Source organism: Mycobacterium sp. E1386 (assembly GCF_001672745.1).
Lineage (GTDB): Bacteria > Actinomycetota > Actinomycetes > Mycobacteriales > Mycobacteriaceae > Mycobacterium.
This window is the reverse complement of sequence record NZ_LZKH01000017.1, coordinates 1-57,671: the sequence shown is the minus strand read 5'-3', so window position 1 is coordinate 57,671 and position 57,671 is coordinate 1. Positions and strand designations below refer to the sequence as shown.

The following is a 57,671-nucleotide window of genomic DNA, read 5'->3' as shown; positions in this document are numbered from 1 at the left end:
GCTGGTGGACCTTTTCAACAACTTCAGCGAAAACACCATCGGCTACCAGATCCTCTCCGAGGGTCTGAACTTCGACGCTTCCGGAGCCCTGTTGACGCTCGCGCCGCCGGTGGCCGCGGCCTGGAATCCGTTGGTGAACTCGCTCTCCGCGCCGGCGAGTGCCGCGTCTCAGGTCTCCGGTTCCGGTTCTGCCCTAGTGAATTCGCCCGGCTCGGGCGCTTCGGCCGGGGTGTCGGCGGGCCTGGGTGAGTCGGCGTCGGTCGGCAAGCTGTCGGTCCCGCAGTCGTGGGGCACATCGCCCGCGATCCGGCTCGCCGCGGCCGCCTTGCCCAGCGCCGGGCTGGACGGTCTGCCGCAGGCCGGCACCGTCGCACCGGGTTTCTACGGTGGGATGCCCCCGATGGGACCGGTGGCCAGCGTCGTCAACGCGCCGCGCGGCGAGCAGGGCCGTCTCCGAGCGGGCGCGCGGCACAAGGTGATTCCCGCGCTGGCCGGCGAGACCGGAATGCACCACGACCCCGCGGGCCGCTGGGTCGCGTCGAACGCAGCCGCCGAGGACGACGGCGCCGCCGGCGAACGCGAAGAGCTCATCGCGCTGCGGAAGGCGATGGCCGACGTAACCCGGCAACGCGACGTCCTCAAGCGCACGGCCGCGACATTGATCAAGGAGGCAACGCAAAAGTAGCCAACCCCGTGACTCGGTGCGGGACTTCACACGCACACCTCTTTCTCGACGACGATTGGAATCAGTGCAGATGTTCTTCACAAAGCCAGCCAAACGGTCCCCGGTGGGTTGGGAAGGCGATTTGGCCGTCGACTCGAAACCGATTGCGGCCCAAGACGATTTAGAAACGCCCACATCGGCAGGGATAACGCCCGACGACGAGGACCAGGCCCAGCTCAAGGCTTTGGGCTTCCAGTCGGACTTCAAGCGGGACATGAGCCCATGGGCGAACTTCTCGCTGGGGTTCACCTACCTGTCACCGGTGGTCGGCATCTACACGGTGTTCGCATTCGCGCTGTCCACCGCCGGCCCACCGATGATCTGGAGCCTGCTGATCGCCGGCGTCGGACAGATGTTGGTGGCGTTGGTCTTCAGCGAAGTGGTGGCCCAGTTCCCGGTGGCCGGCGGCGTCTATCCCTGGGCGCGCCGGCTGTGGGGACGCAAATGGGCATGGATGACCGGATGGGTCTACATGTTCACACTGTTGGCGCTCCTGGCGGACGCCGCCTACGGCGCGGGCCCGTACGTCGCAGACGTCTTCGGCTTCAAGCCTTCTCCGCACGCCACGGTCCTGTGCGCGCTCGTCATGCTGGCCCTGGCCACCGTCATCAACCTCACCGGCACCAAGATTCTGGGCTACTTCGCCATCTTCGGCTTCAGCGCCGAGTTGATCGGCGCCATCGTGGTCGGCGTCTGGCTGCTGTGCACCCAGCGCCATCACAATCTCGGCGTGCTGTTCCACGGCTTCGGCGCGCAAGGCCACCACAGCTACACCTACGCCTTCCTGGCCGCCAGCCTGATCGCGCTCTACCAGTTCTTCGGTTTCGAGGCCTGCGGCGACGTCGCCGAGGAGGTCCGCAACCCCGGCATACAAATTCCAAAGGCCATGCGCCGCACCATCTACGTCGGCGGCTCGGCGGCCACCTTCGTGTGCCTGAGCCTGATCCTGTCGGTCACCGACTTCGGCGCGGTGATCAGCGGCAAGGACCCCGATCCGATCGACACGATCCTGAAAACCGCGTTCGGCGGCATCGGGGCGAAGATCGTCCTCTGCATCGTGCTGATCTCGTTCGTGTCGTGCGCGCTGAGCCTGCAGGCCGCCGCCAGCCGGCTCATCTACTCCTACGGCCGCGACGACATGATCGTCGGCTCAAAGCTGCTGGCGCGGTTCGATCACAAGCGACACGTGCCGCCCTATTCCTTGCTCATCGCGGTCATCATCCCGGCGGTGCTGATCGTCGGGTCGCTGATCTCCCGCGACGCGCTCACCAAGCTGGTCAGCTTCGGTTCGGTGGGCGTCTACATCGCCTTCCAGATGGTGGTGCTGGCCGCCCTGCGCGCGAGGGCCAAAGGTTGGGCGCCCAACGGCAAGTACCGGCTGGGCCGGTGGGGAGTGCCCGTCAACATCGGCGCGCTGACCTACGGCGTCGCGGCAATCGTGAACCTTTCCTGGCCGCGGGACTCGCACCAGCCGTGGTACGACGACTACATCATCTTGCTGATGTCGGTGGCCATCGTCGGTCTGGGAATCCTGTACCTCGTGTTCACGCGGGCGCACGCCAAGAGCGACGCGCCGTACGCCGACGCGATTCCGGCGCGGAAGTAGTTGCGCCGCAGCACAATCAGGAGACGAAGAGCGGGCGTGCCCGCTCGGCATGGCGCTGCGCGAGCGTGTCGAGCAACGGGTCGGACAGATCGGCCAGCCCGATGGCCGCCTCGGCGGCGGTGCGCTCGCACAGGTCCGCCAGCCGAAACGTGCACGCCGCCACGTCGGCCGGGTCCAAAGCGAGAAGCCGCTGGGCGGCGGTCGCGGAGCCGGTCATGGTGGTGTAGACGATCGTCAAGGCGGTGTGCTCGGGGTTCAGTCCACTGATGGCGCCGACCCGGCCCGCCGTGACTGCGAGGTGCGGCCGTGCGCCGATTTCCGCCCAGTCGGCGTCCGGCCAGACCCGTCGCGCCAGCCGCGCCAGCCCGCGCCCCTGGCTGCGCGACGCCTCGCGGGCGGCCGGGGCGGGCGTGCGGGCATCGGTCTCACGATCGGCCGCGTCGGGGGTGAGGTCGCCGCGCTGGACCGCCGCCGCGATCGACGCGCTGACCAAGCCGGAGCTGCGAATCCGGCGGCACAGGAAGGCTTCCAGCGAGTCCAGGCCGGTCACCAGGCCGCTGGTGACCGCCTCCTCCACACCACCGGAATGCACGTGGCCCCCGGCCGGCAGTCGGGAATCGGCCAGGGCGAGCAGCGTTGCCAGTGCGGACATGTGCCTCAGAACAGGAAATAGCGTTGCGCCATGGGCAATTCCGCCGCCGGGTCCTCCTGCCAGACCTCGCCGTCGATCCGCACGGTGAACGTGTCCGGGTCCACTTCGATGTCGGGCAGCGCGTCGTTGAGCGGCAGGGCCGCCTTGCCGAGCCCGGTGGTATTGCGCACGGGGACAAGGCGCCGATTGACCGCGATCCGCTCGGTGAGGCCGGCGTCGATTGCCTGCGGCGCAACGAAATGCACCGAGGTGGCGGCCGCCGCGACCGGCGCGGCCCCGAACATCGGACGGGGCAGCACCGGTTGCGGCGTCGGGATCGACGCGTTGGCGTCCCCCATCGCCGCCCACGCGATCATGCCGCCCTTGAGCACCGCGTGCGGGCGGACGCCGAAGAACGCGGGCTCCCACAACACCAGGTCCGCCAGCTTGCCCACTTCCACGGATCCGACCTCGTGGTCGAGCCCGTGTGCGACGGCGGGGCAGATGGTGTATTTCGCGACGTAGCGCCGCGCCCGCATGTTGTCGGCGGCACCGTCGCCGGGCAGCGCGCCCCGTCGCCGTTTCATCACGTGCGCGGTCTGCCAGGTGCGCAGCACCACTTCCCCGATCCTGCCCATCGCCTGCGAGTCGCTGCCGATCATCGAGATCGCGCCGATGTCATGCAGCAGGTCTTCCGCCGCCATGGTCGACGGCCTGATCCGGCTCTCGGCGAAGGCCAAGTCTTCCGGCACTTGGGGATTGAGGTGGTGGCAGACCATCAACATGTCCAAATGCTCGTCGAGGGTGTTGCGCGTGTGGGGGCGAGTCGGGTTGGTGGAGCTGGGCAGAACGTTGGGTTTGCCTGCGACGGTGATGATGTCGGGAGCATGGCCGCCCCCGGCGCCCTCGGTGTGATACGTGTGGATCGACCGCCCGGCGATCGCGGCCAGGGTGTCTTCGACGAATCCCATCTCATTGAGGGTGTCGGTGTGCAGCGCCACCTGGACGCCGGCGGCATCGGCGACGGTGAGGCAGGCGTCGATGGCTGCCGGGGTCGACCCCCAGTCCTCGTGCAGCTTGAAACCCGAAGCCCCGCCGTGCAATTGCTCCCACAATCCCTCGGCGCTGACGGTGTTTCCCTTACCCAGCAGCGCGAAGTTCACCGGCCAGCCGTCGAGCGCCTCGAGCATCCTCTCCAGGTGCCATGCGCCCGGGGTCACGGTGGTGGCTTTGGTGCCCTCGGCCGGCCCGGTGCCGCCGCCGATGATCGTCGTGATCCCGGAGCCGAGCGCCTCTGCCATGAGCTGGGGGCAAATCAGGTGGACGTGGCAGTCGACGGCGCCCGCGGTGACGATCCGGCCGTTGCCGGCGATGACTTCGGTGGACGGCCCGACCACCAGGTCCGGGTGCACGCCCGTCATGGTGTCGGGGTTACCCGCCTTACCGATCGCGGAGATACGGCCGTCGCGAATGCCGATGTCGGCCTTGACGATTCCCCAGTGGTCGATGATGACCGCCCCGGTGATCACGGTGTCGGGCGCGCCCTCGGCGCGCGTCGCGCGTCCCTGGCCCATCGACTCGCGCAGCACCTTGCCGCCGCCGAACACTGCCTCGTCACCGGCCAGTCCCGGTCCCCCGCTGCGGTCTTCGGTGATCTCCACGAAGAGATCGGTGTCCGCCAGCCGGATCCGGTCGCCCGTGGTGGGGCCGAAAAGCTGGGCGTAGCTCTCCCTCGACAGGCCCGCCATCAGTCGTCGAGCCGTCCGGGCGGCGTCAGGGTCAGGCCATGCACCTCACGGCTTCCGCGCAGCGGCACCAGTCGGACCCGTTGCGGCACACCGGGTTCGAAGCGGACTGCGGTGGCGGCCGGGATGTCCAACCGGCAGCCGTGGGCGGCGGCGCGGTCGAACGACAGCGCCGAGTTGGCCTGGGGCAGGTGGACGTGGCTGCCGACCTGTACCGGACGGTCCCCGGTGTTGATGATCTGCATCTCGATCCGCTCCGCGTCCGCGTTTATCTCGATATCGCCGCTGCCGAAAAGGATTTCGCCGGGAATCATGCGATCGGGTGGTGGACGGTGACAAGTTTGGTGCCGTCCGGGAACGTCGCCTCCACCTGTACGTCGGCCAGCATTTCCGGCACCCCCTCCATCACATCGTCGCGGCTGAGCACGTCGCAGCCGCTGGCCATCAGGTCGGCGACGGTGCGGCCGTCGCGCGCGCCCTCCAGAATGTGGTCGGTGATGATGGCAACCGCCTCCGGGTGGTTCAGCCGCAAGCCCCGGGCACGGCGGCGGCGTGCCAGTTCGGCGGCGTAGGACAACAGCAATCGCTCTTGTTCGTGCGGCGTAAGGAGCACGTTCTCCGATCCTGCCACGGCGCCCGAGGCGGGACGCGCCCGGCCACGCTTGGCGGCGGGCGGGCTAGGCCTCCAGGTTCTGCAGCCGAACCTGGCCGCGGGCGACCACCCGGTCGTCGGCGTCGGTGATGGTGACCAGCCACAACTGCTGGCGCCGGCCGCGGTGGATCGGTTCCGCGGCGCCGTACACCATGCCCGAGCCGATGGAGCGCAGAAAGTCGGTGTTGTTGTTGACGCCTACGACGTTCCCGCCGCCGCGGGTGGCGAGCCAGGTGTAGGCGGCCACGCTGGCCATGCTTTCGATGATCGAGCAGTACACGCCGCCGTGCACCAGGCCCATCGGCTGCAGCAGTTTGGGGGTGACCTCGAGCTGGGCCCGGGCGCCGTCGGGGCTGAGTTCGGTGAATTGCAGCCCGATCTCCTGATCGAAAGGCGCGGTGAAATCCGGCGGCAGGGTCGCTTCCCGAGGGTCAGGCACGTTCTGTGTTTACACCATGACCACCCGAGAACGGCTGAGCCCCGTGCCACTGGGGCACGGGGCTCGCCGATCGAGTCGACCCGGGGTCACTGCAGCCCTCAGGACTCGCCGCGGTCGTCGTTCGCTCGACGGGGTTAGCATAGGCAAGGCTGCCCTAATTTCGCAAGCATCAATTCCGGGGCGCCCCCGGAAGCTTCGGTACGACCGTCGGTAGTAATCCGGAGTAAGATGTGCCTCGACGCTCAGGAGAGAACGCACTATGGCGAAACTGACCCGGCTCGGAGATCTGGAACGCGCGGTGATGGACCACTTGTGGTCCACGCCGGAACCGCAAACGGTCCGCCAGGTCCACGATGCGTTGTCCGCGCGACGCGATCTTGCCTACACGACGATCATGACCGTGCTGCAACGGCTGGCGAAGAAGAACCTGGTTTCCCAGATCCGCGACGACCGCGCGCACCGATACGCACCCGTGCACGGCCGCGACGAGCTCGTCGCGGGGCTCATGGTCGACGCGCTGGCCCAGGCCGAGGATTCCGGAGGTCGGCAGGCCGCTCTGGTGCACTTCGTCGAGCGGGTGGGCGCCGACGAGGCGGACGCGCTGCGGCGAGCGCTCGCCGAGCTGGAAGCCAATCAACGCAATGACGCGTCATCCGCTGGCGCGTTGACGGAGGACTGAGGGAGACTGACAGCGTGTCCGCGCTGGCCTTCACCATCCTCGCGGTGCTGCTGGTCGGTCCGGTACCGGCCTTGCTGGCACGCGCGAGCTGGCCGCTGCGCGCTCCCCGGGCGGCAATGGTGTTGTGGCAGGCCATCGCGCTGGCAGCGGTCCTCTCCGCGTTCAGCGCCGGGATCGCGATCGCCACTCGGCTGCTCATGCCAGGTCCCGACGGCCGGCCCACCGCCAGCATCGTCGGCGACGCCGGCCGGCTCGGCTGGCCGCTGTGGGCGGCATACATCGGCGTTTTCGCGCTGACGGTGCTGGTCGGCGCGCGACTGATGGTCGCCGTGATCCGGGTGGCCATCGCCAACCGGCGACGGCGGGCCCATCACCGCATGGTGGTCGATCTGGTCGGAGTCGGCCACGACGCCGCGCTTCCCCAGCCCTGTGCGCACACGCGCGACCTTCGCGTCTTGGATGTTGCGCAGCCGCTTGCCTATTGCTTGCCCGGCGTGCGCAGTCGGGTAGTGGTCAGCGAGGGGGCGCTGAGCACGCTCGCCGATGCGGAAGTCGCGGCGATCCTCACCCACGAGCGGGCCCACCTGCGAGCCCGGCACGACCTGGTTCTCGAGGCCTTCACCGCGGTGCACGCCGCGTTCCCGCGGCTGGTGCGCAGCGCGAACGCTCTCGGCGCGGTTCAACTGCTCGTCGAGCTGCTCGCCGACGACGCCGCCGTGCGCGCGGCCGGCCGCGCTCCCCTGGCGCGCGCCCTGGTTGCCTGCGCGTCCGGGCGGGCGCCGTCGGGCGCATTGGCCGCGGGCGGCACCAGCACGGTGGTCCGCGTGCGCCGGCTGTGCGGGGACGGCAACAGCCTGGCGCTGTCGGCGGCCGCCTACCTCGCGGCGGTGGCCGTGTTCGTGGTGCCCACCGTCGCGTTGGCGGTCCCGTGGCTCACGGAATTGCGGCGCCTGTTCAACCTCTGAGGCGACGCGGGAGCCATCACCCCGGGCGGGCGCATGTCCGCTGTGCCACAGTGTGACGGAAAGCTTTTGGGCAAGGTTCTCCGACTCGAGAGGCGAAGACATGGGTTCGTCGGATACCCCGACCGGTTCCAAGACCGCGACCGCGCAAATCGGCGTTACCGGCCTGGCGGTGATGGGTTCGAACATCGCTCGCAATTTCGCCCGGCACGGCTACACCGTGGCGCTGCACAACCGGTCGGTCGCCAAGACCGACGCGCTGCTCAAAGAGCACGGTGACGAGGGCAAGTTCGTGCGGTCGGAGACCATCGCGGAGTTTCTGGACGCCCTGGAGAAGCCGCGGCGGGTGCTAATCATGGTCAAGGCCGGTGACCCAACCGACGCCGTCATCAACGAGCTCGCCGACGCCATGGAAGAGGGCGACATCATCATCGACGGCGGCAACGCCCTCTACACCGACACCATTCGCCGCGAGAAGGCGATGCGCGACCGGGGCCTGCACTTCGTCGGCGCCGGCATCTCCGGCGGAGAGGAGGGCGCGCTCAACGGCCCGTCGATCATGCCCGGTGGCCCCGCCGAGTCGTACAAGTCGCTCGGTCCGCTGCTCGAGGAGATCTCCGCGCACGTCGACGGCGTCCCGTGCTGCACCCACATCGGCCCGGACGGCGCCGGGCACTTCGTCAAGATGGTGCACAACGGCATCGAGTACTCCGACATGCAGCTGATCGGCGAGGCCTACCAGTTGCTGCGCGACGGCCTGGGCAAGACCGCGCCCGAGATCGCGGACGTGTTCGCCGAATGGAACAAGGGCGACCTGGACAGCTTCCTCATCGAGATCACCGCGGAGGTGTTGCGGCAGAAGGACGCCAAGACGGGCAAGCCGCTCGTCGACGTCATCCTGGACGAGGCCGAGCAGAAGGGCACCGGCCGCTGGACGGTGAAGTCGGCTCTGGATCTCGGCGTGCCGGTGACCGGCATCGCCGAGGCGGTGTTCGCCCGCGCGCTGTCGGGTTCGGTGACGCAACGCAAGGCCACCACCGGGCTGGCCTCGGGCGAGCTGGGAGCCGAGCCGGGAGATGCGCAGCAATTCGTCGAGGATGTCCGTCAGGCCCTGTACGCGTCGAAGATCATCGCTTATGCGCAGGGCTTCAACCAAATTCAGGCCGGCAGCGCCGAATATGACTGGGACATCACGCCGGGCGACCTGGCCACCATCTGGCGCGGCGGCTGCATCATCCGGGCGAAGTTCCTCAACCGCATCAAAGACGCGTTCGACGAAGATCCCGACCTGCCGACGCTGATCGTCGCGCCCTACTTCCGCAGCGCGATCGAGGCCGCGATCGACGGCTGGCGTCGCGTCGTGGTGACCGCCACGCAGCTGGGCATCCCGATCCCCGGTTTCTCCTCCGCGCTGTCCTACTACGACGCCCTGCGCACCGAGCGGCTGCCCGCGGCGCTGACCCAGGGCTTGCGGGACTTCTTCGGCGCCCACACCTACGGCCGGATCGACGACGACCCGGACAAGCGGTTCCACACGCTCTGGAGCGGCGACCGCAGCGAAGTGCCCGCCTAGGCGGGGTACTACTGGAGGACACGAGGGGGCACGGCGACGACGATGAGATTCCTGGACGGGCATGGGCCCGGCTACGACCTGACCTACAACGACGTCTTCGTCATGCCGGGCCGGTCGGAGGTCGAGTCCCGCTTCGACGTCGACCTGTCCACCAACGACGGCTCGGGCACCACGATCCCCGTCGTGGTGGCCAACATGACCGCGGTGGCCGGGCGCAGGATGGCCGAGACGGTCGCGCGCCGTGGCGGCCTGGTCATCCTGCCGCAGGATCTCCCGATCACCGCCGTCCAACAGACGCTGGATTTCGTCAAGAGCCGTGACCTCGTGCTCGACACCCCCGTGGTCCTGGCACCCGACGATTCGGTGTCGGATGCGACCGCGCTGATCCACAAGCGTGCGCACGGGGTCGCCGTCGTCGTCTTCGAGGGCCGCCCGATGGGCCTGGTCAGCGAATCGTGCTGCCTCGGCGTCGACCGGTTCACCAGGGTGCGTGACGTCGCGATCACCGACTTCGTCACCGCCCCGGTCGGCACCGAGCCGCGCAAGATCTTCGACCTGCTCGAGCACGCCCCGATCGGGGTCGCGGTGGTGACGAACGCGGACGGCACGCTGGCCGGCGTGCTGACGCGCACCGGCGCCATCCGGACCGGCCTGTACGCCCCGGCGGTCGACGCGCGCGGGCGGCTGCGCGTCGGCGCGGCCGTCGGCATCAACGGCGATGTGGGGGCCAGGGCGCGCTCTCTGGCCGAGGCGGGCGTCGATGTGCTCGTCATCGATACCGCACACGGGCATCAGGTAAAGACGCTCGACGCGATCCGCACGGTGTCCTCGCTCGAACTGGGCGTCCCGCTGGTGGCGGGCAACGTCGTCTCCGCCGAAGGCACCCGCGACCTGCTCGGCGCCGGGGCGGACATCGTCAAGGTCGGCGTCGGGCCGGGGGCGATGTGCACCACTCGGATGATGACCGCCGTGGGTCGCCCGCAATTCTCGGCCGTGGTCGAATGTGCTTCGGCGGCAAGGCAATTGGGCGGGCACGTCTGGGCCGACGGCGGCGTCCGGCATCCGCGGGACGTGGCGCTGGCGCTGGTGGCCGGGGCGTCCAACGTGATGATCGGATCGTGGTTCGCCGGCACCTATGAATCGCCCGGGGACCTGATGCGCGACCGTGAGGACCAGCCCTACAAGGAGAGCTACGGCATGGCGTCCAAGCGGGCGGTGGTCGCCCGCAGCGCGGCCGACACCGCGTTCGAGCGCGCGCGCAAAGCGCTTTTCGAGGAAGGCATTTCGACGTCGCGGATGGGGCTTGACCCCGACCGCGGCGGCGTCGAGGACTTGCTCGACCACATCACGTCGGGCGTGCGCAGCACGTGCACGTACGTCGGCGCCGCCAACCTGACGGAGCTGCACGAGCGCGCCGTCGTCGGGGTGCAGTCGACCGCGGGCTTCGCCGAAGGCCATCCGCTGCCGTTGGGCTGGTGACCCGTTCCGCCCGGAATGGCGAGGCTATGCGTCGGTGGCCGGGCGTTGCAGCGCGTAAAGCGACATCCGCCGGTTTCTGGCGTCGTGCTCCCCGAGGAACGTGCAGCCGGCGTTCTCGCACAGCCGGCGCGCCGCGGTGTTGCGGTGATCGGGGTCGAACATGATGCGCCGGCAACGGGGCTCCATGGCGAAGGCGCTGGCCACGATGCGCGGCAACAGCATCGGGCCCAGCCCCCGGTTCACCAGTGCCGGGTCGGCGATGGCCGCGTGCAGCCCCAGGTCATGAGGCTCGGCCTCGTAGTAATACGAGATCAAATCCTTTGCGCTCCAATATAATTCGAGGTAGGCGCAATCATTTCCCCGGATACTTCCGAGTAGCGGCAGCGAATACGTTCCGTCGAGCTGTGCGCCCAGATGCCGCTCCCACCGCGGCGTCGGCCAGTCGTATTCCCAGGCCGCCGCCAGGTGCGGGCGGTTCATCCACTCCGACACCATGCCCGCGTCCCCGCGTCGAGCGACCCGCAGCGCGAACGGCGGTTCCAGGGCCGGGAGCGGCGGCGGGCCGATCCGCGCGAGCTCGTCGGCGATGTCGAAGCGCTCGCGCGGAAGTACTTGCGCTGATTGGGTTTCGGGAGGGGCTTCGGACGCCATAGTGGGCACAGCCTACCGAGTAAGGTTAGGCAACCCATAGTCGGGTGGGCGAGTTGTGGAGGGGTGCCGGCGAAAACGGTGGTCGATCGTACGCGGGGCGGATCCGGCTACCATGAGTCAGCAAAGACGGAGGCGACCGCGTCCGCACCGGCTACAGGCAGCGAAGGGATCGACGTGCCGCAGGCACCCGTGCAGGCCATGGGATTTCGGCTGCGGCAGCCGTCGGGCGACCCACCCGATGCGGAGCCTTCCCCGGCGAGTCCCACCGGGCAATCGGCCAACGGGCGGCGTGATCCATGAACGTCACCGTCGCCGTGATCAGCGTCTTGGCCATCGCGGTGCTCATCTTCGGCAACGCGATCTTCGTCGCCGCCGAGTTCTCGCTCACCACGCTGGACCGCAGCGCCGTGGAGGCCAACGCCCGCGGCGGCGGACGCCGCGACCGGGCGATCCGGCGCGCGCACCACAAACTGTCGTTCCAGCTATCCGGCGCGCAACTGGGCATCTCCGCCACCACGTTGGCGGCCGGCTATCTGACCGATCCCATGCTGGCCGACCTGCCGCACCCGTGGTTTGACGCGATCGGGATATCCGACCGGGTCGCCGACGCGATCATGGCGTTCCTGGCGCTGGTCATCGTCACATCGGTATCGATGGTGTTCGGTGAGCTGGTGCCGAAATACCTGGCCGTCGCCCGGCCGCTGTCCACCGCGCGGGCCGTGGTGGGTGTCCAGCTGCTGTTCTCGCTGTTGTTCACCCCGGCGATCCGGCTCACCAACGGCGCGGCGAACTGGATCGTGCGCCAGCTGGGCATCGAGCCGGCCGAGGAGCTGCGGTCGGCGCGGTCGCCGCAGGAGCTGCTGTCGCTGGTGCGTTCGTCGGCGCGCAGCGGCTCCCTGGATGCGGCCACCGCGGCGCTGGTGCGGCGGTCCCTGCAATTCGGCGCCCGGACCGCCGAGGAACTGATGACGCCCAGGTCGAAGATCGTGGCGCTGCAGACCGACGACACGGTCGCCGACCTGGTGGCCGCGGCGGCGGAGTCGGGATTCTCGCGCTTCCCGATCGTCGACGGCGACCTCGATGAAACCGTCGGCATCGTCCACGTCAAACAGGTGCTGGCCCTCCCCGCGGCCGAGCGAGCGGACACGCCCCTGATCACGGTGGCACAGCCCGTGCCCGTGGTGCCGTCGACGCTGGACGGCGACGCCGTCATGAGCGAGATCCGCGCCAACAGCCTGCAGACCGCGATGGTCGTCGACGAATACGGCGGCACCGCTGGCATGGTCACGGTCGAGGACCTGATCGAAGAGATCGTCGGCGACGTCCGCGACGAACACGACGACGCCACCCCGGACGTGGTGGCGGCCGGAACAGGTTGGCGCGTCTCGGGTCTGCTGCGCATCGACGAGGTGGCCGCCGCGACCGGCTTCCGCGCGCCCGAGGGACCCTACGAGACCATCGGCGGGCTGGCGCTGCGTGAATTCGGCCACATCCCGGTGGCCGGCGAAACGGTCCAATTGCCGGCGCTGGACGCCGACGGGTTGTTGGACACGTCGCTGCGCTGGCAGGCGACCGTCATCCGGATGGAGGGGCGCCGGATCGACCTGCTCGAGTTGATCGAGCTGCACGGCGACAGCCCGGCGGCCGGAGGTCCCCGATGAGCAACACCTGGGGCGTGTTCCTGGCGATCCTGCTGATCGGCGTCAACGCCTTCTTCGTCGGGGCGGAATTCTCGTTGATCTCGGCCCGGCGCGACCGCCTCGAAGCGCTGGCCGAACAGGGCAAGGCCCGGGCGGTCACGGTGATGCGGGCCGGAGAGCAGTTGCCGGCCATGCTGGCCGGGGCGCAGCTCGGGGTCACGGCCGCCTCGCTGCTGCTCGGGCGGATCGGCGAGTCGGCGGTCGCCGACCTGCTGCGCACGGCGCTGGGCCTGACCGGCATTCACCCCACGCTGCTGCACACGCTGTCGTTCGCGATCGCGCTGGCGATCGTGGTGACGCTGCATGTGCTGCTGGGCGAGATGGTGCCGAAGAACATCGCGCTGGCCGGTCCCGAGCGCACCGCGATGCTGCTGGTGCCCGCGTACCTGGCCTATGTGCGAGCCGCACGGCCGTTCATCGTGTTCTACAACAAGTGCGCCAACGTCGTGGTGCGCGCGCTGGGCGTGGAACCCAAGGAAGAGCTCGAATTCACCGTCTCCCCGGTCGAATTGAGCGAGATGATCGCCGAATCGCGCTCCGAAGGGCTGCTGGACCGCGAGGAGCACACCAGGCTGACCCGGGCCCTGCAAATCGGCACCCGCGTGGTCGGCGACGTGGCCGTCCCGCTCGCCGATGTCCACGCGGTGCGGGTGGCCGCGGCGGGCACCGGCCCGACGGTGGGCGCCGTCGAAGAGGCCCTGGCCCAGACCGGTTACTCGCGGTTTCCGGTCGCCAACGTCAACGGCGATTTCATCGGCTACCTGCACATCAAGGACATGCTCACCCTCGGCGACGATCCACGGACGGTGATCGACCTGGCGATGGTGCGGCCCCTGCCGCGGCTGCCCAAGTCGCTGCCGCTGGCCGACGCGTTGTCGCGGATGCGCCGCAGCAACAGCCATCTCGCGCTGGTGACCGGGGCTGGCGGTGAGGTGGTCGCGATGGTGGCCATGGAAGACCTGGTTGAGGACCTCGTCGGCACGATGCGCGACGCATAGGGGTAATGGTCGCGAAGTACGGCTGTAGCGAGCCCGTATGATTTTCAACGGCTACCAGTCAAGAAAGTGCTGGAGGGCGCAGGATGCCAGGCGCACTGATGCGTTGCTGGAATTCAATCCCCGGGCTCGCCGCAGCGGCATGGTTAGAGCTGTCAGCGCGGCCTGACCTGGTGTGGCAGGTTTGGGCGGATACGCTCACCAGGCTGCTGCTCGGTACGCTGAAGACATTGCCACTCCGAGCCGATGGCGGCTTGGTGAGGCTTCATTATGGAGGAGAAACATGACTGATCGCGTGTCGGCGGGGAACCTGCGCGTCGCCCGAGTGCTCTACGACTTCGTGAACAACGAGGCCCTGCCCGGCACCGACATCGACCCGGACAGCTTCTGGGCCGGCGTCGACAAAGTCGTCACCGACCTCACCCCGAAGAACCGGGATCTGTTGAACCGCCGCGACGAGCTGCAGGCCCAGATCGACAAGTGGCACCGCCAGCGCGTGATCGAGCCGTTCGACGTCGAGGCGTACCGCCAGTTCATCACCGAAATCGGTTACCTGCTGCCCGAACCCGAGGATTTCACGATCACGACCTCGGGCGTCGATGACGAGATCACCACGACCGCGGGCCCGCAGCTGGTGGTGCCGGTGCTCAACGCCCGGTTCGCGCTGAACGCCGCGAACGCGCGCTGGGGCTCGCTGTACGACGCCCTGTACGGCACCGACGTCATCCCGGAGAGCGACGGTGCCGAAAAGGGCACCAGCTACAACAAGATTCGCGGCGACAAGGTCATCGCGTATGCGCGCAACTTCCTCGACCAGGCGGTGCCGCTGGAATCCGGGTCCTGGGCCGACGCGACGGGCCTGTCCGTAGAGGACGGCCAGCTGAAGGTCGCGACCGCCGACGGTTCCGTCGGCCTGGCCAGCCCCGAGAAGTTCGCCGGCTACACCGGCGAGCTCGGCTCCCCCGACTGGTCGGTGCTCCTGGTGAACCACGGCCTGCACATCGAGATCCTCGTCGACCCCGAATCGCCGGTCGGCAAGACCGACCGCGCCGGCATCAAGGACGTGGTCCTGGAATCGGCCGTCACCACGATCATGGACTTCGAGGACTCGGTGGCCGCCGTCGACGCCGACGACAAGGTGCTCGGTTACCGCAACTGGCTCGGGCTGAACAAGGGCGACCTGTCCGAAGACGTCGACAAGGGCGGCAAGACCTTCACCCGCGTGCTGAACCAGGACCGCACCTACACCACGCCCGACGGCCAGGGCGAGCTGACGCTGCCGGGCCGCAGCCTGTTGTTCGTCCGCAACGTCGGCCACCTGATGACCAATGACGCCATCGTGGACGCCGAGGGTAACGAGGTGTTCGAGGGCATCATGGACGCGCTGTTCACCGGCCTGACGGCGATCCACGGGCTGAAGACCGGGGACGCCAACGGCCCGCTGACCAACAGCCGCACCGGGTCGATCTACATCGTCAAGCCCAAGATGCACGGCCCCGACGAGGTCGCGTTCACCTGCGAGCTGTTCAGCCGCGTCGAGGACGTCCTGGGGCTGCCGCAGGCCACGCTCAAGGTCGGCATCATGGACGAGGAACGGCGCACCACCGTCAACCTCAAGGCGTGCATCAAGGCCGCCGCCGACCGGGTGGTGTTCATCAACACCGGCTTCCTGGACCGCACGGGCGACGAGATCCACACGTCGATGGAAGCCGGGCCGATGATCCGCAAGGGCGCGATGAAGAACACCACGTGGATCAAGGCCTACGAGGACGCCAACGTCGACATCGGTCTGGCCGCCGGCTTCAAGGGCAAGGCGCAGATCGGCAAGGGCATGTGGGCCATGACCGAGTTGATGGCCGACATGGTCGAGCAGAAGATCGGCCAGCCCAAGGCGGGCGCGACCACCGCGTGGGTGCCCTCCCCTACGGCGGCCACCCTGCACGCGATGCACTACCACTACGTCGACGTGGGCGCCGTTCAGGAGGAGCTGGCGGGCCAGAAGCGCACCAACATCGACGAGTTGTTGACCATCCCGCTGGCCAAGGAACTGGCCTGGGCCCCCGAGGAGATCCGCGAGGAGGTCGACAACAACTGCCAGTCCATCCTCGGCTATGTGGTGCGCTGGGTCGCCCAGGGCGTCGGCTGCTCGAAGGTGCCCGACATTCACGACGTGGCGCTCATGGAAGACCGTGCGACGCTGCGGATCTCCAGCCAGCTGCTGGCCAACTGGCTGCGCCACGGGGTGATCACCGAGGAGGACGTGCGGGCCAGCCTGGAACGGATGGCGCCGCTGGTGGACGCGCAGAACGCCAAGGACGCGGCGTACCTGCCGATGGCGCCCAACTTCGATGACAGCATCGCGTTCCTGGCCGCCCAGGATCTGATCCTGACCGGGACGCAGCAGCCCAACGGCTACACCGAGCCGATCCTGCATCGCCGCCGGCGCGAAGTTAAGGCCCGCGCGGCGCAATCAAATTGAGCTCGTGCCTTAATCGGGCTGGCGAAGCATCGGTGCCGCTGACGACTAAGATCAGCGGCGGGTTCACAACAAGTCGGATGGATCGACGGAAAGGCGACGGGCACCACTATGGGTAGGCACAGTTTGCCCGACCCTGAGGACTCCGTCGACGAGCCATACGAAGGCGGCGACACCGACGACCGGCACGGGGATGCCGTCACCGAGGACTACGCCGACGAGGGCGACTACCCGGTCGACGAGGACTTCGACGCCGAGGAAGACCGCTACGCCGCCGACGACGCGTTCGAGGCCGGGACCGCCGACGACTACCCGGAGTTCCCGCCGCGCCAACCGGGGCCGCGGAGCGCGGAGCCGCCGGCCTCGTCGCCGTCGCTGTTCGGCCGCGGCCACCGCGGCCTCGGCGATTGGCGGGGCGGACATCGGAGCGAGGGCGGCCACCGCGGAGTCAGCATCGGCGTCATCGTGGCCCTCGTCGCCGTCGTCGTGGTAGTGGGCAGCGTCATCCTGTGGAGCTTCTTCGGTGATGCGTTGTCCAACCGCTCGCACCAGGCCGCCGGCCGCTGCGTGGGCGGCAAGGAAACGGTCGCCGTCGTCGCCGACCCGTCGATCGCCGACTCGGTGCAGCAGTTCGCGGAGAGCTACAACTCCTCGGCCGGCCCCATCGGCGACCACTGCGTGGAGGTCAGCGTCAAGCCGGCCGGCTCGGACGCGGTGCTGAACGGGTTCATCGGCAAATGGCCCGCCGAGCTGGGCGGCCAGCCGGCATTGTGGATCCCCGGCAGCTCGATCTCCGCCGCGCGGCTGGCCGGCGCCACCGCGCAGAAGACGATCACCGACAGCCGGTCGCTGGTGACGTCACCCGTGGTGCTCGCCGTCCGGCCGGAACTCCAGCGGGCGCTCGGCAACCAGAACTGGGGGGCGCTGCCCGGGCTGCAGACCAACCCGAACGGCTTGGCCGGCGTGAACCTGCCGGCGTGGGGGTCGCTGCGGCTTGCCCTGCCGATGAACGGCAACGGCGACGCGGCGTTCTTGGCCGGGGAAGCGGTGGCGGCCGCGTCGACACCTCCCGGCGCGCCGGCGACCCAGGGCACCGGAGCGGTGCGCACCTTGCTGAGCGCGCAACCCAAACTGGCAAACAACTCGCTGACCGAGGCGATGGACGCGCTGCTCGGACCCCCTGATGCGGCAACCGCCCCGGTGCATGCGGTGATCACCACCGAGCAGCAGCTGTTCCAGCGCGGCCAGTCCTTACCCGACGCCAAGGGCGCGTTGGCCTCCTGGCTACCGCAGGGGCCGGCGCCGGTCGCCGACTACCCCACGGTGCTGCTCAGCGGCTCGTGGCTGACGAAGGACCAGACCTCGGCGGCCAGCGAGTTCGCCCGCTTCATGCACAAGCCCGACCAACTCGCCAAGCTGGCCAAGGCCGGCTTCCGGGTCAACGGAGTGAAGCCGCCGAGCAGCCCGGTCACCACGTTCCCAGCGCTGCCGGCGACGGTGTCGGTGGGTGACGACGCGATGCGCGCGACGTTGGCCGAGGCGATGGCCAGCCCGTCGAGCGGGCTCGCCGCGACCATCATGCTCGACCAGTCGATGCCCGGGCAGGAGGGCGGCAAGTCCCGCCTGGCGAACGTGATCGCCGCCCTGCAGGACAAGATCAAAGCGCTGCCACCCACCTCCGTGGTCGGGCTGTGGACGTTCGATGGCCACGAGGGACGTTCCGAGGTGCCCGGTGGGCCGCTGGGCGACCCCGTGAACGGCCAGCCGCGTTCGGCGGCGCTGACCGCGGCGTTGGACAAGCAGTACTCGTCGCCCGGCGGTGCCGTGTCGTTCACCACGCTGCGCATGATCTACCAAGAGCTGCAGACCAATTACCACCCCGGCCAGACCAACTCGATATTGGTCATCACGGCGGGTCCCCACACCGACCAGAGCCTGGACGGCCCCGGGTTGCAGGATTTCATCCGCAAGAGCGCGGACCCGGCCAAGCCCATCGCGGTGAACGTCATCGACTTCGGCGGCGACCCGGACCGCGCGACGTGGGAAGCGGTCGCCCAGCTCAGCGGTGGTGGCTACCAGAACCTCGCCACGTCGGCGTCCCCGGACCTCGCCGCGGCCCTCAACGCGTTCTTGAGCTGACGCCCGGTTACGGCGGAATCCGAACGTCGCGGCGGGGTCTTCACGCTCGGGACGGCAACTTGCCGCTAGGCTCGATCAAGGTTGATGCCACGGGCAACGCCACGGGGAGCGGTGCGAAGGTTCCGAGTCGAGCGCCTTCCTCCTCCATTCCGGAGGGCTGGTGACACGGCCCGTCCGGGAGTGAGGACGGCCGGGGTGGGCGCTGGGAAAGGATGATCCACGCAGCATGACGAATCTGATTACTGGACAGGCACTTCCGAACGTTGTCGTCACCGGTGTGGCCATGACCACCGCGCTGGCCACCGACGCGGAGACGACCTGGAAGTTGCTACTGGACTGCCAGAGTGGGATTCGGGAGCTCGATGACCCGTTCGTGGAGGAATTCGACCTACCGGTTCGCATCGGCGGGCACCTATTGGAGGAATTCGACAGCGAGCTGAACCCGGCGGAGCTGCGCCGGACGGGCTACCTGGCGCGGCTGTCCGCCATCGTCAACCGGCGGGCGTGGGACCACGCCGGCTCACCCGAGGTCGACCCCAACCGCCTGCTGGTGTCCATCGGGACCGGATTCGGCTCCGGCGAGGAGCTGGTCTTCACCCGGGACACCCTGCGCGCCCGCGGCGTGAAAGCGGTCTCGCCGCTGGCCGTCAGCAAGTACATGCCCGACGCCGCCGCCCAGGCGGTGGGCCTGGAACGGCACGCCAGGGCCGGCGTGATGACACCGGTGTCGGCGTGCGCGTCGGGTTCGGAAGCCATCGCCCGCGCGTGGCAGGCGATGGTGTTCGGCGAGGCCGACGTCGCGATCTGCGGTGGCGTCGAGACCCGCATCGAGGCAGTGCCCATCGCCGCCTTCGCGAACATGCGAATCGTGATGTCGACCAACAACGAGAATCCGGCCGGCGCGTGCCGCCCGTTCGACAAGGACCGCGACGGTTTCGTCTTCGGCGAGGCCGGAGCGCTGATGGTGCTCGAGACCGAGGAGCACGCCAAGGCGCGCGGGGCTCGGATCCTGGCCCGGCTGATGGGGGCCGCCGTGACGTCCGACGGCTTCCACATGGTGGCGCCGGACCCGACGGGGAGTCGCGCAGGCCAGGCGATGACGCGGGCCATCCAACTCGCCGGTCTCACGCCCGAGGACATCGACCACGTCAACGCCCATGCCACCGGAACACAGATCGGCGACCTGGCCGAGGGCAAGGCCATCAACAACGCGCTGGGCAGCAACAAGCCGGCGGTGTACGCGCCCAAATCCGCCCTGGGCCACTCGGTCGGGGCGGTCGGTGCGGTTGAGTCGATCCTGACCGTGCTGGCGTTGCGCGATCAGATCATTCCACCGACGTTGAACCTGGAAAACCTGGACCCGCAGATCGATCTGGACGTGGTGTCGGGTAATCCGCGGCGGGGCAACTACCGGTACGCCATCAACAACTCGTTCGGGTTCGGCGGGCACAACGTCGCCCTGACCTTCGGCCGGTACTAGCGGCGAACCGCGCCCCAGCGGTTCGGCGCTGTCACACTCCGGGCCTAGCATCGTGAGCGCTACCGAAGGAGCGCCATGAGCATCGATTTCACCCCCGATCCCCGGCTCTACCCGTTCCAGTCGCGCTGGTTCGACAGCTCGCAGGGGCGGATGCACTACATCGACGAGGGGGCAGGGCCCCCGATCCTGCTGTGCCACGGCAACCCGACCTGGAGCTTCCTCTATCGCAACATCGTCATCGCGCTGCGCGACAGGTTCCGTTGCATCGCACCGGATTACCTCGGGTTCGGGTTGTCGGACCGGCCCGCGCGGTTCGGATACACCATCGAGGAACACGCCCGGGTGGTCGGCGAGTTCGTCGACCACCTCGGCCTCGACAACTTTCTGACGATGGGCCAGGACTGGGGTGGGCCCATCAGCATGGCGGTCGCGGTGGAGCGCGCCGAGCGGGTGCGCGGCGTCATCCTGGGCAACACCTGGTTCTGGCCGACGGACGAATTCACGACGAAGATGTTCAGCCGGGTGATGTCAAGTCCGCCAATGCAATACGCGATCCTGCACCGCAATTTCTTCGTCGAACGTCTCGTCCCCGCCGGGACAGAGCACCGCCCGAGCGATGCGGTGATGCAGCACTACCGGGCGGTGCAGCCCAGCCCCGACGCCCGCAAGGGCGTCGCCGAGATGCCCAGGCAGATCCTGGCCGCGGCCCCGCTGCTGGCACGGCTGGCCCGGGAAGTGCCGGCCAAGCTGGGCGCCAAACCCGCGCTGTTCGTTTGGGGCATGAAGGACTTCGCGTTCCGGCCCGGCCCCGGCCTCCCGCGCATGCGCGCCGCCTTTCCCGACCACGTCGTCGTCGAACTGCCCAATGCCAAGCACTTCATCCAGGAGGATGCACCGGATCAGATCGCGGCGGCGATCATCGAGCGCTTCGGCTGAACCGCGCCTCCCGCGACTTAAGCGAACGCCTCCACCGGCGGGCACGAGCAGACCAGGTGGCGGTCGCCGTAGGCGCCGTCGATGCGCCGCACCGGCGGCCACACCTTGGGCCGGAAGTTCTTCCCGAGCGGATAGGCGGCCTCTTCCCGGGTGTACGGGTGCTGCCAGTCGGCGACCAGCAGGCATTCGGCGGTGTGCGGCGCGCCCCGCAGCGGATTGTCGTCGACGGGCCACTCCCCCGCGCCCACCCGGTCGATCTCCCCGCGGATGGCGATCATGGCTTCACAGAAGGCGTCGACCTCGGTCAGGCTCTCGCTCTCCGTGGGCTCCACCATCAGCGTGCCGGCCACCGGGAAGCTCATGGTTGGTGCGTGAAAGCCGTAGTCGGCCAAGCGTTTTGCGACATCGTCGACGGTGACTCCGGTCGACTTGGTGATCGGGCGCAGATCCAGGATGCACTCGTGGGCGACCATGCCGTTCGCGCCGGTGTAGAGCACCGGGAAGTACTCGTCGAGCCGCCGGGCGATGTAGTTGGCCGACGCGATCGCGGTCAGCGACGCCGCCCGCAGGCCGTCTGCGCCCATCATCCTGATGTAGGCCCAGCTGATCGGCAGGATCGAGGCGGACCCGTAGGGCGCCGACGACACCGGATGACCTTCGGGCAACTCGGGGGCGTGTGGGTGCCCGGGCAGGAACGGGGCCAGGTGCGAACGCACCGCCACGGGTCCCACCCCCGGTCCCCCGCCCCCGTGCGGGATGCAGAAGGTCTTGTGCAGGTTCAGGTGGCTGACGTCGCCGCCGAACTTCCCCGGCCGGGCCAGGCCGACGAGCGCGTTGAGGTTGGCGCCGTCGACGTACACCTGGCCGCCGGCGTCATGCACGGCCGCGCAGATCTCGGCGATGTCGTGTTCGTAGACGCCGTGGGTGGACGGATAGGTGATCATCAGCGTCGACAACGCATCGCCGTGCTCGGTGACCTTGGCGCGCAGGTCGTCAAGGTCGACGTCCCCGTTGTCGTGGCAGGCCACCACCACCACCCGCATACCGGCCAACGCCGCCGACGCCGCGTTGGTGCCGTGTGCGCTGGACGGGATCAGGCAGATGTTGCGGTGCGGTTCGCCCCGGCTGGCGTGGTAGTCGTGGATGGCCAGCAGCCCGGCGTACTCGCCCTGCGAGCCGGCGTTGGGCTGCAGCGAGACGGCGTCGTACCCGGTGATCTGTACCAGCCAGCTCTCCAGGTCAGCGATGAGCCGGCGTAGGCCGGGGGTGTCCGACGCGGGGGCGAACGGATGCTGACGCGCGAATTCCGGCCAGGTGATCGGTTCCATCTCGGCGGCGGCGTTGAGCTTCATCGTGCACGAGCCGAGCGGAATCATGCTGCGGTCCAAAGCGATATCTTTGTCCGCCAGGGCGCGCAGGTAGCGCATCATCGCCGTTTCGGTGCGGTACTGCGTGAACGCGGGATGGGTGAGGAACTCCGAGGTGCGGGTCGCGATATCGACGGCTACGGGTTCGGCAGCCGGCACGCCGAACGCGTCCAGCACCGCCGCCACGTGCGCGTCCATGGTGGCCTCGTCGCAGGCGACCGACACGTGGTCGGCATCGACGCGCCACACGTTGACGCCGTTCGCCTTGGCCGCGGCCACCACCTCGTCGGCGCGTCCCGGAACCCGTGCCAGCACGGTGTCGAAGAACGCGTCGTGCACCAGCGCTGTGTTGGCCGCCGAGCCCAGGGCGGCGGCAATGGCCTCGGCGTGCGCGTGCACGCGGCGGGCGATCTGAACCAGCCCGTCGGCCCCGTGGTAGCTGGCGTACATCGCGGCCATCACCGCCAGCAGCACCTGCGCCGTGCAGATGTTGCTGGTCGCCTTGTCCCGGCGGATGTGCTGCTCGCGCGTCTGCAGCGCCAGCCGGTAGGCCGGGGAGCCGTCGGCGTCCAACGACACGCCGACCAGCCGGCCCGGCAGCTGGCGGGCGTGCTTGGAGTGCACCGACAGATATCCGGCGTGCGGACCGCCGAATCCCATTGGCACACCGAATCGTTGGGTGGTTCCGAACGCGACGTCGGCACCGATGTCCCCGGGTGGGGTGATCAGTGTGCACGCCAGCAGGTCGGCACCGACGGCGACCAGCGCGCCACGTTCATGGGTCTGCTCCACCAGGGCCGCCCAGTCGGTGACCCGGCCGCTGGCGCCGGGCAGCTGGGTGATGACCCCGAAGAAGTCGCCATCGGGCAGACCCTCGCGCAGGTCGGCGGTGACGATCTCGATGCCCAACGGCTGGGCCCGCGTCGCCAATACTGCAGTGGTCTGGGCGAAGACGTCGGCGTCGACGGCGAGGCGGTTCGACGTGCCGCGGGTCGCGCGGTGCATGAGCGTCATGGCCTCGGCCGCCGCGGTGCCCTCATCGAGCATCGAGGCGTTGGCGACTTCCAGCCCGGTCAGGTCGGCAACCATCGTCTGGAAATTCAGCAGCGCCTCCAGTCGGCCCTGGCTGATCTCGGGCTGGTACGGCGTGTAGGCGGTGTACCAGGCCGGGTTCTCCAGCACGTTGCGCAGCAGCACCGGCGGGGTAAGCGTGTCGTAATAGCCCTGCCCGATCATCGAGACGGCCACGGTGTTGGCCTCGGCGAGCGCCCGCAGCTCCGCCAGCGCCTCGGCCTCGGTGACGGCCGGGGGCAATTCGTCCAGGCCGGGTGCCGCGCCGCCGGCGGTGGGCTTGTCGAGGATCCCCGCCGGAACGGCCTTGGCGGCCAGTTCGTCGAGTGAGTCGACCCCGATGACGGCCAGCATGGCCGCGACGGCCTGGGCGTCCGGGCCGATGTGGCGGGCGGCGAAGGTTGCTTGCTCGGGCACTGGCGTAACTCCTGGTGGCAGCGACAAGGGAGAGGACTAGCGGTCCTCTCCCTCTGTCTTCACCCGTGCGCCGGGCGCCTGAGAGATTCGGCGCCCGCTGATGTCTGAGCGCCTTTCCCCATCGGCGGGTGTCGACCGCTAGGGGTCGGCACCGCTTTCCAGAGGCATCGTTAACTCCGGCGGTCCGGGTGCCTGAGAGGTTAGCGGAGAGGTGTTGCTCCTTCGGCGTCCGTGGCTGGCCGTCACGGAACTCTCCCGCACGAGTGCGATGCGGATCCCAGTTTACCCGGTCGGGCTGGCGCGCCTAACCGATCTTGCGGTCGCGGGTCTTGCGCCGGGACGCCAGCTCGTCTTCCGGGGCGGCGATCGACTCGCCCCCATCGGCCCGCTCGCCGGGGAAGTCGGCGATCACTCCGGTCAGCTCGCGCATCGCGCCGGACACGGCGATCCCGAATACGCCCTGCCCGCCCTGCAGCAGGTCGACGACCTCTTCGGCCGAGGTGCATTCGTAGACCGTGGTGCCGTCGGAGAACAACGTGATGTTGGCCAGGTCCTGCACGCCGCGCTGGCGCAGATGATCGACGGCGACCCGGATGTTGTGCAGTGAGATCCCGGTGTCGAGCAGCCGCTTGACGATCTTGAGAACCAGGATGTCCTTGAACGAGTAGAGCCGCTGGCTGCCGGAGCCCGCCGCGCTGCGGATCGACGGCACCACCAGCGACGTGCGCGCCCAGTAGTCCAGCTGGCGGTAAGTGATTCCCGCGATCTGGCAGGCGCTGGGGCCGCGGTACCCGACCAGCTCGTCCGGCACGGAGTCGTCGGGGAACAGTCCGGGCTGCACGGGCGCTTCCGGTGCGGCGGTCGGGTGGTCAGCTAGGTCCAGCTGTTCTTGGCGTGGCTGCTCGCTCACGGTGCTTCCTCTCGCCGATCGCGCTTTCGTTTCCAGCTGCGTCACTGGCTGCATCGCAGCCACGTTTGCTCAGACCCGAGTGCTAGAGAGCTTACGCTGTTCGGTAGCTACCGCGCCCTTAAGTCGTGATCAAAGTATGGCTGCCGGCGGGCTAAGTGAGGGCGCTATCCGCCAGGCGTGTCGACATCCCGGCGCTAGTTGAGATCCGCCCGTGATGTCGGTGTACAGGGTAGTACCCGCCGGGCGGGCCGTTCGAACGGCCTCTAGAGGCGTCTACGTGGCCTTGAAATCGTCCGGGGACACGCTGTCGAGAAACTCCTTGAACTTCTCCACCTCGTCCTCGCGCACGGCGGTGCCACCCTCTTCGTCGGTCTCGTCGGGGATGAGCAGGCCGGCCTGGGCCAGCACGGCCTCCTCGACATAGATCGGAACCCCGACGCGCAGCGCGATCGCCACCGAATCCGACGGCCGGGCCGACACGGTGATGTTGCGGTCGAAGACCAGATCGGCGTAGAAGGTGCCCTCTTGCAGATCGACGATCCGCACCTCTTTCAGCGAATGACCAAGCGCGGCAATGACATCCCTGATCAGATCGTGTGTCAGGGGGCGGGGCGGCTCGACGCCTTGCTGCTCGAGTGCGATGGCGGCAGCCTCCGACTGACCGATCCAGATCGGCAGGTACCGGTCGCCGTCGGTCTCGCGCAGTAACAGGACCGGCTGGTTCTGCGGCTGCTCAACGCGAATGCCGACAACACGAACTTCACCCATTTGTGTCTGCCCTCCGCATATGCTGCCGTGTCGGTTCTTGGCGCAACGACGACGCCGGATTGTCGCTATGCCGCTGAAAACCAAGCTATCGACGAAGTCTAGTCCTCAGCGATGCAGAACGTCGCGAACGGCGGATTTGATCAACGACGTGTGCAACGTGATGGCGAGGGCCGCCACCTCACGCGCCAGGTCGTCGGCGCGGTCACGAGCGCCGGCCTTGTCGGCTTTGACTAGCGGCCCGGCGATTTGGGCGATCAGGTCGGATTGCCGGTCGGCCGCCGAGCGGAAAGCACGCAGATGCCGCGGCTCCACACCGTATTCCGACAACGCCCGCGCGCATTGCAGGATGACCACGGCATGTTCGTCGAAGAAGCCGCCCGGGCCGGTGGTGATTACGCCGGCCTTGAGCAGCGCCGTCAACAGGTCGTCGGCCACCCCGGAGCGCTGTAACAGATCTTCACGACTCAGCCGGATGCTCGACGGCGCCACCGCGGCCGCGTCGGGCCCGGCCCCGGAGCCCGGCTCGGCAGCGACCTCCCCGACGCCTGCCACCGACACCAGACGTGGCCCGGCGTAGGACGAGCCGAAGGGCGGCAGTTCGCCATCGGGTTGGGCGTCCAACTGCGACCGGATGACCTTGAGCGGTAGGTAGTGATCGCGCTGCGCGGTCAGGATGAACCTCAACCGGGCGCAGTCGTATGCGGTAAATCTCCGATAGCCCGACGCGGCGCGCTGCGGCGTCACCAGTCCTTCGGCCTCCAGGAAGCGAATCTTGGAGATCGTGACATCGGGAAAGTCCGGCCTCAACAGTTCCAGGACCGCCCCAATCGACATCCCGGCCAGTGCCGGGCTATCGGGTGCGCTCACTAGCCTCCGGATCCTCCGTCCTCACCCTGCTTGGGCCCGGTCAAAAACACCAAGCGGAACTTGCCGATCTGCACCTCGTCGCCGTTGGCGAGCACCGCCGAGTCGACGGGCTCCCGGTTGACGTACGTGCCATTCAGGCTACCGACATCGACGACGTTGAATTCGTTGTTTTCCAACCTGAATTCGGCGTGGCGGCGACTCACGGTGACGTCGTCGAGAAAGATGTCGCTGTCGGGATGCCGACCGGCGGAGGTGATGGGCTGGTCGAGCAAGAAGCGCGATCCCGCGTTAGGCCCCCGTTTGACGACCAGCAGCGCGGAGCCTGCCGGGAGGCCTTCCACCCCGGAGACCGCGCTCTCGGTGCCCGCCTGCGCGGGAGCGTCCAGTTCGTTGAGGAAGTCGGCACGAAAGACGGAAGTCGTCTCCACCGTGACTTCGTCAGAGGTCTGGTCGTTGTCCATATCCGTCACGCGCTGCTCCTCACTGGCCGCTGTGGCGTTGTCTGACCGGGCCGCTCGGCCGGCTGCTCGCTGGGTCTTTTCGCCCGGTACTGCCGATTACTAAGGCTCGTGCGTTCAAGTGTCGATGTGTCGACGGTACCGCGCATAGGTCTGCAATGTGCCCCCCACCCGACGATCGAAAGACCGATTGCCCGCCTTTCCCCCGCCGGCCGCCGCACCGCTCGCGTCGCCGCGGGGCTGGCAGGCACATTAGCAATCGTCATTCGGTCAACGTTCCGCGGTAGGCCTCGGCGTCGAGCAGCGACGAAATGGCCGACTCCAACGCGGCGACATCCGACACCTGCACGTCGAGCAGCCACCCGCCCGCGTAGGGCTCGGAGTTGACCAGCTGCGGGCTGCCTTCCAGCTCGGCATTGACCGCGGACACCGTGCCCGACACCGGGGCGTACAGATCCGAGACCGATTTCGTCGACTCGACCTCGCCGAACGATTCACCCGCGGTCAGTTCGGTGCCCACCTCGGGCAGCTGAACAAAGACGACATCGCCCAGGGCTGACTGGGCAAAGTCGGTGATGCCGACCCGCACGGTGTCCTCACCGCTTCGGCGAACCCACTCGTGTTCGGCGGTGTAGTGCAGGTCGGGCGGGATATCGCTCACAAGTCGTCCTGTTCTGTTGGGAGAATGCTCACTTGACGGGCTGAGCGTATTGGTGTGGTTTTGGTTGTCGCAAGGTGGTCACGTCCACTCGGTCGGCCTGCCGGACGGACATCCGCGCACCGACGCGCTTGATGCTGTCCTCGGCGCCGCCCGGAATGTTCATCGCGGCGGCCAGGGTGGGCGGATCGCCAATCGCCAGAATCGAATACGGGGGCGACAGCGTCTTGGTGTCGACCGTCAGCGAGCCGGGCATACCCACTACCCAGGTATCCACACCGACGCGGACGGACTGGTGCGCGTCGTTGATTTCGATCGCCTCGGCCCCGGCCGCACGCAGCTCGTTGATCACGTCGAGGATCACCTCCGGCGAAACCCCCGGCCCGGGATCGTCGATCGTGACGGTGACACCCGGCCCGGTGGCGCCGACGGCGCCGGCCAGGATGGACAGCGCGGCCAGCTTCGCCTGCGCGGCCTGGATGGCGGCCTGGTCGTTATTGCCGGACGCCTGCAGCGAATTCAGGGTGTTCTGCAGTTCGTTCACTTCGGCGTTGAGGGTGGCGTCGCGCTGCCGCAACGAATCCAGCAACACCAACAAATCCGCGGGCCGCGCGGTTTCCAGCGAATCGCCCGACTCGTTTTGGCGGACCTGCGTGACGATGGCGATGCCCAGCAGCAGACACAACAGGGCCGCCAACATCCCGAAAGCCAGCCGGGAGCGACCGCCGCGGGCCAGTCCGGACAGTCCTGTTCGGCGCACCGGCCCGATCTCCGGGCGAGGGCGTTTCGCCGGAAGCTCGTGGCGGCCGTGCTGCGTAGGGCTTGCGGCGTCACCACTTTCGGCGGCGCGGTCCCCCGGGTCGTGGCTCACGCCGGCCTCCTCCCGGTCATAGCGCCGCTCCTCCACATCGCTGGCTCCGCATCGTCGTCGGCGCGGTCATGCCCCGAACAGCCGGCGCCGCAGGGCGGCGGCGTTGCCGAAGATTCGGATTCCCAACACCACGATGATCGCCGTCGACAACTGCGTGCCCACGCCCAGCTGGTCGCCGACGTACACGATCAGTGCGGCCACGAAAACGTTGAACACGAAGGAGACAACGAAGACCTTCGGATCGAAGATGCGTTCCAGGTAGGCGCGCAACCCGCCGAACACCGCGTCCAGCGCCGCGACCACCGCGATGGGCAGGTAGGGCTGGACGACCTCGGGCACGGCGGGGTGAAAGACCAGCCCGAGCACGATGCCGGTCGCCAGCGCCGCGATGCCGATCATGCTCGATTCTCCGTCCGCGACTCACCCGGCCGGAGAGGTCTGTCGAGGGCTTTTCTCACTGTGGCCCAATCTGTTTGGCGAACTTGATATCCCGGATCGATCCCGCGGGCAGCGTCAGCCCGTCGGCGGCGTCCACGGTGACGACGACACCGTAGGAGACCTCGAGCAGCTTAAGACGCTGCCGGCCGGAGCTCTGGTCGAAGACGTCCCGCATCGCGCGGGGCGGCCCCACCGCGAGGATCGTGTACGGGCTGCTGGTGGGGTTGTTGTCGACCAGGATCGCGCCGCCGGCTTGCCGGATGGTCACGTTCGGCCCGATGCGGACCCCGCCGACCGAAATCGCCTCGGCGCCGCTGGCCCACAACGAGTTGACGACCAGCTGGAGATCCCGGTCCAAAATGATCTGCCTGCTGCCGCCGAGCCGCTGTTTGGAGACGTCGGAAAGGTTCGGGCTGGCACCCGGGTCGGTCACGGTGACCTTGAGGCCGGGGCCGATGACCGCCGTGCTGGCCGCGGCCAGGCCGAGCGCATCGAGCCGGGCCAGCAGCCGCTGCCCTTCGGCGTCGTCGGCCAGCGCGCGGCGTTGGACGCCGTCCAGCCGGGAGGACAGTTCGGTGCGCCGCTGGGCCAGTTTGGCCGCGGTGTCCTCGGTCGAACGCACGTTGCCCAGCAGCAGCTGCTGCGCCGAGCGCACGCCGGGGGCCACCGATCGCGCCTGCGCGACGGCGGCGGCGAAGACCGTGGCGATCAGCAGCGCCGCCAACGCCTGCCACAGCCAGCCGAAGGCGCGGTCGTGCCGGTGCGGGTGCGCGGCGGCGTCGCCGCGTTTGGCTGCCGCCGCGGCGTACCCGGGATCCAGGTGCTCGGAGAGCAGGGCGCGCAGCAGGGACGGCACCGGGATCAGCTGCGGCCGCGCCGCCACGTGGGCGCTGCGCCCGGCGTTGGGGTCGTAGCCGCCGAGCAGGCGGTCCGGGTCAGCCACGTTCGACCGCCTTCGGCGGGGCGGGCCTGCCTCCGTGTTTGACCCGGGGCATCCGGCGCACGACCAACGTCATCTGCACCACGTACTGCGCGAACGCCCACAGGTAGCCGTACATGCCCCAGATCAGGAACGCCCAGCCGCAGGCGCCGATCACGCGGCTCCACAGGGCGTCCCACGTTCCCAGCAGCACCAGCGGAAAACCGGACATCAACGCGAACGTGCCGGCCTTCCCGATGTAGGTGACCGGCAGCGCGGACAGCCCGCGGCTCCACAGCAGCGGCAGCGTCGCCGCCAGTAGCCCGTCCCGCACCAGCAGGACGGCGACAAACCACCACGGCACGATCCCGCTCAGCGCCATCACGACGGGAACGCAGATCATGTAGAGGCGGTCGACGGCCGGGTCGAGCAGAACCCCGAGCCGCGACGACTGGTTGAGCAGCCGGGCGATCTTGCCGTCGGCCCAGTCGGACGCACCGCTGAACATCAGGATCCCGACCGCCCACCCGTTGGCGTGCGCCACCAACAGGGCGTAGACGAACACTCCGATGAGCACCAGGCGGATCGCGCTCAGCGCGTTGGGGACGGTGAGCACCCGGTCGGGCGGAAGCGCCGGCTCCATAAGCCGTGACCTTAGTCGAACGCCGAGTGCGCGGCTGGACGCACACTCGGTCCCCAGTGTGCGGCTGGACGCACAGCCGGCGCCCGCCGTCGACGGCCTAGCGGAAGACGCCGGGCAGGCTCAGCGTGGACAGCGTGTCGTCGGACAGCGGGTTGTCGTTGACCATGTAGGTCCACGTCGAGGTGGGCCGGGCCAGCTTGGACAGATCCAGGCCCTGTTCCTCCTCGAGGACGTTCGCCGTCTCGAACGTCTGCTGCGCGGCTTCGATCGCATCCGCGGCCAGCGACGCGAACGCGTCGACGGCCAGCCGGTGGAATTCGTCCAGCGGGTTCTGCCGGCCCAGCGCGCGCAGGTGGATGCTTTCCCGGATGTCGGCGAGGTACGCCAGGTGATCGGCCCAGCCGCGGTCGAGGTGGTAGAGCATGATCTGCCGGCAGATCTTCTCCAGGCGATCCTCGGGAATGTCCTTCGACAGCTCCTTGTACCGCTTGGGTGCCAGCTCGGCGAGCTCCTCGCGAGCACTTGCGGTGCGCAGCAACGTGTTTCGCCGATCGACGATGATGGCGCGCTGCTGGGCGATCAGCTGGTTGTAGCGCCAGGTATTGGCGTGCACGTCGAGCATCCGGCCCTCGGCGACGCGCTGGGCGTGGTCGAGCAGCCCGGCCGCCTTCGGGCTGACGATCCGGCCGTCCTCGTCGGTTTCCATCGGCAGCTTGTTGTGGTCGAGGTTGGCCGCCACGACATCGTCTTCCCAACTCGAGAAGAACACGGACGAGCCGGGGTCGCCCTGGCGTCCGGCCCGCCCGCGCAACTGGTTGTCCAGCCGCTCGGTGTGATGCCGTCCGGTGCCGACCACGTGCAGCCCGCCGAGTTCGGCGACCCTGTCATGGTCGGCTTCGTCGGAGCCGCCGAGCCGAATGTCGGTGCCGCGCCCCGCCATTTGCGTCGACACCGTGACCGCCCCATACTTGCCGGCCTCGGCGATGACCTCGGCTTCCTCGGCGTCGTTCTTCGCGTTCAGCACCACCGCGGGTACGCCGCGGCGCAGCAGCCGCTCGTGCAGCTCCTCGGATTCGGCCACGTCCCGCGTGCCGACCAGCACCGGTTGCCCGGTCTCATGCACCTCGGCGATGTGCGCGACGATTCCGTCGTTCTTGGCGGCGGCGGTGATGTAGACGCGGTCGGACTCGTCCTCGCGAATGTTGGGCTCGTTCGGCGGAATTGGGGACACGCCGAGCTTGTAGAACTGGCGCAGCTGCTCACCGGCGGCCAGCGCGGTGCCGGTCATGCCGCACACGGTTTCGTAGCGGTTGATCAGTGCCTGCACCGTGATCGTGTCGAGCACTTCACCGGTCTCGGTGGTCTCGATGCCCTCCTTCGCCTCGACGGCGGCCTGCAGGCCGTCCGGCCAGCGCTGCAGTTGCGCGATGCGGCCGCGGGCGGCGTTGATCAGGTGCACCGCGTCGTCCCGGACGATGTAGTGCACGTCGCGCTGCAACAGCACGTGCGCGTGCAGGGCGACGTTGACCTCGGTCAGGGTCGTGCCGACGTGCTCTTCGGAATAAAGGTCGATGCCGCCGAGCGCCTTCTCGACCTTGCGGGCCCCGACGTCGGTCAGATGGACGTTGCGGCTGTCGGAGTCGGTCTCGAAGTCGGTGTCCGGCTTCAGCTGGCCGACCAGCTTGATGATCTCCAGCCGCGGCGTCTCCCGGTGCGTGGTGCCCGCCAGCACCAGCGGCACCAACGCCTCGTCGACGAGCACCGAGTCGGCCTCGTCGATCAGGGCCACGTCGGGGTTGGGCGACACCAGGTCGTCGACGTCGACGACGAGTTGGTCGCGCAGCACGTCGAAACCGATCTCGTTGACCGAGGCATAGGTGACGTCGCAGCCATAGGCGGCGCGGCGCTCCTCGCTGGTCGACTCGGCGGTGATCCAGCCGACCGTCAGCCCCATCGCCTCGATCAGCGGGCCCATCCACTCGGCGTCACGGCGGGCCAGGTAGTCGTTGATGGTCACCACGTGCACGTGCCGCCCGGCCAGAGCGTAACCCGCCGCCGCGATGGCTCCGGAGAGCGTTTTGCCTTCACCCGTGGCCATCTCGATGACGTCGCCGGCGAGCATGCGCAGCGCACCGAGCAGCTGCACGTCGAACGGGCGGAGCGTGGTCGCCCGTTCGGCCGCCTCCCTGGCGATCGCGAGGAACTGCGGGATGTCCTCGGACTCCGCGAGATCGTCCAGTTTCAGCAGACCGGCGGCCTTGCGGAGCTGCTCGTCGGTGAGGCCGGCGGCCTCCTCGTCGTACTCGGAGGAGTCGGTGACCTGGGAAAGGGAGCGGTTGCGGTTCTTTTCCGTGCTGGCGCCGAGCAGTCGCCAAAATCGGCTGCTCAGGCCGCCGGGTTGCGCGCGGGTCGTCTTTGGCACAGGTCAACGGTACGCGGTGGGCCGCCGCGTGAGATCAGGCCAGGTTCGAGCGGCGCGGGTAGGCGATGTTGGGATCGGTGAGCACGTTGACCACCGAGGGCAGGCCGCTGGCGAAGGCGCGTTCCAGCGCGGGCCGCAGCTCGGCCGGCGCGGAGACCAGCTCGCCGTGGCCACCCAGGGCGCGCACCACCTCGTCGTAGCGGGTGCCCGGACGCAGCTCGGCCACCACCGAATAGCCGTACAACGCCTCCATGGGGTGCTTTTCCAGTCCCCAGATTCCGTTGTTGCCGATCACCGAGACGACGGGCACGTTGTGCCGAACCAGCGTGTCCCACTCCATGCCGCTGAAGCCGAAGGCGCCGTCGCCCTGCAGGAGGACGACCTGACGGTCCGGCCGGGCGAGCTTGGCGGCCAGGGCATAACCGGGGCCAGAGCCGAGGCAGCCGAAGGGGCCGCTGTCCAGCCAGCAGCCCGGTTGGTAGCTGTCGATCACCCGCCCGGCGTAGGACCCGAAGTCACCGGCGTCGATGACGACGATCGCGTCTCGGTCCAGCATCGGCGCCAGCTCCGCATACACCCGCATGGGATGCAACGGGACGCGGTCGTCGGCGAGTTCGGTCTTCTCCTTGTCGCGCGCCGCGGTTTCGGCCGCCCGCAGGTCCTCGATCCACGCTCGGTGGTCGGTCCCGCCACCGGCGGCCAGCGCCGCGAGGGTTGTCAGCAGGTCCCCGTAGAGCTCGGCCTCAACCGGGCGGGGATGGTTGCGCTCGGGTTCGGCCCGGTCCACCACGATGAGCCGGGTTTGTGGCCCGAACACCGCACCGAAGCCGAGCCGGAAGTCCATGGGGACACCGACGATCAGCGCAACGTCGGCTTCCCCCAACGCTTTTCCACGCGCCCGCGAGAAGGCCAACGGGTGGTCCGCGGGCACCGCGCCGCGGGCCATGCCGTTCATCAGCACGGGGATCTGCAGTTCCTCGGCGAGGCGCAGCAGCGCCGCCTCCCCGTGTCCCCACCAGACGTTGGTGCCCGCCATGATCACCGGCCGCTGCGCCGCGGAGAGCAGGCCGGCGGCGCGGCCCAGCGCGTCGCCGTCGGGGGTGGGTCCCGGCGGCAGGTCGGTGAGGGCGCCGGGACGGCCGTCATCCTCGGACATGGAAAACACGTGGTCCATGGGGAAGTCGACGAAGCCGACGCCCGACGGGGCGCCGACCGCCGCCAGCAACGCCTCGTCGACGAGCCGGCCGGCGTCCGCGGCCGACTGCGCCGTGGCGGCGAAGCGGGCCAGCGGCGCCACGAACGGCACGTGATCGATCTCCTGCAGCGAACCCATTCCCCAGCGCTGCGCGGGCGCCCGGCCGCCCAAAACGACCAGGGGTGACTGGTTCTGCTGAGCCGCGGCCATCGCGCTCATGCCGTTGGTGACCCCTGGTCCCGCGGTGAGCGCGGCGACGCCGGGCACCCTCGTCACTTTCGACCACCCCTCGGCGGCGAAGGTCGCGGTCTGCTCGTGGCGGGTATCGATCAGCCGAATCCCTTCCTCGCGGCAGCCGTCGTAAACGGAAAACAGGTGGCCACCCGACAACGTGAAGACGGTGTCGACACCGCTGGCGCGCAGGCGCCGCGCGATGAGCCGGCCGGCGTGCAATGTTTGTGTGGAGATGGCGTCGGTGCTCATAACCGCAGCCTATCCAGATCCTTCGGGTACCTTCGCCGGAGGATTTGAAGTTCCAGCAGAGTCCACCAGCTCGACCCCGAGGAGATAGCGACCATGGGCCCGAAGCCGTTCAAGCCGTCGATCGACTGGTCGACGGCCGCCGTGGATTCCCTGCGGTGGGTAGCCATCGCGTGGGTCGTCAGCGCGGTGGTGTTGTTCATCGTGCTGGTCGCCTTCAGGTATCTCACGCCGTGGGGCCAGCAGTTCTGGCGGATCACGCGCGGCTACTTCGTGGGTGCGCACAGCGTGCGGGTGTGGGCGATGCTGGGCGTGCTGTTGCTGTCCGTACTCCTGTCCGTGCGGCTGATGGTGCTGCTCAGCTACCAGGGCAACGACCTCTACACCGCGGTACAAAAGGCGGTGCAGGGCCTCGCGGCCGACGACGAAAACGTCAAACAGTCCGGGATACACGGCTTTTGGATGTCGATCGCGATCTTCAGCGTGCTAGCGGTCTTGTACGTCATCCGGTTCATGGTGGACATCTACCTGACGCAGCGGTTCATCATCGCCTGGCGCATGTGGCTGACGGCCAATCTCACCGACGACTGGCTCGCCGGCCGGGCCTACTACCGGGATCTGTTCATCGACCACACCATCGACAACCCCGACCAGCGCATCCAGCAGGACATCGACATCTTCACCGCGAATGCCGGTGGCACCCCCAACATCCCCTCGAACGGGACCGGCAGCACCTTGCTGTTCGGCGCCGTGAACGCGGTGGCCTCGGTGATCTCCTTCGCCGCGATCCTGTGGAACCTGTCCGGCAACCTGACCGTGTTGGGCGTCGACTTCCCGCGCGCCATGTTCTGGACCGTCCTGATCTACGTGCTGGTCGCCACGCTGGTGGCGATCTGGCTCGGCCATCCGCTGATCTGGCTCAGCTTCAACAACGAGAAGCTGAACGCCGCGTTCCGGTATGCCCTGGTCCGATTGCGCGATGCCGCGGAGGCCGTGGGCTTCTACCGCGGCGAGCGTGTGGAGCGGGCGCAACTGTGGCGGCGCTTCACCCCGATCATCGACAACTACCGCAAGTTCGTCCGCCGGACCATCATCTTCAACGGCTGGAACTGGTCGGTGTCGCAGGCAATCGTCCCGCTGCCGTGGGTGATTCAGGCGCCGCGCCTGTTCGCCGGCCGGATCGACTTCGGTGACGTCGGGCAAAGCGCGACGGCCTTCGGCAACATTCAGGATTCGCTGTCGTTCTTCCGCAACAACTACGACGCGTTCGCGGCCTTCCGGGCGTCGATCATCCGGTTGCACGGGCTGGTCGACGCCAACGACAAGGGCCGCGCGCTGCCGACCATCCTGGTCAAGCCGAGCGAAGAGGCGCCAGTCGAGCTTCGCGACATCGAGGTGCGCACTCCGGCCGGCGATCGGCTGATCGACCCGCTCGATGTTCAACTCGCCGAAGGCGATTCGCTGGTGATCACCGGGCGTTCGGGTGCCGGCAAGACCACGCTGCTGCGCAGCCTCGCCGAGTTGTGGCCGTACGCGTCCGGCACCCTCTGCCGTCCGCAGGGCGACAACGCGACCATGTTCCTGTCGCAGTTGCCGTACGTGCCGCTGGGTAGCCTGCGCACCGTGGTGTGCTACCCGAACTCGCCGGACGAGGTCTCCGATGCCGAGCTGCGCGAGGTGCTCACCAAAGTCGCACTGGCGCCGCTGCTGGACCGGCTCGACGAAGAACGGGATTGGGCCAAGGTCCTGTCCCCGGGCGAGCAGCAACGGGTCGCCTTCGCGCGGATCCTGCTCACCAAACCCAAGGCGGTCTTCCTGGACGAGGCCACCTCCGCGCTGGACGAGGGCCTGGAATTCGCGTTGTACCAGCTGGTGCGGACCGAGCTGCCGGACTGTGTGGTCGTGAGCGTCAGCCACCGACCCACCGTCGAGCAGCACCACGAACAGGAGCTGCAGCTGCTCGGCGGCGGGCCATGGCGGCTGGGACCCGTGGAGGAAAAGAAGGAACCGGCGCGCGTCTAGCGCCGTCCGGGCCGCGCTGGGTCTTAGCGCGCCTGCGCGCCCCCGGCCCGCCCGGCCGCGTGCGCTCCGGCGCGGCGGCCGAAGAACGAGCCCTCCCCCAGCTGTGTGCCGCTGGCGTAGCCCTTGCCGTCCTGGGCGATGTTGGACGCGCACGCCCCGGCCGCATACAGGCCCGGCACGACGGTGCCGTCCTCGCGCAGCACCTCGCCGTCCACGGACGTGACGAGCCCGCCGATGGTGAAGCCGGCGTACATCGCCTTACCCAAGGACATGTCGAACGCGCCCCAGGGGCCGTGATCTTGTGCCGCAAGGAATTCGGGCTGCTTGTGAAAGTCCGGGTCCTCGCCGCGGGCGGCGTTGGCGTTGTAACGGTCCAGCGTCGCGACCAGCTTGCCCTCCGGAATGCCAAGCGCGGCTTCCATTTCCGGGACGGTTTCCCATCCGTCGATCAGCGGCACCAGCGGCATCTTGGGGTGCTCCAGGTGCGCCTCGTCGACGATGAGGAACGCCGCGCTGTCCGGCTGGTCCATGATGAACCCGGAAGTCCTGGAATGGTAGGAATCCTCGGCGACGAAGCGCTGTCCCAGCTTGTTCACGATGATGCCCGTCAACAAGATCGACGGCGGGTACGGCGGAGCCGTGATGAAGATCTGATCCATGTGCTCGGTTGCGCCGCCGGCCGATACGCCCATCCGGATGCCCAGCCCGTCGTCGTAGGTGTTGCCCAGCACGAACGGTTTCTCGGCCAGCTTGGGGGTGTACTTGGCAACCATCTCCGGGTTCATCACGAATCCGCCGGCAGCGACGATCACCGACTTTGCTTTGATCGCACCGGTTTCGGAGAACTGCTTCCACATGACACCGCACACCGCGCCCGAACCGTCCACGATGAGTTCGGTGGCGCCCGTCTCGTACCGGATCTGGACGCCCAGGTTCGCGGCGCGCTTCAGCAGCAGATCGATCACCATGCTGGCGCCCCCGGTGTCGCCGGGCACGGGCACCTTGTGGCCCCGCGGCGCCGGCACCGCCTGCTCCAGGAACGGCCACACCTTCTCGTTGCCGGTGAACATCAGGCCCTCGGTGTTGGGCTGAATGACGGCCTTGCCCGGAAAGTAGCTGCGCTCGAATTGAAAACCCAAGTCTTCCAGCCAGTTGAAATGCTCGACGCTGCCCTCGCAGTAGGCCCGGATCTTGTCGTGATCCGGTTGCCGGGACACGGCGACCAGGTATTTGTACATCTCCTCGGGCGAGTCGGCGTGGCCCGTGGCCTGCTGAACCGCCGTTCCCCCACCCAAATAGAAGTGCCCCCCGGCAAGCGACGTCGTGCCGCCCGCCGCCGCGGCACGCTCCAGCACCAGCACCTTCGCCCCGGCGGCCGCCGCGCTGACGGCGGCGCAGCCGCCCGCGATGCCGAAGCCGACCACCACCACGTCGACGTCATCCGACCACGACGTCACGTCGTCCGCGCTGACCGTTGCCGGGATCTCCGTGCTCATTGGCGCTGCTCCTGTTTGATGTAGTCGTAAAACGCCCTCATCTCGGGCGCGATGTAGGCGATCTCCACAAACGGCACCGCCGCCTGCGGCGCTGACACATAGGCGAACTGGATCCCGCCGGGCATCACACCTTGCTGCACGACCGCGGCGCCGAATTCCACGGCCTCGGCCAACGCCGCGTCGAACTGCCCGGGGTTCTCGGCCTCCATGCAAATGTGGTGCAGACCGGGCCCGGATTCGCGCAAAAAGTCACTATAGATGTTCTCCCCGCGGACGGGCTGGATCAGTTCCAGCTGCATGTCGCCGAGATAGCTCAGCGAGATGCTGGCGACGAAATCGGCCGGCTTGCCGAGGTAGCTGCAGGATTCCGGAGCAAAGTGCACGTCGGGTATGCGGACCCATTTGCGCACCCCTAACAAGCCGGTGAGGGCGGTTTCGGTGGCGTCCAGGTCGGTGGTAACCCACGCGATCTGCGTTGGCGATTGAACGGGAAGGGTCATCGTCTCGCAGGATAGTCGAGTGGCTCGGGAGCCAGGAAGGGCCGCGAAAACTTTGCCATGGCGAGCGGCTCCCGCGTTCCGCAGGCTGGGTGAACATGTTCTAATTCCGGGCGGCGGCCGGCCCGTCAATGTTGGCTCAACACGTCCACCAGCAGCCGAAGCTGCGCGCCGAACACCGCCTCGGGATCGGTCAGGGTATCGGCGCCGTATTGCCCGAACACCTCGAGGCTGATCGCACCCAGCACCCCCGCCCAGAGCAGGAAGCACTTGGCGACCACCTGGTCGTCGCCGGGGAAGCCAAATTCCTGGCGAATCCGCTCGAAGTCCGACGACATCGGTTGGGGCGCAACGGTATCGGTCAGCCTGATGTCGCCGGTGGCAATGCCCGACGCCACGGCGTCGAAGAACGCCGCCACCACCCGGGTGCCCACGGCCACGGTGCGCTCCGGCGGTGCGTGATACCCGGGCACGGGGCTGCCGTACAGCAGGGCCCAGCGGGCGGGGTGCGCGACGGCCCACTCCCGTGTCGCCCGGGAAATCGCGATGACATCGTCTCTCCAGAGGTCCCCGACCGCCTCGCGGGCGCGATCGACGGCGTCGGCGAGGTCCGAGTAGGCATCGACCAGCAGCAAGGTCAGCAGCTCGTCGCGGCTGGACACGTACCGGTAGACGGCCGACGACACCATGCCGAGGTCCCGGGCGATCGCACGCACCGACAACCCGGCCGCGCCGCGGTCGACCAGCTGCTGGCGACCGAGCTGGATGATGCGCGACTCGATCTGCTGCCGGGTCTCCTGGCGTTTGCCCACGCGGCCAGTCTGGCATAACCGAGATCACCGCTCTTGCTTTCCGGCTGAGCGTGTGGCACAGTCTCCGTTTAGAGAGCACTGCTCTCGGAAGGTTTGCAAGAAAGGATGCGACATGTCCACGCGATACGAAGAACCGGGCGGGGCCGTGCGGGCCGCCAACGCGGTGATCCGCTGGCTTGCCGAGATGGGTGTCAGCATCGCCGGCACCCATGCGCTGCGGGTGCGCGGGCGCAAAAGCGGGAAGACGCGGGCGGTCGTCATCAATCTGCTGACCGTTGACGGGGTGCACTACCTGGTCTCACCACGAGGCAACACCCAGTGGGCCCGCAACGTCCGGGCCGCGGGCGTCGTCGAAACCGGCCCCCGCTGGCGCCGGCGCTGCGCCCGCGTCACCGAGGTGGCCGACGCGGCCAAACCGGAACTGCTGCGCCGCTATCTGGAGCGCTGGTATTGGCAGGTCAAGGACTACGTCGCCGGGCTGACCCCGGTCAGCACCGACGAGGAGTTCCGCGCCGTCGCACCCACGATCCCCGTGTTCGCGCTCGCGGAGGCGGACGAGTCCCGCTGAATCGCCTAACGAGCGCCCCCGCGCGTCACACCGAGGTCCTCACGGACCTCCTCTGAGGTCGCCCGCCAAGACACCGCCGCCGGAAAGTCCCCCCACACGCTGTTGAAGATCCCCACGAGCAGCCCCGGACCCGCGCTGGACGGCAGGTACACCGGCCCGCCCGAATCGCCGTTGTGGCTCTGCACGCCGTGCGACATGGTGAACCAGCCGTTGTTCACGCTCTCCACCGTCCCGCAGGTTTCGCCGGTGCTGACGCCGAAGTGGCAGATCGCCTGCCCGGGGGCGAGCGCCGCCGCCGGATTCGAGATCAGTGGACGCCCGCCCGGCAGGACGTTGTTCGCCATCACGCCGTTGTCCAGCACGATCGCCTCGTAGTCGGTGATCAGCTGGTCGGTAGCCACCGTAGTGCCGCTGGGGGTGTTGTCCCGGAAGGCGGCCAGCCGGCCGATGACGGCCCCGCCGCGGTCGGTGACCACGCCCGCGCCGCCGCGGCAGTGCCCCGCGGTGAAGGCGATCTTGAGATTGGGGTCGACGTAGCCCAGCGTGCAGACGCGATTGTCCTGCCGGATCTCCATGCCCGGATAGACCATGACGGGGTCGGCTTTGGCCGGCGCGGTCGGCATCCACTGCGTGAGCGCGGCCACGGTGATCGACGCGGTGAACGCTCGCATTGCCAGGCGACGCACCATCAACTCCGATCCCTCTGGGCCAAATCTCGACCGATTTGAGATTACGGCGTGACTTTCCGTTACGCAGAAGTCTTCGCGCCGTCCGCCGCCGGCGTTACGGCGATGTGGCCAGGGAAACGGCGGTCTCGGTGTGGTCCGCGGTGCGCGGGGCCCAGCCCGGCGGGCCGAAGACGTAGCCCAGCCGGTCACGCAGCCGGGTCGCCGAACGCCAGTCGCGGGCGATCGCGACGTATTCGTGGGTCTGCAGCTTCCAGATGTTGAACGTGGTGACCTGCTTGGTCAGGCCGTAATGCGGGCGGAACAACTCGGGCTGGAAGCTGCCGAACAGCCGGTCCCAGATGATGAGGATTCCGCCGTAGTTCTTGTCGAGGTAGATCGGGTCCATTCCGTGGTGCACCCGGTGATGCGACGGGGTGTTGAAGAGGAATTCGATGGGCCGTGGCAGCTTGTCGATCCGCTCGGTGTGCACCCAGAACTGGTAGATCAGGCTGATCGAGAAACTGAAGAACACCATCCAGGGCGGGACCCCCAGCAGCGGCAGGGGCACCCACATCAGGATTTCGCCGCTGTTGTTCCACTTCTGGCGCAGCGCGGTCGCGAAGTTGAAGTATTGGCTGGAGTGATGGGCCTGGTGCGTCGCCCAGATCAATCGGACCCGGTGCGCGATCCGGTGATAGGCGTAATACAGCAGGTCGACGCCGACAAGCGCGATGACCCAGGTGTACCACCGGGCCACCGACAGGTGCCAGGGCGCCAGGTAGGCATAGATCGCGGCGTAGCCGAACAGGGCCAGGGTCTTCCAGGCGGCGGTGGTGCCCACCGAGACCAGCCCCATCGAGATGCTGGCCAGCGAGTCGCGGGTGAGGTACGCGCCGGAGACCGGCCGCGCGTTTTCGGCGATGCTCTCCAGCTTTCGGGCCGCCGCCCATTCCAGCGTCAACAGCAACAAGAAGAAGGGAATGGCGAGCAGCACGGGATCCCGCATCTGCGGGGGCAGCGCGGACACGAAACCTGAGAGTGCACTCACAGGCATAAGACTACGACGGGCGGCGGGCCATGCGGGTCGCCTTGGTTCGCCATGCGGTCCAAACTGGGACGACGGGGCCGAACGACGCGAGGTGTTAGCAGTTGACAGCTGTGGTGGTGATCGGCTCGGGCTTCGCCGGATTATGGGCGGCGCTCGGCGCTGCGCGCCGACTCGACGAGCTGGCCGTCCCGACCGGAACGGTCGACATCACCGTGTTGGCCACCCAACCGTTCCACGACATTCGGGTGCGCAATTACGAGGCCGACCTGCGCCCATGCCGCATTCCGCTCGCCGGCCTCCTCGATCCCGTGGGCGTGGCACACGTGGCCACCGAGGTGACCGCGATCGACACCCACGCACGCACCGTCGCCACGTCGGGCGGGGGGACATACGAGTACGACCGGCTCGTGCTGGCCTCCGGCAGCGAGGTCGTCAAACCCCCCATACCGGGCCTGCGGGAGTTCGGTTTCGACGTCGACACCTACGACGGTGCCCTTGCCCTGCGCGACCACCTGCTTCGGCTCGCCGACGGATCTCCAACGGCAGCGGCGGCCACGGTCGTCGTGGTCGGGGCGGGGCTGACCGGCATCGAAGTGGCTTGCGAGCTACCCGACAGGTTGCGGCGGCTGTTCGCCGGCAGCGACGCCACTCCCCGCGTGGTGCTGCTGGATCGCAGCCGCATCGGCTCCGACATGGGCGCCTCGGCGCGACCGGCGATCGAAGCCGCGCTAGCGGCCAACGGCGTCGAGACCCGGGCGGGCGTCGGTGTCGCCGCCATCAGCGAGCGCGGTGTGTCGCTGACCTCGGGTGAACACGTGGCGGCGGGCACGGTGGTGTGGTGTGCCGGTATGCGGGCCAGCTCGCTGACCGAGCAGTTGCCGGTGGCGCGCGACGGCCTGGGGCGGGTGCCCGTCGATGACTTTCTGCGGGTGATCGGCGTCCCCGCGGTTTTTGCCGCCGGCGACGTCGCGGCCGCCCGTATGGACGACGACCACCTGTCGGTGATGTCGTGTCAACACGGCCGCCCGATGGGCCGCTACGCCGGCTACAACGTGATCAGCGACCTATTCGGCGAACCGCTGCTGGCTCTCCGAATCCCTTGGTATGTAACGGTTCTCGATCTCGGACCGGCCGGCGCGGTCTACACCGAAGGATGGGATCGGCTGCTGGTGTCAACCGGCGAACGGGCCAAGGCTACGAAGCGGACGATCAACACCCGGCGCATCTATCCGCCGCTGACCGGGAACCGCGCCGACCTCCTGGCCGCGGCCGCGCCCGAGTTGCAGGCCCGCCCTTAACGGTCCGATTGCGCTTCGTCGCCGGCATACCACTGCACCGCGCGAACTCCCGGCTGCAGCGACAGCTCCGCCACCAGCCGCTCCAACCGGGACGGGGCGTCGCCGTCCATGAGTAGGTGCGCGGTCAACGTGACCTCGTCGTCGCCGGACCGCCCGGTATGGATGCCGCGCAGCGTGATGTCGTTACCGCTCGCGTGCTGCACGATCTGGGCGCGCGCGTACTGCTCGTGTTTGGGACGCGAGACCACCTGCACCAGGTAGGGCCGCAGACTTTCGTCTTCGTCGCCGGTGTTGTCGCGATCGATCAGCCGGCCGAGCGGACGCCCGAACACATGTATCGCGATGACGGTCCCGGTGCCGATCAACGCGAACACCAGGTGACCCGAGGCCGCCAGGACGCCGATCGCCGCGGAACACCACAGGGTGGCCGCGGTGTTGAGGCCCCGGACGTTGACGCCCTCGCGCAGGATCACGCCACCGCCGAGGAACCCGATGCCGGACACCACGTACGACGCCACCCTGGTGGGGCTGGTGTCCGCGGTGGCGGCGGCATACAGCACGAACAGGGTCGCGCCGCCGGCGACGAGCGCGTTGGTCCGCAGGCCGGCCCGGCGCGCCCGCCATTGCCGCTCCAGGCCGATGAGGGCGCCACATCCCACGCCCACGGCGAGCCGGAGCGCGAAATCGGCGACGCTCAGCGTGGTCTCCATCGGCACTCCTTCCCCCGGCACCGGCCGGAGCTAACCACTCTCAGGTGAACGGCAGGTGGCGCCGAGCCGAACCGGATGCGTTGCGGTCATGCGTGCGAAACCCGTGCGCCGCCAAAGGGTTCCCGATGTGGCCGACGCCAGGCTAGCTCTTGTTGAGTTGCTGGGGACAGTAGAATTTCGCGGCGATCGCCAGAAACGACGTGGCGTGATCGGTAGTGAGCCCGGGATTTTGGCCCTTCAGATCGTTGACCATCTGGGGGCCGTACTCGCCGTTGCCCATCGCAGTACATACCGCCTGGGCGAACTGGACCGCCGCCTCGGGCGTCTTGTAGGTGATGCCCGCGGTTCGCAGCGACGCGAGAAAGCTCGCCTCGTCGACGCCGCCACCATCCGGCTCGCCGTGCGCGGGCGCGGCGAGCACGATCGCGGCCGGAACGGCGATCAGCGGCAGCAGCAGCCTCATAACCGGTGATTGTCTCATGGCGCGACGTCGACCGCAGCACCGGCTCGATCTTGCGAAATGCCTTCTGGGCCAGGGTAATACCGTATCGGTCAGGCCTTGCTGAGCTGATGCGGGCAGTAGTACTTCGCGGAGATCATGGCGAAGTTGGACGCCATCTCCATGTCCATGCCCGGATTGTGCATCTTCACGTCATGGACCAGCTCCAAGCCCGATTCGCCGTTGTTCAGGCACGAACAGACGGCCCGGCCCGCCCCGACCGCCGCATCCGGACTTGCGAAGCCGAAGCCGGCCTGGTGCAGCGCGGCGAGGAACGCCCCGTCGTCGCCGTCCGGTACGGGTGGAGGATCGGCGTATGCCGGTGCGGCCAGGCCGATCAGGGCGGGGACGCCCAGTAGAACCAGTAACCGTTTCATTGCTCGCCTTCCTTGCGCATCGCCACACGGGCTTGAATCATGTTGGCCGCTAACCTAATTGGGCATCAGCGGGCAGGACTTTGGACTTGTCGCCCTTCTTCAGGTGCACGGCGTGGATGCCGGGCTTCTTCGCCAGCTGCTCGAGCAGGGCGTCGAGACCTTCCTGGTCGACGTTGTGGTGCTGCACGGTTTCGGGCTTCTCCGATATCTGTGCGACCAGACGCTTCAGCTGTTCCGGCGACTGCTTGTCTTTGAGGTCCTTGATGGGCTTCATCCGGTTGCGCACGCCGGCGCCGACCACGGTGGGCCCCCCGGAGCCGAGGGCGCTGCCCAGCATCCCCGCCATTCCCATCGAACTGAACAGGCTGCCCTCGCCCAGCGCCGCCGCCGGCACCGCCTCGGGCCCCGCGGCCGACAATGCGGCGGCAACTGTTCGGATGGCCGGGGTGGCCGAGGCCCAGCTCGGCGGAACGCTCAACTGCCCCACCAACGTGCCGCGCGCGAAGCCGGCCGTCGGGCTGATCGCGTCGTAGAGCGTGCCCCGGCCGAAGCCCAACGCCCCCAGCCCGGCGCCCAGCGCGTCCTTCGGCAGCGCGCCGTAGGCGACGGGTGGAGCGAACTTGAGCCACTGGGACACGGGGAAGTTGATGAGCAATCCGACGTCGTTGAACTGCGTGGTCAGCCCCAGGGGCACCTTGACCGCGTTGTACATGGCAGTGATCAACGGGGTACCGCCGGGAGTTGTGCCAAAGCCCTTCAAGAAGGTGGTGATGGTGGTGTTGTACTGGGTGGCGAGCTGCGAGAGCCATGCCAGTATCGGGTTGCCCGCTGTCGCGGTCGTGGTGAGCGAGTTGGCCGCCGCGCTGACCGTTGACCCCGCATTGCCGGCGGAGGTGCCGGCACTTTGGCTTATCGCGGCCGCCTGCATCGTGGTCCCCGCAGTGTTGGTGGTCTGGGGCGGCTCCGCGAACGGCGTAAACCTCGAGGCCGCCTCCGACGAGGTGGCGTAGCTGTCCATCGCCACGGCGTCCTGCGCCCACATCTCGCCGTACTCGGTCTCGGTGGCCGCGATCGCGGCGGTGTTCTGCCCGAACAGGTTGGTCGCCATGAGCTGCGCCAAGAGGGCACGGTTCTGCGCGATCACCGGTGGCGGCACATGCGCAGCGAACGCCGCCTCGTACGCGGCTACCGCCGCGCCGGCCTGGGTGGCGGCTTCCTGGGCCTGAATCGCGGTCTGCTGCATCCAGGCCACATAGGGCGCGGCCGCCGAGGCCATGGCGAGGGAAGAGGGGCCCGCCCACGGCCCGGTGGCCAGACTCGAGACCACCGACGAATAGGCCGACGCCGCGGACTGCAACTCGGTGGCCAGGTTCTCCCACGCGGTAGCGGCCGCCACCAAGGACTCCGGTCCCGGGCCGGCGTACATCCGGCCCGAGTTGAGCTCCGGCGGAAAGGCTCCGTAAAACATGTGTGACCCCTTACCTGGTGGCCGGCGGCCGGGTGTTCGGTGCTGGGCAGATGTGCGGTGTGTTCATGGCGGTCACTCCTCGATGCACGGGATCACGATGATGGTGGCGGCGGCCGGGTCGGCCTCGGCGACGGCACCGCCGAGCGAGCTGGCCGCCGCGGCGGCGCTTCCGGCCATGGGGTGGGTCGCGCTGGCCGCGACGGCGCGGCCCAGCAGGCTGGACAGCCCCATTTGGCTGAACACTCCCTCTTCACCGGCGAGCGCGGCGGCCGGGGCGGCAGCCATGTTGGTGGGCATCACCTGGGCGACGGTCCGGATGGCCGGGGCCGCGTCCGTCCAGCCCTGCGGGACCGACATGCTGCCGACCAGGGACGCTTTGCCCATGGAGCCCGAAACCGGTCCGACGGCGGAGCTGAGCATGGGCCGCACGGCGCTGGGTCCGCTGGTCAGTGGCGCGAGTGCCCCGGAGATCGCCTTCGGGCCGGACAAATAGGCGGCGGCGCCCTGGCCGTTCTGGCCCCAGGCGTACGCCTGGCCGAAGGACAGGAACGGGCCACCCGGGACGCTGCTCCATGACTGGGGGGAATACGGGCCCGTCAGCACCGACCAGATGTTGTTCCAGTAGTCGAGGTTTTGCCCGATTCCCGTGGTGACCCCGGTCCCCGTCGTCGGGTTGGTTGCCGCGGTATTGCCGGCGTTCAGCAGGGGTTGCAGCGTGCTCAGTTTGGAGGCGGTGTTGGAGCCCGATTGCGCACCCGACTGCGTGACCGCGGCCGCCTGCATGGGTCCGGCCGACTCGTTCGTGGTCCGCGGCGGCTCCGCGAACGGCGTCAGTTGCGATGCGGTTGCCGATGAGGCCGCGTACCCGTACATCGCGGCGGCGTCCTGGGCCCACATCTCCATGTATTGGGCTTCGGTGGCGGCGATTGCCGGGGTGTTCTGGCCGAGGATATTGGTGGCGATGAGCGTTGCCAGCAGCGCGCGATTGGCCGCGATCACCGGTGGCGGCACCGTGGCCGCGAACGCCGCCTCGTAGGCTCCCGCGGCCAGCTTGGCCTGGGCGCCGGCCTCCTCCGCCTGAGCGCCGGTGGCGTTCATCCACGCCACGTATGGCGCGGCGGCGGCGGCCATGGCTATCGACGACGGACCCGTCCACGGCCCCGTCGCCAGCGACTCGATCGTCGAGCCGTACGAGGCGCTCGTGGCCTGCAACTCCGCCGCCAATTCATCCCACGCCGCCGCAGCGGCCAGCAGCGGACCCGACCCGGCGCCGACGTACATCCGCCCCGAGTTGACCTCCGGCGGAAGCGCCCCGAAGTCCAACATCGACTACCTCCCGTCCCTTAAGTGGCCGCCAGGGTAGGCGCGGCTTTGCTGCCCCGGCCGCAACCGCGGCAAGGTTCTAATGAAATCCATCAGATCCGTTTCTGAAGCCACGAGCTCATTCCACATACTTCAAATAACCGGCCATTCGCTGCCTAACTGAATCCCTACAAAGATCGCGTGTGACTAAACCCGCCAACCGCCCACAAACATAAGAGCATTGTGGCGATAGCGCATTTCCGTCCGCGTTCCTTCCGCGTAACCAAATGTAAAAATCAAATGTCACTTCACCACCGGCCCGTGTGAGAAGTTGGGCGGGCGGCTATTTCGATGTGATCTTGCATACATCGAGGTTAAGAACGGTTCGAGGCGCAGTTGAGCGGCGGTTTACTGGCTGCGCAAACCGCTATTTCGGGCAATAGAAGGCCCACGGATCGACGTTATCATCGACCGTTTTAAATCGATTTCCAGTCATATCAAAGAAGGATTGGAAGTGTTGGATCCTCCTATCGCCATATGGCAACACAGCGAAATACGCATATCGGACATATGCCGCAAAGTTGCCCGCGGATCAAACCGCAAGCTCAAAGCGAGCGTGTCAATGTCAAGCCGATCGGGACGCTAATACGCCCAACCAGAGCCGACGGCGTTGTCGGTGCCGGCTGTGTTGCTGCCGGCCGTCTAGAACTTTTGCCCGCGCGGTAGGCCGCCGCCCGGATCACCCGGCGGCTGCGACCTACCCGGGCGATGTGCTCCCGGCGGGGCACCGGGCCCGCGGCGCCGGTACGTCGCGAACGAGACTGACGCCGGGTCTCCACCGGCGCCGCCCGGGCGCGAACCATGGCGCCATGCCCGCCCACTCCACCGACACTTGATACCCGATTGCCATGCCGTTCCCCTACCGTTCACCCACACGAAGGGTAGATGGGCTACTCTGCAGCGCCGCTGATTAGCTGCTGGCAGTTTCCTGGGAGGCCGGCTGTGCCTGGTCACCGATGGTTTTGCCCAGTCCTCGCCATTCGGCTGGGACGCCTAAGGCGTTGCTAGGCGTGCCATTTTCCTCAAAAGCGGCTTGTAAATAACCGAGGCTCCGTCGAGCCGCTCGCCGCGGGAGGCCCGCGCATACCTGACACCGCCGCGGCACCCGCGGGAGCCGGGTTCGGCGCCAACCCGCGGCACCGCGGCACGAATCAACTGAAGTGAGCCGCGCGACCTACGTCGTCTTGTTTTCAGCGACCGCCGCGCTGAGGCCCTCGGCCAGGTCCTCCTGGGTCAGCTCCTTGAACCTCAGGAGCTGCCGCTCGCTGAACTCGGTGACGTCGCTGGCCAGCACCGCATCCAGATCCTCGTCGTCCAGACGGAAACTGCGGTGATCGCGGGCCTTCTCGACCACATTGCGCACGAAGCCGGCATTACCGAGCGTATCGATGCCGCGGATCAGGTCCCCGTCCTCGGAGTAGCTCTCGTCGAGATAAAACCTGGTGTAGGAAGGCAATAGGGAATGCGCCGCTTCCTCGGTGATGACGTCCTCGTTCTCCTGGCCCATCAACCGGGTCAAAGCGACCAGCTCGTCCGGCGTATAGCTGAAGAACTCGATCACGGTCGAAAACCGGCGCCGCAGGCCCTGATTCACGTCAAGCATCTTCTCCATCGCCTTGGCGTAACCGGCACCGAAGACGACGAGCTCGTCGCGATGGTTCTCCATGTACAACAGCAGCGTGTTGATGATCGCGTTGCCGTAGGGGTCACCTTGCTGGTAGCCCTTCTCGTGCAACGTGTGCATCTCGTCGAAGAAGACCGCCCCGCCGAGAGCTTCCTCGAGCATCTCCTCGGTGTTCTTCTCCGCGTCGGCCATGTATCGGCCCAGCAGCTTGGTGCGGCTGGTTTCGACCACCACCGGTTTGCGCAGCACTGTCAGGCCGCACAACTGCTTGCTGAAGGCGCGCGCCACCGACGTCTTACCGGTCCCGGGCGGCCCGAGCAGCAGGGTGTGGCGCGAGGTCACCGGCACGGGAAGGCCCATCTTGGCGCGGGCCAGGTTCACCTTCGTCGTGGCCTTGATGAGCTTGATCTCCCGCTTGGCGCGTTCCATGCCCAGCATCGCGTTGAGCTCGGCGTCGCCCTCGGCCAGGTACCTTGCGGCCTCCTCGGCGTGGCGAGCGGCCTCCGTCTCCTCCCGGGTCGGCGCGCTGTCCGCGTCCCACGGATCCGTGCGCGCCTCAATGGTTTCCGGGTCGGTCAGGACCAGTCGATAGTTCGGGTTGTCCAGCGCTTCGCGGGCCGGGCTGAACTTCGGATCCCGCGAATACACCCGGCGCAACAGCTCGACGGCCTCTTCCTCACGGCCCAGGTGTCGCAAGCACATGCCCTGGGTGTAGAGGGCGATGTTGGCCGCGCCCGGGACGCGGTCTCCTTCAATCGCGTCCTGGCCCCGCCGGATCGCCTCCTCGAAGACGCCGAGCGACGCCAGCGCCGTCGTCGCCATCGCCGCTCCGGCGGCCTTCAGTTCGGGCTGACGCCAGACCTTGCCCTCCGGGAATTGGTTGAGCACATCCGGCCACCGCCCGGTGCGGAAATACAGGATGCCCCGCACGTAGTCGACCAGCTCCTGCTCGAATGGTTGGCGCGGCGTTACCCCGTCGAGCAGTTCGGCCGCCTCCTCGTAGCGCTTGGCCTCGGCCAGCACGGCCGCGTAAGCGCACGCCAGGGACTCGACGCTGGTGACAGCCAGCTGGAGGAACAAGCCGTCTGAGACCTGGGGACGGAAGTGCAACTCGGTGACCCCGAGCCGGCGGGTCTCCCACCCGAACGTGCGAATCGACGCCCATGCACCGGCGAGGACCTCGATGCTCCGCTCCCCCGCCAGCAATCGCGCCAGCCAGGCGTCGCACATCCCGGGGTCCAGGCTGCTCGCCGTGGCGAACATCTGCGACGCCACCTGCGGATTGTGACTCGGTTGCAGCCCGTTGACGGATATCCCGGATGCCAGCAGGCCGGCAACCATCGCGTTGCGGGCGCCCTCAGCGGTCGATTGCGGCCGCGTCATTGCGCCACAGGCACGCCCGACGGACTCCCTCGCAGCTGATCGACCGACAGCACCAGGTCGTCGTCGTCACGCAGTCCGCGGCTGGGCACCACGAGCATGGAGCGCGTCGCCGGAGCGGGCAAGCTGGCGCGGACCGCGGCCAGCTGGCGTCCGGTGAGGCGGTTGAGGCCGCCCGAGACGTCTCGGGGCAGCCGCTTCTCGCTGTGGAAGCGCACCCAGGCCGATACCTGCGGCCGGCCCGCGCGCGCCGTCAACCGGACCGTCAGCACGGTGGCGACGGTGTCGGCCTGCCACAGCTCGTCGAGCGTGTCGGTGGTGATGTCGGCGGGCGTCACCCAGAAGCTGGTGGTGAAGCCGTTGAAGTGTTTGAGGTGGCGCCAGCCGGGCCGGCTCCAGGTGGGCTCCAGATCGGCCAGGACCGCACGGTCCACCTCGGTGAGCTCCTCGGCGGTCAGCGGCCGCGCGGCACACGTGAGCCCGTCCAGATCCTGGGCCAGCCGCTCGGTCGCCGCCACCAACGTCGAAGCCAGCGAATCGCGGACCGCCACCGCGGCGATGTTGCGCTGCGGGTTCATCCGCAACACCAGCCAGGTGCGGCGAACATAGGAGGTCGGCTCGCCATTCGCCACCTCCCACTCCTCGGGGCCCCAGTCGTCGAGCTTGGACAGCTCGGCGGCGTTGCCGCCGCGACGCACCTTCACCGACACGATGTCGATGTCGTCGAGGTGAATGTCGAACTGCCGCAACCCATCTGCCACCGCCTGCACCAGCAGGGTGGGCGGCGACGTCCGGTGCCGGTGGCGCGACGACGGGTCGTCGTCGCCCCCGTTGACCGCGATGACCGTCACCAGCTGACCCTCGTACTCGCGCACGCCGACCTTGTCGCGCCCGAAGCGGCGCTGGTAGTCGAGCGCCGGCGTGCAGCCCGCGCCCAGCGCGCTGCCGGGGTCGGCGGACCAATCCCACAGCCAGGTGGCCAACCCCGATGTCACCGTCACCCCGTGATAGGTGATCAGCGAGAACAGCGCGATCAACGCCGCCAGCCCGACGCCCACCCAGAACGCGATGCGATAGGTGCCCTGCCAGGACTCCGGGCAGTGGCTGGCGACCACCATGATGGCGACGTCGACCAGGAACACCGCGGTGACCCGTGGCCACGACAGTGACAAACCGAACCTGCGCTGAGCTTTCATGACTGTTGCTGCTCCGCCCTTATTGCTGCTTCCGCGATCGCTTCATCAGCATCGCCGTTCCAAACACGCCCCCACCGATCAGTAACGCCCCGAGCAAGCCTCCGGCGGCCACCCACACCGGCACCATATCCCGGGGTGGGGCGGGCTTCGGTATGTTCAGCGGCGCCGAAAGTTGCTGCGGCGGCTTCAACGGCCCTTCGGGTACGTCCCACGTCAGTGCCGCCACCGGGTCGACGATCCCGTGCCCGATCTGGTTATCCACGCCGCGCGCCGGCGCGCGGGCGGTGCGGGTCAGCCGGTTGATGACCTGGTACGCCGAGAGCTGGGGGAACTTCGCGCGAACGAGCGCGGCGACGCCGGACACGATCGCGGCCGAGAAGCTGGTGCCGGACGGAACCAGCAGCGTGTTGTCCGGGCCGTCGATCGCGTTGATGACGCCGTCGTCCCGGGGGGATAGCCCGATGACGTCGGTACCGGGCGCGGCGATGCCCACCCACGGGCCGGCCACGCTCGTCGACGCCTGCCCCTGGTTGCCCTGGGTCATCGGCCGGCCGTCCTCGTCGACCGCGCCCACCGTCAGGACATAGTCGCTGAACCAGGACGGCGTCACGACGGTGGTGACGGAACTCCAGTTGCGAGGATCGTTGGGCTGCAACGGATCATGCGCCGGGTTCTGCTTGCAGTCCTTTTTGCTCGTGTCGCCGGCCGCGGCCACTATGACGGCATTCTTGTCGACCGCCGCGTAGCGCACCGCCGCACCCAGCGCGCGCTGGTCGACGATGTTGCGCGCGCTCATACAGGTCACGTCCGAGATGTTGATGATCTGCGCGCCCATGTTGGCGGCGTGCACGATCGCCCGAGCCATGGTCTGGACGCCGTCGATCTTCGCGCGAGTCTGCGGGTCCTCGTCGCCGGTGTAGGCGTCCTTGAGGCCGAAGGCCTGGCTCGACTGGCGGATCCCGATGATGTCCACATCCGGGGCGACACCGCTGAACGCGTCGGGACCAGCCGAGGGCGGTGCCGGCGGTGGCGGTGGCGGGCTGGGCGGCGGATCCAGCGGGCGCGGGCCGCGTGAATTGTCGACGCCGACCACGCGGCTCCCGCCGGAGTAGCTGGGTATGGTCACCGTGCCGCCGCCGTGGTTGCCGGCAGGGGCCTGTCCGCCCTGCGGAGGTCCCGGCGGCGGGCCCGCGGGCGCGGCCGGTGGCGGTGGCGGCGGCAGCCCGAACGGTCCTGGAGCGGGCTGTTGCTCCGTCGGCGAAGGCGGAACCATCGTCACGGTCTGCGGCAAGGGCGACAGCGTCACCGTCTGGGGCGGTGGCGCTTTCGGTGGCGGTTCGGTGGTGGGGATGGTGACCGGCCGGCGCGGCGCGGCCGGTGGGACTCCGGCGCCGTTGGCCGGCGCGGCGCCGATCATCGAGGCCACGATGGTGCCGTGGGCGTCGCAGTCCGACAGCCCGTCGCCGCCCATCACGTAGTCACCGCCGGGGATCAGGCGCGGAAACCGGGGATGCGGGCTCACACCGGTATCGATGACGGCCACCTTCACGCCGGCACCGCGGCCGAACTGCCATGCCTCCTGCAGGTTCAGCATGTCCATGTACTTCGGCGGCAACCGGAAGTCGGTGCCGGGCAGCACGCCGACCTCGGTGCAGTACGAATTCTGCTTCATCGGCGCTGGCGGCCCGGGCGGACCGTCAGGCGGCACCGCGCCGGGATCGATCGTCGGCGGCGAAATCGCATAGGCGGGTGGTAAACCGGCCAATGCTCCTGAGGCGAGCAAGATTGCGGCGAGGGCCGCCGCGGAAGCGCGCCCTCGCCACACCTTGCTACTACCGGTAGCGGATTGCTGCATAGACATTCATCAACCACAATGCCAGCGGGAAAATCGGCATCAGGCAGAGGTATTCGATCCATTCCACAAATTTGCGGAACAGCGGGCTGTAGATGGTGTTCGGCACCACGGCGGCGGAAGTGAGGCCGGCCGCCGGCAGCAGGACCAGGATCGCCGCACTGATCGACACGGCCAGGGGCGACTGCAACACCAGCGCGTACCGCGCCACCACGGCACCCACGATGAGGACGGCCGTGACGGCCAGGGTGATCGCCTGCCAGCGGTCGACGTAGGAGCGTCCGCGCAGCATCAGGAATCCGGCGCTGAAGCCGGCCAGCAACAGCGGCAGCCAGCGTTGGCCGGTGTGCGGATCCGACAAAGCCGCCAGCGAGACGATCATCAAGACGCCCAGCCCGACCAGCAGGCCGGTCAAGAACGAGCGGGCGCGTTCGGCTTGCACCAAGACGTCGCGGACGGACGCGGGTCCCTCGAGGACCGGGGGGCCGCCGTCGGAGCGGACCACGGTGGTCGGCAGGTCGGGCCGGGCCTCGAACACCCACCGGCTGGTCGCCGAGGGGAACACCGGCAGGCGAATGCCGGCCAGGCGGCGCGAAAGCGCCGGCGCGGTGTGATAGACCAGCACGCACACCAGGACGACGCTGGTCAGCAGCGTCACCGCGCTGGTCATCGCGACCATGCGCGCCAGTGCCGCGATCGCCGTGACCAGACTGATGGTGACGAGCGCCGTGTAGAGCCCCAGCCTGCGGCCGGTGAAACGCAGGGCGAGCATCGCGGCGATGGTGAGCACGCCGAAGCCCAACACCGCGTGGGGAGATCCGACCCCGCCGGGCGGCGCCGCCGCCGCGGCGACCGTGAGTGGCGCCAGGCCGCTCAGCAGCATGATGTCGGCGATGCGGCGGTCCTGCTGGGTGCGCGCCCGCATCTGCAGCATCAGCGAAACGCCCAGCACCACCGCGGCGATCACCGCGGAGTACGCCGTCGGCAGCCAGGAGTTGTGGTGCCACCGGTACCAGAGCAGCAAGCCCGACGCGGCCGTCACCCCGGCCGCGACCATCGACGCACCAACCTGCACCGCGACGACCGGATCGATCGCGGCAAACCGCTTGCTCAGGTTTGCCGCGACAGCGGTGGAGATGTGCTCGATGACCTGCGAGCGATGTTCGGTGTCCTGGATGAACCGGATCCACAGCCGGTCACCGTCGTAGACGTCCTGTTCGGTCAGGGACTGGGTGGCCCGCAACGGGCTGCCGTCCACCAGGCAGAGCGCCCACCTGCCGCGGCCCGTGGCCTCCAGCGGGGTCTCCCCGAGCTCCCTGAGCCGGCTGTTCACCACCTTCAGCAGTGGCTCGGTCATCACCGAGACGGGAGCGTTGGCGTCCAGGAGGACGCCGATCTGTACGCCCGCCCCGGCCATAACGCCGACCACGACCGCCCGAGGCTGCGAAACTCCCTCAACGTCAGGCTGTAGCGCTTCAACTACCGCAGTCATCGCCCTGAACCCCTTACCGTCGTGAATGTGTAACCCCGTGCCGCCAGCCGGGCGGGAGTCCGCGCCGGCCCGTTTTCCGGGGCGCTGCGGCCCCCGGGAAACTGCAGCTCGACCAATCCGAATTCCATCTACCCCGCCTCGCGATTAAAACCTTGGTGACAGTGGTTTGAGATTTGCTGAATCTCTTAGAGAAGTATGCCGTGTTGGCTTCTCAACCGCATGTTGAGTGCAAAGACATTGGTGAACTTTGTGTTTCGTCGAATGTCAGACCCTGCTGTGGGTTTTCCACTCCCCGTAGGGAAGTGTGTCCAGCACCGTCTTGACGCCCACCTGCACCAATTGGGGGGTCGCCGGACAGATGGCCAGCCAGGCCTCCCCCGACCCGGCCGTCCGTGCCTGCTGGTAAAGCGCGATGCGGCCGCCGGAACCGTCTTTGAGCGACAGCACCGAAGCACTGGGGCCCTTCGCATCGTCCCGGTACTGACGCGCGTACACCGCGACCTCGGCCGCGGGATCGGAAAGAGCCTGTCCCAACGCGGCCACGGTGGCGGCACTGATGCCCATCCGCCGCAGGTCGCCGCCGGAAAACACGTTGAAGCCGGACTCCTGCCACGACTTCGTGGCTTCCAGCATTTCTTCCAACGGCACGTTGACCGCATTGATCGCCGCGGGCTCGGCGTGGTGTATCGACTCCAGCGCGTCCAGGACCAGCGACGCGATCGAGGCGCTGTCCGCGATCGCGACGTCGTCGACGGTGATGTCGCCGCCGACCCGCACCGCGGACACCCAGTGCTGGCCGCGGCGGGCCAGCACTACCCGAAACTCGTTGTCGGGGATGTCTCGCGAGCCGGGCGGCTGGTTCTCGTCGTCGACCACGCCGTAGAGCAGCTTGCCCCGCGACAGCAGGGCGATGACCTCGAGGTCCGGCGCGGCCAGCACCCGCATTCGAGCGGCCACATGTTCGTTCACCTGGTCGTTTTCGACGATGCCCTGCTCGCGCATCACCGCCATCCCGGGATGCTCGTTGAGCCAGTCGCTCGAGTCGGTAGAAACGAATGGCCGGCACCGCAATTCCGGCGCGACGTGCCGGATGTCCAGGAGGGCCTGGAGCATCCAGAAACCGTCGACGTTAACGGTGATGTCGGTGCGGGCGGTCTGCTGATCCATCAATACCTCAAGGGTTCAAAGTGCACGGTAACCGCAGGACGCGGCAGCACACCAGATCTCGGTGTGCTGCCGCGCCTGAAGTTGGGGTTAGGCCCAGCTGGACCCAACGGCGCTGTCGGTGCTGGCCATGTTGCTGCCGGCGCTCTGCACCTTCTGCCCGTGGGCGTTGGCCTGCTCGTAGATCACCTGGAAGTTGCGACCCAACTGGGTGATGAACTCCTGGCAGGCCACCGAACCGGCACCGCCCCAGAAGTCACCCGCAGCAAGCACATCGCGAACGATGGCCTGGTGCTCAGCCTCCAGAGACGCGGCCTGGGCGCGGATCAAGGCACCGTGGGCGTCGACATCGCCGAACTGGTAATTGATTGTCATAACGGTGTTCTCCTAATGTCTGGAATGGTACGCAGCCGCGGTTTTAAGCGCTAGCTGCCGAGGATTTGCTGCGAGGCCTGCTCTTGCTGCTCGTAGTTGTTCGCGTCGCGGATCAGGCCGTCCCGCACTCCGTGGAGCATGTTGACGATGTTGCGGAAGGCCTGGTTGACCTGACCCATGGTGTCGTACGAGGTGGCCTGCGCCTGACCGCTCCAGCCGGAGCCGGCGATGTTCATCGAGGACGCCCACATCTTGCGAGCCTCGTCCTCAACCGTCTGGGCGTGCACCTCGAAGCGGCCCGCCATCGCCCGCATTTCGTGCGGGTCAGTCATAAAACGTGTTGCCATGTGGCTGTCTCCTTTTAAGTGAGTACTCAGATACTTGCTGTGGTTACGACGCTGGCCGGACCGGTCACGCGCTGGCGAGCCGCCGAGCCGAATGCAAAAGGATGATCCCCCCTTCCCGTCAGCCGGCGGCCACCGGTTGCTCTAACACGGTGAGACGGACGTCAAACCCGAACTCCGGCGTTTGAGTTGTCCGGCCGTCAGCCCCCGAGATCATCGGTAGCTGGGCGGTGAGGTGGGATTCCACGTCGAGACGCCTTGTCCCAGACCATCAACCGCCAACCGACTAGCCCGTGGCAGCTGCGTTGATTGCCTCGGTCGCAGCGTACGAGCCAGAACTGGTCGACAGCGTGTTCACGAATGCCTCGTGAATGGCGGCGGCCTGCGCGCTGACCGCCTGGTACATCTGCGCGTGCGCGGCGAACTGCGCCGCAGTCAGCGCTGACACCTCGTCGGCAGCGGCGGGCACCACCCCGGTCGTAGGGGCGGCGGCAGCCGCGTTCTGAGCGCTCAACGTTGAGCCAATGGCCTGCAAGTTTCCGGCCGCCGCAGCCAGAGCCTCGGGCTGTGTGGTCACGAACGACATACTTGGTTCCCTCCTAAGTTCAATCCCCGACTCTGCAGAGAGTAGATGACCGCGACCTCCGAAGCTCTTTCGGAAGCCGCCTGTTTGCAACTGTTCACTTGACGGTACGGCGAATTCATTTTTGGTAACGACACAGTAACAGCGTCTGACCTGGATCGCAGTACCTTGCAGTAGCGTCACAGCAAACTGTGACAGAGTCGGCAGGCAAAGTTGCTGGTGGACCTTGCCCAGCCGCTGTGGCACCGCAGTTCGCAATAAGATCTCGTTGCTCGCAAACTCCTTCCGCGCGGGCGGGACCGCCCACAGCATCCCGACGACCCAGGGCTCTCCGAAAGGGTTTTGAGTCCCTTGAGTAGAGGCATTAGGTCCTTTCCACACCCACGCCGGTTACGCGGTGCTGATCAGCCGGCGAAGGGGGGTCGGGCCATGACGGTGGGCCGGAATCCGTATCGGGGTCCGGCGCCGGCGTGGGTGCCAGAGCC

At 68.1% G+C, this 57,671-nt stretch carries 51 protein-coding genes, 1 pseudogene and 1 riboswitch (1 of these 53 running past the window's edge); of the genes and pseudogenes, 15 read left to right on the top strand and 37 right to left on the bottom strand.

The window, feature by feature from the left end; all coding sequences use genetic code 11:
• Both A5709_RS29135 and A5709_RS01950 read left to right on the top strand, forming a co-directional pair.
• Nucleotides 1-685 carry the 3' end of a PPE family protein gene (locus A5709_RS29135; protein WP_082973747.1) on the top strand. It extends 695 nt beyond the left edge of the window, so the window shows 685 of its 1,380 coding nt (coding positions 696-1,380); its start codon lies beyond the left edge, outside the window; its stop codon occupies nt 683-685.
• A 70-nt stretch (nt 686-755) separates the two neighbouring features.
• Nucleotides 756-2,330: an APC family permease gene (locus A5709_RS01950; RefSeq protein ID WP_156767940.1), complete on the top strand. Its 1,575-nt coding sequence runs from the start codon at nt 756-758 to the stop codon at nt 2,328-2,330.
• Between the two features lie 16 nt (nt 2,331-2,346).
• Here A5709_RS01950 and A5709_RS01945 read toward each other — a convergent pair whose 3' ends face one another.
• The 5 genes from A5709_RS01945 to A5709_RS01925 form a co-directional block, all read right to left on the bottom strand.
• On the bottom strand, nt 2,347-2,982 hold the full coding sequence (locus A5709_RS01945) for an urease accessory protein UreF (RefSeq protein ID WP_068117584.1): 636 nt from the start codon (nt 2,980-2,982) through the stop codon (nt 2,347-2,349).
• A gap of 5 nt (nt 2,983-2,987) precedes the next feature.
• Nucleotides 2,988-4,709 (bottom strand): urease subunit alpha, encoded by a 1,722-nt coding sequence (locus A5709_RS01940; protein ID WP_068117582.1) that lies wholly within the window; start codon nt 4,707-4,709, stop codon nt 2,988-2,990.
• Entirely contained in the window at nt 4,709-5,020 is a 312-nt protein-coding gene (locus tag A5709_RS01935) for an urease subunit beta (RefSeq protein WP_067950408.1), read from the bottom strand. The genes A5709_RS01940 and A5709_RS01935 overlap by 1 nt, the downstream gene beginning before the upstream one ends.
• Nucleotides 5,017-5,319: an urease subunit gamma gene (locus tag A5709_RS01930; RefSeq protein WP_067950406.1), complete on the bottom strand. Its 303-nt coding sequence runs from the start codon at nt 5,317-5,319 to the stop codon at nt 5,017-5,019. The genes A5709_RS01935 and A5709_RS01930 overlap by 4 nt, the downstream gene beginning before the upstream one ends.
• Before the next feature lie 64 nt (nt 5,320-5,383).
• Nucleotides 5,384-5,797 carry a PaaI family thioesterase gene (locus A5709_RS01925; RefSeq protein ID WP_067950404.1) on the bottom strand — a complete coding sequence of 138 codons (414 nt, stop codon included), beginning with the start codon at nt 5,795-5,797 and terminating at the stop codon, nt 5,384-5,386.
• Between the two features lie 259 nt (nt 5,798-6,056).
• Here A5709_RS01925 and A5709_RS01920 point away from each other — a divergent pair, with 259 nt between their 5' ends.
• The 4 genes from A5709_RS01920 (at nt 6,057) to A5709_RS01905 (ending at nt 10,490) form a co-directional block, all read left to right on the top strand.
• A complete protein-coding gene (locus tag A5709_RS01920; RefSeq protein WP_067950401.1) occupies nt 6,057-6,476 on the top strand; it encodes a BlaI/MecI/CopY family transcriptional regulator in 420 nt (139 codons plus the stop codon).
• A gap of 14 nt (nt 6,477-6,490) precedes the next feature.
• Complete coding sequence (locus tag A5709_RS01915; protein ID WP_067950400.1) at nt 6,491-7,441, top strand: M56 family metallopeptidase; 951 nt, start codon at nt 6,491-6,493, stop codon at nt 7,439-7,441.
• A gap of 100 nt (nt 7,442-7,541) precedes the next feature.
• On the top strand, nt 7,542-9,011 hold the full coding sequence (gene gndA / locus A5709_RS01910; RefSeq protein WP_067950398.1) for an NADP-dependent phosphogluconate dehydrogenase: 1,470 nt from the start codon (nt 7,542-7,544) through the stop codon (nt 9,009-9,011).
• Nucleotides 9,012-9,053: 42 nt separating this feature from the next.
• Entirely contained in the window at nt 9,054-10,490 is a 1,437-nt protein-coding gene (locus A5709_RS01905) for a GuaB1 family IMP dehydrogenase-related protein (RefSeq protein WP_067950395.1), read from the top strand.
• A 24-nt stretch (nt 10,491-10,514) separates the two neighbouring features.
• On the opposite strand, the gene A5709_RS01900 is transcribed toward A5709_RS01905, so the two are convergent.
• Entirely contained in the window at nt 10,515-11,141 is a 627-nt protein-coding gene (locus A5709_RS01900) for a GNAT family N-acetyltransferase (RefSeq protein ID WP_067950393.1), read from the bottom strand.
• A gap of 296 nt (nt 11,142-11,437) precedes the next feature.
• Between A5709_RS01900 and A5709_RS01895 the strand changes: the two genes are divergently transcribed.
• The 6 genes from A5709_RS01895 (at nt 11,438) to A5709_RS01870 (ending at nt 20,867) form a co-directional block, all read left to right on the top strand.
• Nucleotides 11,438-12,802 (top strand): hemolysin family protein, encoded by a 1,365-nt coding sequence (locus A5709_RS01895; RefSeq protein ID WP_068117579.1) that lies wholly within the window; start codon nt 11,438-11,440, stop codon nt 12,800-12,802.
• Nucleotides 12,799-13,839: a hemolysin family protein gene (locus tag A5709_RS01890; RefSeq protein WP_067950389.1), complete on the top strand. Its 1,041-nt coding sequence runs from the start codon at nt 12,799-12,801 to the stop codon at nt 13,837-13,839. Before A5709_RS01895 ends, A5709_RS01890 begins: the two co-directional genes overlap by 4 nt.
• A 280-nt stretch (nt 13,840-14,119) precedes the next feature.
• Nucleotides 14,120-16,315 (top strand): malate synthase G, encoded by a 2,196-nt coding sequence (locus A5709_RS01885; RefSeq protein ID WP_068012217.1) that lies wholly within the window; start codon nt 14,120-14,122, stop codon nt 16,313-16,315.
• A 108-nt stretch (nt 16,316-16,423) separates the two neighbouring features.
• Nucleotides 16,424-18,451: a substrate-binding domain-containing protein gene (locus A5709_RS01880; protein ID WP_067950385.1), complete on the top strand. Its 2,028-nt coding sequence runs from the start codon at nt 16,424-16,426 to the stop codon at nt 18,449-18,451.
• A gap of 226 nt (nt 18,452-18,677) precedes the next feature.
• Nucleotides 18,678-19,931 carry a 3-oxoacyl-ACP synthase KasB gene (gene kasB, locus A5709_RS01875; RefSeq protein WP_067950383.1) on the top strand — a complete coding sequence of 418 codons (1,254 nt, stop codon included), beginning with the start codon at nt 18,678-18,680 and terminating at the stop codon, nt 19,929-19,931.
• A gap of 75 nt (nt 19,932-20,006) precedes the next feature.
• Nucleotides 20,007-20,867, top strand: coding sequence for a haloalkane dehalogenase (locus A5709_RS01870; protein WP_068012215.1), 861 nt, complete (start codon nt 20,007-20,009; stop codon nt 20,865-20,867).
• Between the two features lie 17 nt (nt 20,868-20,884).
• On the opposite strand, the gene gcvP is transcribed toward A5709_RS01870, so the two are convergent.
• From gcvP to A5709_RS01810, 12 genes are all read right to left on the bottom strand, one after another.
• Complete coding sequence (gene gcvP, locus A5709_RS01865) at nt 20,885-23,722, bottom strand: aminomethyl-transferring glycine dehydrogenase (protein WP_068117576.1); 2,838 nt, start codon at nt 23,720-23,722, stop codon at nt 20,885-20,887.
• Between the two features lie 170 nt (nt 23,723-23,892).
• A riboswitch (glycine riboswitch) is annotated at nt 23,893-23,990 on the bottom strand.
• Between the two features lie 36 nt (nt 23,991-24,026).
• Nucleotides 24,027-24,632: a MerR family transcriptional regulator gene (locus tag A5709_RS01860; protein WP_067210125.1), complete on the bottom strand. Its 606-nt coding sequence runs from the start codon at nt 24,630-24,632 to the stop codon at nt 24,027-24,029.
• A gap of 273 nt (nt 24,633-24,905) precedes the next feature.
• Nucleotides 24,906-25,400 carry a bifunctional nuclease family protein gene (locus tag A5709_RS01855; RefSeq protein ID WP_046184273.1) on the bottom strand — a complete coding sequence of 165 codons (495 nt, stop codon included), beginning with the start codon at nt 25,398-25,400 and terminating at the stop codon, nt 24,906-24,908.
• Nucleotides 25,401-25,505: 105 nt separating this feature from the next.
• Nucleotides 25,506-26,267, bottom strand: a complete 762-nt coding sequence (locus A5709_RS01850; RefSeq protein ID WP_067950377.1) for a MerR family transcriptional regulator — start codon at nt 26,265-26,267, stop codon at nt 25,506-25,508.
• Nucleotides 26,267-26,728 (bottom strand): glycogen accumulation regulator GarA, encoded by a 462-nt coding sequence (garA, locus tag A5709_RS01845; protein ID WP_276038948.1) that lies wholly within the window; start codon nt 26,726-26,728, stop codon nt 26,267-26,269. The genes A5709_RS01850 and garA overlap by 1 nt, the downstream gene beginning before the upstream one ends.
• A gap of 259 nt (nt 26,729-26,987) precedes the next feature.
• Nucleotides 26,988-27,386, bottom strand: coding sequence for a glycine cleavage system protein GcvH (gene gcvH / locus A5709_RS01840; RefSeq protein ID WP_067950375.1), 399 nt, complete (start codon nt 27,384-27,386; stop codon nt 26,988-26,990).
• 28 nt (nt 27,387-27,414) lie between these two features.
• The gene (locus tag A5709_RS01835; RefSeq protein ID WP_067950496.1) at nt 27,415-28,254 is read right to left on the bottom strand and encodes a DUF881 domain-containing protein; all 840 of its coding nucleotides are present in this window, start codon (nt 28,252-28,254) and stop codon (nt 27,415-27,417) included.
• Between the two features lie 66 nt (nt 28,255-28,320).
• The gene (locus A5709_RS01830; RefSeq protein ID WP_068117573.1) at nt 28,321-28,653 is read right to left on the bottom strand and encodes a small basic family protein; all 333 of its coding nucleotides are present in this window, start codon (nt 28,651-28,653) and stop codon (nt 28,321-28,323) included.
• 55 nt (nt 28,654-28,708) lie between these two features.
• Nucleotides 28,709-29,635 carry a DUF881 domain-containing protein gene (locus A5709_RS01825; RefSeq protein WP_068117569.1) on the bottom strand — a complete coding sequence of 309 codons (927 nt, stop codon included), beginning with the start codon at nt 29,633-29,635 and terminating at the stop codon, nt 28,709-28,711.
• The gene (locus tag A5709_RS01820; protein WP_067950370.1) at nt 29,628-30,254 is read right to left on the bottom strand and encodes a CDP-alcohol phosphatidyltransferase family protein; all 627 of its coding nucleotides are present in this window, start codon (nt 30,252-30,254) and stop codon (nt 29,628-29,630) included. The genes A5709_RS01825 and A5709_RS01820 overlap by 8 nt, the downstream gene beginning before the upstream one ends.
• Nucleotides 30,255-30,351: 97 nt before the next feature.
• Nucleotides 30,352-32,676: an accessory Sec system translocase SecA2 gene (secA2, locus tag A5709_RS01815; protein ID WP_067950368.1), complete on the bottom strand. Its 2,325-nt coding sequence runs from the start codon at nt 32,674-32,676 to the stop codon at nt 30,352-30,354.
• A gap of 34 nt (nt 32,677-32,710) precedes the next feature.
• Nucleotides 32,711-34,354: an acetolactate synthase gene (locus tag A5709_RS01810; RefSeq protein WP_068117567.1), complete on the bottom strand. Its 1,644-nt coding sequence runs from the start codon at nt 34,352-34,354 to the stop codon at nt 32,711-32,713.
• Between the two features lie 93 nt (nt 34,355-34,447).
• Between A5709_RS01810 and A5709_RS01805 the strand changes: the two genes are divergently transcribed.
• A complete protein-coding gene (locus A5709_RS01805; protein ID WP_068117565.1) occupies nt 34,448-36,373 on the top strand; it encodes an ABC transporter ATP-binding protein/permease in 1,926 nt (641 codons plus the stop codon).
• A gap of 23 nt (nt 36,374-36,396) precedes the next feature.
• Here A5709_RS01805 and A5709_RS01800 read toward each other — a convergent pair whose 3' ends face one another.
• The 3 genes from A5709_RS01800 to A5709_RS01790 all read right to left on the bottom strand — a co-directional run bounded on the left by A5709_RS01800 (nt 36,397) and on the right by A5709_RS01790 (nt 39,178).
• A complete protein-coding gene (locus tag A5709_RS01800; RefSeq protein ID WP_068117561.1) occupies nt 36,397-37,869 on the bottom strand; it encodes an FAD-binding protein in 1,473 nt (490 codons plus the stop codon).
• Entirely contained in the window at nt 37,866-38,369 is a 504-nt protein-coding gene (locus A5709_RS01795) for a VOC family protein (protein ID WP_068117558.1), read from the bottom strand. Before A5709_RS01795 ends, A5709_RS01800 begins: the two co-directional genes overlap by 4 nt.
• A 125-nt stretch (nt 38,370-38,494) precedes the next feature.
• Nucleotides 38,495-39,178, bottom strand: coding sequence for a TetR/AcrR family transcriptional regulator (locus A5709_RS01790; protein WP_068117555.1), 684 nt, complete (start codon nt 39,176-39,178; stop codon nt 38,495-38,497).
• A 112-nt stretch (nt 39,179-39,290) separates the two neighbouring features.
• Between A5709_RS01790 and A5709_RS01785 the strand changes: the two genes are divergently transcribed.
• Nucleotides 39,291-39,746 (top strand): nitroreductase/quinone reductase family protein, encoded by a 456-nt coding sequence (locus A5709_RS01785; protein WP_068117552.1) that lies wholly within the window; start codon nt 39,291-39,293, stop codon nt 39,744-39,746.
• Between the two features lie 5 nt (nt 39,747-39,751).
• Here A5709_RS01785 and A5709_RS01780 read toward each other — a convergent pair whose 3' ends face one another.
• On the bottom strand, nt 39,752-40,435 hold the full coding sequence (locus tag A5709_RS01780) for a hypothetical protein (RefSeq protein ID WP_067950354.1): 684 nt from the start codon (nt 40,433-40,435) through the stop codon (nt 39,752-39,754).
• A gap of 94 nt (nt 40,436-40,529) precedes the next feature.
• Nucleotides 40,530-41,462, bottom strand: a complete 933-nt coding sequence (locus A5709_RS01775) for a sterol desaturase family protein (RefSeq protein ID WP_067950352.1) — start codon at nt 41,460-41,462, stop codon at nt 40,530-40,532.
• A gap of 101 nt (nt 41,463-41,563) precedes the next feature.
• Here A5709_RS01775 and A5709_RS01770 point away from each other — a divergent pair, with 101 nt between their 5' ends.
• Entirely contained in the window at nt 41,564-42,760 is a 1,197-nt protein-coding gene (locus A5709_RS01770; protein ID WP_068117549.1) for an NAD(P)/FAD-dependent oxidoreductase, read from the top strand.
• Here A5709_RS01770 and A5709_RS01765 read toward each other — a convergent pair.
• The 14 genes and pseudogenes from A5709_RS01765 to A5709_RS27135 all read right to left on the bottom strand — a co-directional run.
• Entirely contained in the window at nt 42,757-43,470 is a 714-nt protein-coding gene (locus A5709_RS01765) for an MgtC/SapB family protein (RefSeq protein WP_067210077.1), read from the bottom strand. The two genes, A5709_RS01770 and A5709_RS01765, sit on opposite strands and share 4 nt — an antisense overlap.
• 142 nt (nt 43,471-43,612) lie before the next feature.
• On the bottom strand, nt 43,613-43,933 hold the full coding sequence (locus A5709_RS01760) for a DUF732 domain-containing protein (protein ID WP_068117546.1): 321 nt from the start codon (nt 43,931-43,933) through the stop codon (nt 43,613-43,615).
• A gap of 89 nt (nt 43,934-44,022) precedes the next feature.
• A complete protein-coding gene (locus tag A5709_RS01755) occupies nt 44,023-44,346 on the bottom strand; it encodes a DUF732 domain-containing protein (protein WP_067950345.1) in 324 nt (107 codons plus the stop codon).
• A 49-nt stretch (nt 44,347-44,395) separates the two neighbouring features.
• Nucleotides 44,396-45,814, bottom strand: coding sequence for a PPE family protein (locus A5709_RS01750; RefSeq protein ID WP_068117543.1), 1,419 nt, complete (start codon nt 45,812-45,814; stop codon nt 44,396-44,398).
• Nucleotides 45,815-45,886: 72 nt separating this feature from the next.
• Nucleotides 45,887-47,137: a PPE family protein gene (locus A5709_RS01745; RefSeq protein WP_369827227.1), complete on the bottom strand. Its 1,251-nt coding sequence runs from the start codon at nt 47,135-47,137 to the stop codon at nt 45,887-45,889.
• 1,213 nt (nt 47,138-48,350) lie between these two features.
• Nucleotides 48,351-50,183 (bottom strand): type VII secretion AAA-ATPase EccA, encoded by a 1,833-nt coding sequence (gene eccA / locus A5709_RS01740; RefSeq protein WP_067950340.1) that lies wholly within the window; start codon nt 50,181-50,183, stop codon nt 48,351-48,353.
• Nucleotides 50,180-51,376: a type VII secretion protein EccE gene (gene eccE, locus A5709_RS01735; RefSeq protein WP_068117538.1), complete on the bottom strand. Its 1,197-nt coding sequence runs from the start codon at nt 51,374-51,376 to the stop codon at nt 50,180-50,182. The genes eccA and eccE overlap by 4 nt, the downstream gene beginning before the upstream one ends.
• Nucleotides 51,377-51,395: 19 nt before the next feature.
• On the bottom strand, nt 51,396-53,231 hold the full coding sequence (locus tag A5709_RS01730) for a type VII secretion-associated serine protease mycosin (protein ID WP_068011639.1): 1,836 nt from the start codon (nt 53,229-53,231) through the stop codon (nt 51,396-51,398).
• Complete coding sequence (eccD, locus tag A5709_RS01725) at nt 53,209-54,720, bottom strand: type VII secretion integral membrane protein EccD (RefSeq protein WP_067950334.1); 1,512 nt, start codon at nt 54,718-54,720, stop codon at nt 53,209-53,211. The genes A5709_RS01730 and eccD overlap by 23 nt, the downstream gene beginning before the upstream one ends.
• A gap of 264 nt (nt 54,721-54,984) precedes the next feature.
• Nucleotides 54,985-55,887, bottom strand: a complete 903-nt coding sequence (locus A5709_RS01720) for an ESX secretion-associated protein EspG (protein WP_055405688.1) — start codon at nt 55,885-55,887, stop codon at nt 54,985-54,987.
• Between the two features lie 87 nt (nt 55,888-55,974).
• The gene (locus tag A5709_RS01715) at nt 55,975-56,259 is read right to left on the bottom strand and encodes a WXG100 family type VII secretion target (protein ID WP_046182844.1); all 285 of its coding nucleotides are present in this window, start codon (nt 56,257-56,259) and stop codon (nt 55,975-55,977) included.
• A gap of 50 nt (nt 56,260-56,309) precedes the next feature.
• The gene (locus tag A5709_RS01710; RefSeq protein ID WP_007771418.1) at nt 56,310-56,606 is read right to left on the bottom strand and encodes a WXG100 family type VII secretion target; all 297 of its coding nucleotides are present in this window, start codon (nt 56,604-56,606) and stop codon (nt 56,310-56,312) included.
• Nucleotides 56,607-56,889: 283 nt separating this feature from the next.
• On the bottom strand, nt 56,890-57,189 hold the full coding sequence (locus tag A5709_RS01705; RefSeq protein ID WP_066957025.1) for a PE family protein: 300 nt from the start codon (nt 57,187-57,189) through the stop codon (nt 56,890-56,892).
• A gap of 401 nt (nt 57,190-57,590) precedes the next feature.
• Nucleotides 57,591-57,671, bottom strand: a pseudogene (locus tag A5709_RS27135) (hypothetical protein); the annotation flags it as partial.

Bases quoted from the DNA above. Each gene is read 5' to 3' on its own strand.
- A5709_RS01950 (WP_156767940.1), top strand. From the start codon at position 756: ATGTTCTTCACAAAGCCAGCCAAACGGTCCCCGGTGGGTTGGGAAGGC.
- A5709_RS01945 (WP_068117584.1), bottom strand. From the start codon at position 2,982: ATGTCCGCACTGGCAACGCTGCTCGCCCTGGCCGATTCCCGACTGCCG.
- A5709_RS01940 (WP_068117582.1), bottom strand. From the start codon at position 4,709: ATGGCGGGCCTGTCGAGGGAGAGCTACGCCCAGCTTTTCGGCCCCACC.
- A5709_RS01935 (WP_067950408.1), bottom strand. From the start codon at position 5,020: ATGATTCCCGGCGAAATCCTTTTCGGCAGCGGCGATATCGAGATAAAC.
- A5709_RS01920 (WP_067950401.1), top strand. From the start codon at position 6,057: ATGGCGAAACTGACCCGGCTCGGAGATCTGGAACGCGCGGTGATGGAC.
- gndA (WP_067950398.1), top strand. From the start codon at position 7,542: ATGGGTTCGTCGGATACCCCGACCGGTTCCAAGACCGCGACCGCGCAA.
- A5709_RS01905 (WP_067950395.1), top strand. From the start codon at position 9,054: ATGAGATTCCTGGACGGGCATGGGCCCGGCTACGACCTGACCTACAAC.
- A5709_RS01900 (WP_067950393.1), bottom strand. From the start codon at position 11,141: ATGGCGTCCGAAGCCCCTCCCGAAACCCAATCAGCGCAAGTACTTCCG.
- A5709_RS01895 (WP_068117579.1), top strand. From the start codon at position 11,438: ATGAACGTCACCGTCGCCGTGATCAGCGTCTTGGCCATCGCGGTGCTC.
- A5709_RS01890 (WP_067950389.1), top strand. From the start codon at position 12,799: ATGAGCAACACCTGGGGCGTGTTCCTGGCGATCCTGCTGATCGGCGTC.
- A5709_RS01885 (WP_068012217.1), top strand. From the start codon at position 14,120: ATGACTGATCGCGTGTCGGCGGGGAACCTGCGCGTCGCCCGAGTGCTC.
- A5709_RS01880 (WP_067950385.1), top strand. From the start codon at position 16,424: ATGGGTAGGCACAGTTTGCCCGACCCTGAGGACTCCGTCGACGAGCCA.
- kasB (WP_067950383.1), top strand. From the start codon at position 18,678: ATGACGAATCTGATTACTGGACAGGCACTTCCGAACGTTGTCGTCACC.
- A5709_RS01870 (WP_068012215.1), top strand. From the start codon at position 20,007: ATGAGCATCGATTTCACCCCCGATCCCCGGCTCTACCCGTTCCAGTCG.
- A5709_RS01855 (WP_046184273.1), bottom strand. From the start codon at position 25,400: ATGGGTGAAGTTCGTGTTGTCGGCATTCGCGTTGAGCAGCCGCAGAAC.
- garA (WP_276038948.1), bottom strand. From the start codon at position 26,728: ATGGACAACGACCAGACCTCTGACGAAGTCACGGTGGAGACGACTTCC.
- A5709_RS01830 (WP_068117573.1), bottom strand. From the start codon at position 28,653: ATGATCGGCATCGCGGCGCTGGCGACCGGCATCGTGCTCGGGCTGGTC.
- A5709_RS01820 (WP_067950370.1), bottom strand. From the start codon at position 30,254: ATGGAGCCGGCGCTTCCGCCCGACCGGGTGCTCACCGTCCCCAACGCG.
- A5709_RS01810 (WP_068117567.1), bottom strand. From the start codon at position 34,354: ATGAGCACCGACGCCATCTCCACACAAACATTGCACGCCGGCCGGCTC.
- A5709_RS01805 (WP_068117565.1), top strand. From the start codon at position 34,448: ATGGGCCCGAAGCCGTTCAAGCCGTCGATCGACTGGTCGACGGCCGCC.
- A5709_RS01800 (WP_068117561.1), bottom strand. From the start codon at position 37,869: ATGAGCACGGAGATCCCGGCAACGGTCAGCGCGGACGACGTGACGTCG.
- A5709_RS01795 (WP_068117558.1), bottom strand. From the start codon at position 38,369: ATGACCCTTCCCGTTCAATCGCCAACGCAGATCGCGTGGGTTACCACC.
- A5709_RS01785 (WP_068117552.1), top strand. From the start codon at position 39,291: ATGTCCACGCGATACGAAGAACCGGGCGGGGCCGTGCGGGCCGCCAAC.
- A5709_RS01780 (WP_067950354.1), bottom strand. From the start codon at position 40,435: ATGGTGCGTCGCCTGGCAATGCGAGCGTTCACCGCGTCGATCACCGTG.
- A5709_RS01765 (WP_067210077.1), bottom strand. From the start codon at position 43,470: ATGGAGACCACGCTGAGCGTCGCCGATTTCGCGCTCCGGCTCGCCGTG.
- A5709_RS01760 (WP_068117546.1), bottom strand. From the start codon at position 43,933: ATGAGGCTGCTGCTGCCGCTGATCGCCGTTCCGGCCGCGATCGTGCTC.
- A5709_RS01755 (WP_067950345.1), bottom strand. From the start codon at position 44,346: ATGAAACGGTTACTGGTTCTACTGGGCGTCCCCGCCCTGATCGGCCTG.
- A5709_RS01750 (WP_068117543.1), bottom strand. From the start codon at position 45,814: ATGTTTTACGGAGCCTTTCCGCCGGAGCTCAACTCGGGCCGGATGTAC.
- eccA (WP_067950340.1), bottom strand. From the start codon at position 50,183: ATGACGCGGCCGCAATCGACCGCTGAGGGCGCCCGCAACGCGATGGTT.
- eccE (WP_068117538.1), bottom strand. From the start codon at position 51,376: ATGAAAGCTCAGCGCAGGTTCGGTTTGTCACTGTCGTGGCCACGGGTC.
- A5709_RS01730 (WP_068011639.1), bottom strand. From the start codon at position 53,231: ATGCAGCAATCCGCTACCGGTAGTAGCAAGGTGTGGCGAGGGCGCGCT.
- eccD (WP_067950334.1), bottom strand. From the start codon at position 54,720: ATGACTGCGGTAGTTGAAGCGCTACAGCCTGACGTTGAGGGAGTTTCG.
- A5709_RS01720 (WP_055405688.1), bottom strand. From the start codon at position 55,887: ATGGATCAGCAGACCGCCCGCACCGACATCACCGTTAACGTCGACGGT.
- A5709_RS01715 (WP_046182844.1), bottom strand. From the start codon at position 56,259: ATGACAATCAATTACCAGTTCGGCGATGTCGACGCCCACGGTGCCTTG.
- A5709_RS01710 (WP_007771418.1), bottom strand. From the start codon at position 56,606: ATGGCAACACGTTTTATGACTGACCCGCACGAAATGCGGGCGATGGCG.
- A5709_RS01705 (WP_066957025.1), bottom strand. From the start codon at position 57,189: ATGTCGTTCGTGACCACACAGCCCGAGGCTCTGGCTGCGGCGGCCGGA.